The organism is Streptomyces sp. NPDC032721 (assembly GCF_055579625.1).
In genome coordinates this window covers 278359-334392 of record NZ_JBVIMX010000010.1, presented here as the reverse complement: position 1 = coordinate 334392, position 56034 = coordinate 278359, and the positions used below count along the sequence as shown (strand labels likewise).

The 56034-nt window shown below is 71.8% G+C and carries 51 protein-coding genes and 3 pseudogenes (2 of these 54 cut by a window edge); 33 read left to right on the top strand and 21 right to left on the bottom strand.

Translation table 11 applies throughout. From position 1 onward, the window contains the following. Positions 1-15, top strand: partial view of an SHOCT domain-containing protein gene (locus ACZ5PB_RS22895; protein ID WP_468693558.1) — the 3' end only. 201 nt of this gene lie to the left of the window's left edge; only the last 15 of its 216 coding nucleotides appear in the window; the start codon falls outside the window, past its left edge; its stop codon occupies positions 13-15. Between the two features lie 6 nt (positions 16-21). Here the strand turns inward: ACZ5PB_RS22895 and ACZ5PB_RS22890 are convergent, their stop codons facing one another. The 4 genes and pseudogenes from ACZ5PB_RS22890 to ACZ5PB_RS22875 all read right to left on the bottom strand — a co-directional run. Next, positions 22-528 (bottom strand): MarR family winged helix-turn-helix transcriptional regulator, encoded by a 507-nt coding sequence (locus ACZ5PB_RS22890; protein WP_468693557.1) that lies wholly within the window; start codon positions 526-528, stop codon positions 22-24. Between the two features lie 179 nt (positions 529-707). Next, the gene (locus ACZ5PB_RS22885; protein WP_468693556.1) at positions 708-917 is read right to left on the bottom strand and encodes a hypothetical protein; all 210 of its coding nucleotides are present in this window, start codon (positions 915-917) and stop codon (positions 708-710) included. Between the two features lie 113 nt (positions 918-1030). Then, complete coding sequence (locus tag ACZ5PB_RS22880) at positions 1031-1378, bottom strand: VOC family protein (RefSeq protein WP_468693555.1); 348 nt, start codon at positions 1376-1378, stop codon at positions 1031-1033. A 72-nt stretch (positions 1379-1450) separates the two neighbouring features. Continuing rightward, positions 1451-1630 (bottom strand): annotated as a pseudogene (locus tag ACZ5PB_RS22875) (hypothetical protein); the annotation flags it as partial. On the opposite strand from ACZ5PB_RS22875, the pseudogene ACZ5PB_RS22870 reads away from it, so the two are divergent. The 4 genes and pseudogenes from ACZ5PB_RS22870 to ACZ5PB_RS22855 all read left to right on the top strand — a co-directional run. Then, positions 1592-1942, top strand: a pseudogene (locus ACZ5PB_RS22870) (SAM-dependent methyltransferase); the annotation flags it as partial. The pseudogenes ACZ5PB_RS22875 and ACZ5PB_RS22870 sit on opposite strands and share 39 nt — an antisense overlap. A gap of 40 nt (positions 1943-1982) precedes the next feature. Further along, entirely contained in the window at positions 1983-2579 is a 597-nt protein-coding gene (locus ACZ5PB_RS22865; protein WP_468693554.1) for a hypothetical protein, read from the top strand. Between the two features lie 136 nt (positions 2580-2715). Beyond that, positions 2716-3126 (top strand): hypothetical protein, encoded by a 411-nt coding sequence (locus tag ACZ5PB_RS22860; RefSeq protein ID WP_468693553.1) that lies wholly within the window; start codon positions 2716-2718, stop codon positions 3124-3126. A gap of 51 nt (positions 3127-3177) precedes the next feature. Further along, a complete protein-coding gene (locus ACZ5PB_RS22855) occupies positions 3178-4128 on the top strand; it encodes an isopenicillin N synthase family dioxygenase (RefSeq protein WP_468693552.1) in 951 nt (316 codons plus the stop codon). Between the two features lie 69 nt (positions 4129-4197). On the opposite strand, the gene ACZ5PB_RS22850 is transcribed toward ACZ5PB_RS22855, so the two are convergent. The 3 genes from ACZ5PB_RS22850 to ACZ5PB_RS22840 form a co-directional block, all read right to left on the bottom strand. Further along, positions 4198-5232 carry an agmatine deiminase family protein gene (locus tag ACZ5PB_RS22850; protein WP_468693551.1) on the bottom strand — a complete coding sequence of 345 codons (1035 nt, stop codon included), beginning with the start codon at positions 5230-5232 and terminating at the stop codon, positions 4198-4200. A 93-nt stretch (positions 5233-5325) separates the two neighbouring features. After that, positions 5326-6078, bottom strand: a complete 753-nt coding sequence (locus tag ACZ5PB_RS22845) for a YwiC-like family protein (protein WP_468693550.1) — start codon at positions 6076-6078, stop codon at positions 5326-5328. Beyond that, positions 6075-7454 carry a molybdopterin molybdotransferase MoeA gene (locus ACZ5PB_RS22840; RefSeq protein ID WP_468693549.1) on the bottom strand — a complete coding sequence of 460 codons (1380 nt, stop codon included), beginning with the start codon at positions 7452-7454 and terminating at the stop codon, positions 6075-6077. The genes ACZ5PB_RS22845 and ACZ5PB_RS22840 overlap by 4 nt, the downstream gene beginning before the upstream one ends. Positions 7455-7689: 235 nt before the next feature. On the opposite strand from ACZ5PB_RS22840, the gene ACZ5PB_RS22835 reads away from it, so the two are divergent. From ACZ5PB_RS22835 to ACZ5PB_RS22815, 5 genes are all read left to right on the top strand, one after another. Further along, positions 7690-11331 carry a nitrate reductase subunit alpha gene (locus tag ACZ5PB_RS22835; RefSeq protein ID WP_468693548.1) on the top strand — a complete coding sequence of 1214 codons (3642 nt, stop codon included), beginning with the start codon at positions 7690-7692 and terminating at the stop codon, positions 11329-11331. 1 nt (position 11332) lies between these two features. Beyond that, entirely contained in the window at positions 11333-12865 is a 1533-nt protein-coding gene (narH, locus tag ACZ5PB_RS22830) for a nitrate reductase subunit beta (protein WP_468693547.1), read from the top strand. Continuing rightward, positions 12862-13572 (top strand): nitrate reductase molybdenum cofactor assembly chaperone, encoded by a 711-nt coding sequence (gene narJ / locus ACZ5PB_RS22825; RefSeq protein ID WP_468693546.1) that lies wholly within the window; start codon positions 12862-12864, stop codon positions 13570-13572. Before narH ends, narJ begins: the two co-directional genes overlap by 4 nt. After that, positions 13572-14297 (top strand): respiratory nitrate reductase subunit gamma, encoded by a 726-nt coding sequence (narI, locus tag ACZ5PB_RS22820; RefSeq protein WP_468693603.1) that lies wholly within the window; start codon positions 13572-13574, stop codon positions 14295-14297. The genes narJ and narI overlap by 1 nt, the downstream gene beginning before the upstream one ends. A 127-nt stretch (positions 14298-14424) precedes the next feature. After that, positions 14425-15069, top strand: coding sequence for a dihydrofolate reductase family protein (locus ACZ5PB_RS22815; RefSeq protein WP_468693545.1), 645 nt, complete (start codon positions 14425-14427; stop codon positions 15067-15069). 25 nt (positions 15070-15094) lie between these two features. Here ACZ5PB_RS22815 and ACZ5PB_RS22810 read toward each other — a convergent pair whose 3' ends face one another. Further along, positions 15095-15958: a phosphotransferase gene (locus ACZ5PB_RS22810; RefSeq protein WP_468693544.1), complete on the bottom strand. Its 864-nt coding sequence runs from the start codon at positions 15956-15958 to the stop codon at positions 15095-15097. 31 nt (positions 15959-15989) lie between these two features. Next, complete coding sequence (locus tag ACZ5PB_RS22805; protein ID WP_468693543.1) at positions 15990-16757, bottom strand: DUF6585 family protein; 768 nt, start codon at positions 16755-16757, stop codon at positions 15990-15992. A 95-nt stretch (positions 16758-16852) separates the two neighbouring features. On the opposite strand from ACZ5PB_RS22805, the gene ACZ5PB_RS22800 reads away from it, so the two are divergent. Beyond that, positions 16853-17791: a LysR family transcriptional regulator gene (locus tag ACZ5PB_RS22800; protein WP_468693542.1), complete on the top strand. Its 939-nt coding sequence runs from the start codon at positions 16853-16855 to the stop codon at positions 17789-17791. An 80-nt stretch (positions 17792-17871) separates the two neighbouring features. On the opposite strand, the gene ACZ5PB_RS22795 is transcribed toward ACZ5PB_RS22800, so the two are convergent. Beyond that, positions 17872-18153, bottom strand: coding sequence for a peptidylprolyl isomerase (locus ACZ5PB_RS22795; protein ID WP_468693541.1), 282 nt, complete (start codon positions 18151-18153; stop codon positions 17872-17874). A 248-nt stretch (positions 18154-18401) separates the two neighbouring features. Here ACZ5PB_RS22795 and ACZ5PB_RS22790 point away from each other — a divergent pair, with 248 nt between their 5' ends. Next, complete coding sequence (locus tag ACZ5PB_RS22790; protein WP_468693540.1) at positions 18402-19454, top strand: iron-siderophore ABC transporter substrate-binding protein; 1053 nt, start codon at positions 18402-18404, stop codon at positions 19452-19454. A gap of 92 nt (positions 19455-19546) precedes the next feature. Here the strand turns inward: ACZ5PB_RS22790 and ACZ5PB_RS22785 are convergent, their stop codons facing one another. Continuing rightward, positions 19547-21427 (bottom strand): ABC transporter ATP-binding protein, encoded by a 1881-nt coding sequence (locus tag ACZ5PB_RS22785; protein ID WP_468693539.1) that lies wholly within the window; start codon positions 21425-21427, stop codon positions 19547-19549. Continuing rightward, positions 21424-23121: an ABC transporter ATP-binding protein gene (locus tag ACZ5PB_RS22780; protein WP_468693538.1), complete on the bottom strand. Its 1698-nt coding sequence runs from the start codon at positions 23119-23121 to the stop codon at positions 21424-21426. Before ACZ5PB_RS22780 ends, ACZ5PB_RS22785 begins: the two co-directional genes overlap by 4 nt. Before the next feature lie 184 nt (positions 23122-23305). Here ACZ5PB_RS22780 and ACZ5PB_RS22775 point away from each other — a divergent pair, with 184 nt between their 5' ends. The 4 genes from ACZ5PB_RS22775 (at position 23306) to ACZ5PB_RS22760 (ending at position 26700) form a co-directional block, all read left to right on the top strand. After that, positions 23306-24373: a FecCD family ABC transporter permease gene (locus tag ACZ5PB_RS22775; protein ID WP_468693602.1), complete on the top strand. Its 1068-nt coding sequence runs from the start codon at positions 23306-23308 to the stop codon at positions 24371-24373. Beyond that, positions 24370-25485 (top strand): FecCD family ABC transporter permease, encoded by a 1116-nt coding sequence (locus ACZ5PB_RS22770; protein WP_468693537.1) that lies wholly within the window; start codon positions 24370-24372, stop codon positions 25483-25485. The genes ACZ5PB_RS22775 and ACZ5PB_RS22770 overlap by 4 nt, the downstream gene beginning before the upstream one ends. Next, a complete protein-coding gene (locus ACZ5PB_RS22765) occupies positions 25482-26351 on the top strand; it encodes an ABC transporter ATP-binding protein (protein ID WP_468693536.1) in 870 nt (289 codons plus the stop codon). Before ACZ5PB_RS22770 ends, ACZ5PB_RS22765 begins: the two co-directional genes overlap by 4 nt. 67 nt (positions 26352-26418) lie before the next feature. Continuing rightward, the gene (locus ACZ5PB_RS22760) at positions 26419-26700 is read left to right on the top strand and encodes a hypothetical protein (protein WP_468693535.1); all 282 of its coding nucleotides are present in this window, start codon (positions 26419-26421) and stop codon (positions 26698-26700) included. Between the two features lie 41 nt (positions 26701-26741). On the opposite strand, the gene ACZ5PB_RS22755 is transcribed toward ACZ5PB_RS22760, so the two are convergent. Continuing rightward, positions 26742-28358 carry an amidohydrolase gene (locus ACZ5PB_RS22755; protein WP_468693601.1) on the bottom strand — a complete coding sequence of 539 codons (1617 nt, stop codon included), beginning with the start codon at positions 28356-28358 and terminating at the stop codon, positions 26742-26744. A 136-nt stretch (positions 28359-28494) separates the two neighbouring features. Beyond that, positions 28495-30045 (bottom strand): APC family permease, encoded by a 1551-nt coding sequence (locus ACZ5PB_RS22750; RefSeq protein WP_468693534.1) that lies wholly within the window; start codon positions 30043-30045, stop codon positions 28495-28497. A 97-nt stretch (positions 30046-30142) separates the two neighbouring features. On the opposite strand from ACZ5PB_RS22750, the gene ACZ5PB_RS22745 reads away from it, so the two are divergent. Then, positions 30143-30799, top strand: a complete 657-nt coding sequence (locus ACZ5PB_RS22745; RefSeq protein ID WP_468693533.1) for a TetR/AcrR family transcriptional regulator C-terminal domain-containing protein — start codon at positions 30143-30145, stop codon at positions 30797-30799. A gap of 18 nt (positions 30800-30817) precedes the next feature. Here the strand turns inward: ACZ5PB_RS22745 and ACZ5PB_RS22740 are convergent, their stop codons facing one another. Beyond that, positions 30818-31465 (bottom strand): TetR/AcrR family transcriptional regulator, encoded by a 648-nt coding sequence (locus ACZ5PB_RS22740; RefSeq protein WP_468693532.1) that lies wholly within the window; start codon positions 31463-31465, stop codon positions 30818-30820. A gap of 233 nt (positions 31466-31698) precedes the next feature. Here ACZ5PB_RS22740 and ACZ5PB_RS22735 point away from each other — a divergent pair, with 233 nt between their 5' ends. The 9 genes from ACZ5PB_RS22735 to ACZ5PB_RS22695 all read left to right on the top strand — a co-directional run bounded on the left by ACZ5PB_RS22735 (position 31699) and on the right by ACZ5PB_RS22695 (position 42832). Beyond that, positions 31699-33198 (top strand): purine-cytosine permease family protein, encoded by a 1500-nt coding sequence (locus tag ACZ5PB_RS22735; protein ID WP_468693531.1) that lies wholly within the window; start codon positions 31699-31701, stop codon positions 33196-33198. 10 nt (positions 33199-33208) lie between these two features. Then, positions 33209-34873 (top strand): amidohydrolase, encoded by a 1665-nt coding sequence (locus tag ACZ5PB_RS22730; RefSeq protein WP_468693530.1) that lies wholly within the window; start codon positions 33209-33211, stop codon positions 34871-34873. A gap of 19 nt (positions 34874-34892) precedes the next feature. After that, complete coding sequence (locus tag ACZ5PB_RS22725) at positions 34893-36017, top strand: C45 family autoproteolytic acyltransferase/hydolase (RefSeq protein WP_468693529.1); 1125 nt, start codon at positions 34893-34895, stop codon at positions 36015-36017. A 136-nt stretch (positions 36018-36153) separates the two neighbouring features. Next, entirely contained in the window at positions 36154-36939 is a 786-nt protein-coding gene (gene ureA, locus ACZ5PB_RS22720) for an urease subunit gamma (RefSeq protein WP_468693528.1), read from the top strand. Further along, positions 36936-38618, top strand: coding sequence for an urease subunit alpha (locus tag ACZ5PB_RS22715; protein ID WP_468693527.1), 1683 nt, complete (start codon positions 36936-36938; stop codon positions 38616-38618). The genes ureA and ACZ5PB_RS22715 overlap by 4 nt, the downstream gene beginning before the upstream one ends. 70 nt (positions 38619-38688) lie before the next feature. Continuing rightward, positions 38689-39729 (top strand): agmatine deiminase family protein, encoded by a 1041-nt coding sequence (locus ACZ5PB_RS22710; protein WP_468693526.1) that lies wholly within the window; start codon positions 38689-38691, stop codon positions 39727-39729. A 112-nt stretch (positions 39730-39841) separates the two neighbouring features. Then, the gene (locus ACZ5PB_RS22705; protein WP_468693600.1) at positions 39842-40375 is read left to right on the top strand and encodes a TetR/AcrR family transcriptional regulator; all 534 of its coding nucleotides are present in this window, start codon (positions 39842-39844) and stop codon (positions 40373-40375) included. A gap of 134 nt (positions 40376-40509) precedes the next feature. After that, positions 40510-41487 (top strand): urea transporter, encoded by a 978-nt coding sequence (locus ACZ5PB_RS22700; RefSeq protein WP_468693525.1) that lies wholly within the window; start codon positions 40510-40512, stop codon positions 41485-41487. Between the two features lie 64 nt (positions 41488-41551). Further along, positions 41552-42832 (top strand): sensor histidine kinase, encoded by a 1281-nt coding sequence (locus ACZ5PB_RS22695; RefSeq protein WP_468693524.1) that lies wholly within the window; start codon positions 41552-41554, stop codon positions 42830-42832. Here ACZ5PB_RS22695 and ACZ5PB_RS22690 read toward each other — a convergent pair. Next, a complete protein-coding gene (locus ACZ5PB_RS22690; protein ID WP_468693523.1) occupies positions 42777-44093 on the bottom strand; it encodes an MFS transporter in 1317 nt (438 codons plus the stop codon). The two genes, ACZ5PB_RS22695 and ACZ5PB_RS22690, sit on opposite strands and share 56 nt — an antisense overlap. A gap of 99 nt (positions 44094-44192) precedes the next feature. Here ACZ5PB_RS22690 and ACZ5PB_RS22685 point away from each other — a divergent pair, with 99 nt between their 5' ends. Beyond that, complete coding sequence (locus ACZ5PB_RS22685) at positions 44193-45287, top strand: DUF5937 family protein (RefSeq protein ID WP_468693522.1); 1095 nt, start codon at positions 44193-44195, stop codon at positions 45285-45287. A gap of 18 nt (positions 45288-45305) precedes the next feature. On the opposite strand, the gene ACZ5PB_RS22680 is transcribed toward ACZ5PB_RS22685, so the two are convergent. Both ACZ5PB_RS22680 and rho read right to left on the bottom strand, forming a co-directional pair. Then, positions 45306-46145: a TrmH family RNA methyltransferase gene (locus ACZ5PB_RS22680; RefSeq protein WP_468693599.1), complete on the bottom strand. Its 840-nt coding sequence runs from the start codon at positions 46143-46145 to the stop codon at positions 45306-45308. Between the two features lie 34 nt (positions 46146-46179). After that, positions 46180-47322: a transcription termination factor Rho gene (gene rho, locus ACZ5PB_RS22675; RefSeq protein WP_468693521.1), complete on the bottom strand. Its 1143-nt coding sequence runs from the start codon at positions 47320-47322 to the stop codon at positions 46180-46182. Positions 47323-47833: 511 nt separating this feature from the next. Between rho and ACZ5PB_RS22670 the strand changes: the two are divergent. Together ACZ5PB_RS22670 and ACZ5PB_RS22665 are read left to right on the top strand one after the other, a co-directional pair. Then, a pseudogene (locus tag ACZ5PB_RS22670) lies at positions 47834-48551 on the top strand (class I SAM-dependent methyltransferase). Between the two features lie 68 nt (positions 48552-48619). Continuing rightward, the gene (locus ACZ5PB_RS22665; RefSeq protein ID WP_468693520.1) at positions 48620-49243 is read left to right on the top strand and encodes a maleylpyruvate isomerase family mycothiol-dependent enzyme; all 624 of its coding nucleotides are present in this window, start codon (positions 48620-48622) and stop codon (positions 49241-49243) included. A 23-nt stretch (positions 49244-49266) separates the two neighbouring features. Here ACZ5PB_RS22665 and ACZ5PB_RS22660 read toward each other — a convergent pair whose 3' ends face one another. Then, on the bottom strand, positions 49267-49938 hold the full coding sequence (locus ACZ5PB_RS22660) for a lysophospholipid acyltransferase family protein (protein ID WP_468693519.1): 672 nt from the start codon (positions 49936-49938) through the stop codon (positions 49267-49269). 406 nt (positions 49939-50344) lie between these two features. Here ACZ5PB_RS22660 and ACZ5PB_RS22655 point away from each other — a divergent pair, with 406 nt between their 5' ends. Further along, positions 50345-51073 (top strand): hypothetical protein, encoded by a 729-nt coding sequence (locus ACZ5PB_RS22655; RefSeq protein ID WP_468693518.1) that lies wholly within the window; start codon positions 50345-50347, stop codon positions 51071-51073. 43 nt (positions 51074-51116) lie between these two features. Here the strand turns inward: ACZ5PB_RS22655 and ACZ5PB_RS22650 are convergent, their stop codons facing one another. Further along, on the bottom strand, positions 51117-51344 hold the full coding sequence (locus ACZ5PB_RS22650) for a hypothetical protein (protein ID WP_468693517.1): 228 nt from the start codon (positions 51342-51344) through the stop codon (positions 51117-51119). A gap of 158 nt (positions 51345-51502) precedes the next feature. Here ACZ5PB_RS22650 and ACZ5PB_RS22645 point away from each other — a divergent pair, with 158 nt between their 5' ends. Further along, entirely contained in the window at positions 51503-53938 is a 2436-nt protein-coding gene (locus ACZ5PB_RS22645) for a helix-turn-helix transcriptional regulator (protein WP_468693516.1), read from the top strand. Positions 53939-54059: 121 nt separating this feature from the next. Beyond that, positions 54060-55211 (top strand): alpha/beta hydrolase, encoded by a 1152-nt coding sequence (locus ACZ5PB_RS22640; RefSeq protein WP_468693515.1) that lies wholly within the window; start codon positions 54060-54062, stop codon positions 55209-55211. Between the two features lie 76 nt (positions 55212-55287). Here the strand turns inward: ACZ5PB_RS22640 and ACZ5PB_RS22635 are convergent, their stop codons facing one another. Continuing rightward, positions 55288-55683 (bottom strand): cupin domain-containing protein, encoded by a 396-nt coding sequence (locus ACZ5PB_RS22635; protein ID WP_468693514.1) that lies wholly within the window; start codon positions 55681-55683, stop codon positions 55288-55290. 52 nt (positions 55684-55735) lie between these two features. Between ACZ5PB_RS22635 and ACZ5PB_RS22630 the strand changes: the two genes are divergently transcribed. Beyond that, positions 55736-56034: the 5' portion of a GlxA family transcriptional regulator gene (locus tag ACZ5PB_RS22630; protein ID WP_468693513.1), read on the top strand. 685 nt of this gene lie beyond the right edge of the window; the window shows 299 of its 984 coding nt (coding positions 1-299); its start codon is at positions 55736-55738; its stop codon lies off the right edge, out of view.

The window sequence follows — 56034 nt, the reverse complement described above, 5'->3', positions numbered from 1 at the left end:
GTCCTCAAGTCCTGACGAGGACTACTTGATACTGGTGTCGCCCAGCGTCTCCAGCACCTTCCGGAGCTGGTCGGCGGCCTTCTGGACCTGTTCGCGGTCCACGTCGGCGAGCAGGTTCGCGTAGTTCGCCAGATGTCCGGCGAAGGCGGCGCGGGTGACCTCGTGGCCGTGCTCGGTGAGGCGGATCTTGACGGTGCGCCGGTCGGCGCCGTCCCGTACCCGCTCGACCAGGCCCTTGGCCTCCATCTTGTCGATGCGGTTGGTGATCGCGCCGGACGTCACCATGGACGCCTTGATGAAGGCGCCAGCGGTGAGCGCGTAGGGCGGCCCGGAACGCTGGAGAGTGGTGAGTACGTCGAACTCGCCGCGCTCCACGCCGTAGGTGGCGGCAACCGCCTTCGCGGACTTGTCGACCACCTGGCCCAACCGCTGCACCCGGGCGAAGAGCTGCACCGGCCAGAGGTCGCCCTCCAGATCGGGGCGCTCCGCGACCCACTGCCCGATGATCGCGTCCACGGCATCGCTCATCGCGTCACTCCCTCAGTAGCTACCTTCTCAACGTTGAGATTATCAAGGCTGAACAGGTGGGAGCGGTGCCGGTGGACAGCACGCGAAACGGGCCCGCCACCAGAAGGAAATGGTGACGAGCCCGCCGAAGTCATCAACTACCAGTACGCATAAGCACGCACACGTACGCACAGATCGGGTTAGGCAGCCAGTGCCCAAGCCGTCATGTAGCCCGGCGAGCGGTCGGCCTCCTGGACCTCGCACTGCTCGCACGGCACGTGCCGAGCGGCTGCCGCGCACGGCGCGGGCGTCTGTGCGTGCCCCTTCTGGTCCTTGCGTACCGCCCACCAGACCGCGATGTAGGCGGGGCCGGTTGTGATCAGAGCGACGGCTATCTCGGTGAAGTCCACCGGTCTCACCCCCTGTACGACTGTGGTTGCTTGAGTGTGCTCGCTTCACGATAGGGAAGGCGTACACCGAGGGGGAAGCCGCAATCCGGACGATCACGGCCGGATTCGTGCCCCTACCGGTGGCCGAGGACGTTGACCACCCGCCCGCTCGGGTCCCGTACGAAGAACCGGCGCACTCCCCACTCCTCGTCCCGCAACGGATGCACGATCTCCGCACCACTGTCGAGCACCGCCGCATAGGCCGCGTCCACGTCGTCCACCTCGACGCTCATGTCGGGGCTGACCGGCGCGGTCTTGTCGTCCGCCATCACACTGATCTGCGCGGCGGGGGCGGACGGCGAGGCGAGGGTCATGATCCAGCCATGGTTCATGACCTCCTCGAAGCCCAACAGGCCGTAGAAGTCCCGGCTTTCCTCCAGGGCGCCGGAATGGATATTGGGCACCACGCGACGAACGGCCATCAGAGCCTCCATGAGAAACGAGAGTCCACGTGCGTACGTGCGCGCCCCGGATCCTCCCCGAGCACGCACGCCTCACCTGTCACCACACATCATCACGGCGTCGGCGATGGCCGCATTGACGAATCTGGCGACGGCGGCGTTGGCCGGCGGCCCCGGGTCCCGGTCCGCGAACAGGAGGTGTCCGCCCCCGACGAGCGAGAGGGTGAGCGAGTCGATGTCGGCGTCGGCGGCCAGCCGTCCCGACGCCCGCTCTCCCTCTACCAGGAGCAGTACGCGAAGGTCGCCGACGCCATCCGCGCAACGGGACGGTTCGCCGCCCCCGAACAGTGGCGCTTCGACCAGGACCACCACTACACGCGCGACCAGTGGCTCGCCCTGCTCCCCACCACCGGCGGCCTCACCCGGCTCAGCCCCGGCCGACTGGCCGAGATCCTGGGCGAGGTGGGCGCCGCCATCGAGACCCTGGGCGGCCACTTCACGCTGAACCTCACGACCCTGGCGACGACGGCCGTACGCCGAGGGCCCGAATCCGAGGACGGGGGGAGTGTCAGAGGCGCGTCCTAGTCTGGGAGGCGTAGCCGCTGGACAGCGAGAGGAATTACCCGTGTTCGAAGAACGGCTGGCGGAGTTCTCCAGGCAACGGCTGGGCGGACGCCCCGTGCCGGAAGACGTGCGCCTCCTGGCGACCGCGCAGTGGGACGGGCGCGGCCACCCCCTCGAACGCTTCGGCATCACCCTCCTGGAACCCGACGCCCCGCACCCGCTCACGGACACCAGCTATCTCAGCGAGGAGGAGCGCGCCGATCCCGACATCATGGCCAACTGCGCGGCCTCCGCACAGATGGCCCAGCACCTGATGGCCGTGGCGCAGCACGAGGACGGCGACTTCTACGGGTACTGGCAGGACCCGGAGCAGCCCGCGGACCACCGCCCGCCGCCGGTCATCAAGGTCGACACGGAAATGACGTACTCGCAACTGGGCGGGAGCACCTTCTCCGAAGCCTGCCTGTACGACATCGCCTTCGACGACGAGGACCTGTTCGCGGAGGTGGCCGCAGAGCTCGCACGGCTGGACGTGACCATTCCCGTCGCGGCTTGGGAGGACCTCGAAGAAGTGGTCGTCGACCGCGCCCCGGAGGACGTGCACACACGCCTCTACGACGCCGAGCGGGCGAGACTCGGGCTCCCCGCACGGAACTAGGAGGTGTGCGGGGAGTGCCGCACCACGAGAGCAGCGGCTTCGGACGTTCGGCATGCGCCGCCTCAGCGACGGGGTGCAGGGATTCGTACGACACCCCGGGGGCCCTTGTGCACAGGACACGCCCTACCATCCCCACGTGCCCCGCAACGAGAAGAAGGCCCGGCGCCTCGCCGTCGGCGGTACCACCTACCTGTGGTCGGTGAGCCATACCCACCACACGCCGGACGCTGGCCGCTACGAGGACTGCCGCGAGATCCTCACCGTCCGTCAGGAAGGTGGCCGGGGGCGTCTCCGTGTGGTCTTTCGGGACGCGCCCGACCGCCTCGTACCGGACGGGTATCTCATGCCCTCGGGTGCCGTCGGCGTCGGAATCGGGCCGGGTAAAACCATCAACCTCCACGAACCGGGCACCACCCGCGCCCTCCTCGAAGCCGCCCTCGCCCAGGGATGGCACCCCGATGCGCCCACCCCCGCCGAACTCGACGGCTGGACCCTCTTCGACGCGGTCGCCGTACACCGCGGCGGGGGTCAACGGCCGCACGACTGACCTGCCGTGCCGCCACGACTGTCCGGCCGAGCCCACGGGTACGGATGCCCCATGCCCGACCACACCGCCCCCCGCCCTCCCGCCACCCTCCCCGTGGTCGACCTGCGCACCTGGCGCAGCGGCACCTCCCAAGGACGACAGGAGATCGCCGCCGCCGTCGACCACGCCCTGCACACGGCCGGATTCCTCCTCGTCGTGGGACACGGCCTGGAAGCCGCCCTGCGCGCCGAAATCCGGTCCGTCGCCAAGGAGTTCTTCCACCTGCCCCCAGCCGTCAAGCAGGCGTACACCGCCAAGGTCGGCGGGCGCGGCTGGCTGGGCCCGGGGGCCGAGGCCAACGGTTACGCGGAGGGCACCCCGACCCCGCCGGACCTGAAGGAGTCGCTCTCCTTCGCCGCCGACGAACCGACCGGCGACCCGGCGGTGGACGCCGAGTGGTTCCGCCCCAACGTCTGGCCGGCCGAAACCCCCGCCCTGCGCGCCCTCACCGAACGCCATCTGCGCGAAATGCGTGCCCTGGCCGACGAACTCCTCGGACTCCTCGGTGAACTCCTCACCCACGACGAGCACCACTTCACCCGCCACACCACCCACCCCACCTGGGGCTTCAACATCAACTGGTACCCGGGAACACGAACCGTCGGCGAGCCCGCCCCCGGCCAGTTCCGCATCGGCCCGCACACCGACTTCGGCACGGTCACCATCCTGGACCGGCAGGCCGGAAAGGGCGGCCTCCAGGTCTTCACCGACGAACACGGCTGGCAGGACGCCCCGTACGTCCCCGGCGCCTTCACCATCAACATCGGCGACCTGATGTCCCGCTGGACCGACGGCCACTGGCGCTCCGGCCGCCACCGGGTGCTGCCCCCGCCCTCCGACGCCCCGGCCGAGGAACTGGTCTCGCTCGTCTACTTCTACGAGTGCGACCCGGGCACCGACGTACGGGGCACCGACTCGCACACCTATCTGCGCGCCCAGCTGGACGCCATCACGGCGGACTGAGGCGGGGTGCCTCCGCCCTGATGCCGACGACCACCGACGCGATCAGGCCCAGCGCCACGATGCTCCCGGTCACTCGACGGGCTTGCCCGGCTCCTCGTGCGTGGCGCAGTGGATGCCGCCGCCGCCCGACGCGATGGTGTCGATGGACACCATCACCACGTCCCGCTCGGGGAAGTGCTCGCGCAGGATCCCGCGCGCCCTGTCGTCGGACTTGCGGTCGCCGAACTCCGGCACGAAGACCGAGCCGTTGGCGACGTAGAAGTTGGCGTACGTCGACACGAAGTCGTCGCCCTCGCCCCTGATGCGGTCCGGGTCGGGCTGCGGGAGCTCCACCAGCTCGATCCGCTTGCCCTGGGCGTCCGTAGCCCGGGACAGCAGCGAGTGCGCCTGGTCGGAGGAGCGCGACCAGGAGTCCGGCGGGGTCCCGGGGAACGCCCGGTCGAGCAGGACGACACCGGACTCGGTGAAGCGTACGAGGCTGTCGACGTGCGCGTCGGTGATGTCCTCCCCGCGCACCCCCTTCAGCCAGATCACCATTGTGACGCCCAGGTCGTCCTTGAGCTGCGCCTCGATCCGGTCGCGGCTCATCCCGGGGTTGCGGTTGTCGTTGACGAGCGAGCTCTCGGTGACGAGCAGGGTGCCCTTGCCGTCCGTCTCGAAGGAGCCGCCCTCGGCCACCAGCTTCGACTCGACGCGCGGGACCCTGTACTCGGCGAGCAGGGTACGGCCGACCTCGGCGTCGTTCTCGTGCTGCTGCTTGTCGCCCCAGCCGTTGAAGTGGAAGTCGACGCCGATGACCTTGCCGTCCTGCTCGACGAAGACGGGCACGGTGTCCCTGGCCCACAGGTCGTCGACCATCAGCGGAACGACCTCGACCTGCTTGCCGCAGGCCCGCTGGGCGGCGGCCACCTGGTCGGGGCGCGCCAGCATCACCACGTACTCGTACTCGGCGACGGCACGGGCGATGCGCGCGATGTCCTCCCGTACGTACGGAAGGTCCTCCTCCCAGACGCTCTGGAGGGCCGGCCAGGACATGAACGTACGGGCGTGGCTCTCCCATTCGGCACCCATGCGGAGGGCGGGACGGCGGGGGGAGTGGGACATGGGGGACTCCAAGACTGAGCAGGTGGCACAGAATGTACGTGTTCCCCCCGCCCCGTCCCGGCAAGGACAGCGGCAGGGCGGCCACGAAGAAGATCAGCCGTAGCCGGTCCCCAAGGTCAGCAGCGCCAACAGGGCCGCCGAACAGCCGAGTTCGACCAGCCCCACCGTCCGCACCCGCAGCCCCCGCCCCGGCAGCAGCGCCGCCCGCAGCAGACAGCAGGCGAACAGCACCGACGACACCGGGAGCAGCAGCACCGCGCCCACCAGCGCCACCGCGTGGTAGCCGACCGAGCCGTACAGATAGCGGGGGTTGTTCCGCTCCCGGATCATCGACTTCACGTACAGGACAGTGCCTGCGAAGTAGAGGAGGCACAGGGCGAACGGGACCAGCCCCTCCGCCACCGGCCCGCCGCCCAGCCGCAGCGCGACCAGCAGCACGGCGCACGCCGGGACCACCGCCACCAGGCCGTTCACCAGGCTCCGCTCCCGATTGCGCAGCGCGTACAGGGTGTTGACGGCGAAGAACGGCAGCGCGCCCGCCACCGCGACCAGCAGCCACGGCCGCACCACCAGCAGCACAACGCCCAGCACGGCGAGCGCCGCGCCGAAGACCAGCAGCGGTTTCACGTGCCGCCCGGCGGCGCGCGGATTGCGCGACAGCCGGCGCAGCCGGACGTACTGCTGGAGGTGGAAGGCCGTCGTGTACGCCAGCAGCCAGCACACGAACAGCGGCAGGTGCAGCCAGGTCGGCGAGCCGAGGAAGGTGCCCACGGCGTACGGCACGGTGAGCATGGCCCACGCGCCGTGCTGGTCGGGCACCCACTTCGTACGCCTGCTCACGCTCACGCCGCGATCCCGTGCGACGCGGGGACTGCGTTGGCCGCGGTACGGGGCAGGGCCTCGCCCGGTGCCGCCACGTCCCCCGGCCTCGGCAGCAGCCGGACCGGCGCACCCGGCTCCACTCCCTCCGGCGGTACGACCGCCAGCGCGGCACAGGCGGCGAGACCGCGCAGCATGGCGGGCCCGTGGAAGTCCAGCGGGTGCACCTCACGCACCTCCCCGGGCTCCTCCCGTATCCCGACCGGCAGCAGGGACGTGGACGGGGCGCGCCCCGGCAGCCGTACCCCCGCCGGAAGGCCGACCGGGGGAGCGGGCGGCAGCCCGGCGAGGGTGCGCAGCAGCGGGACGGCGAGGGTGGCCGTCGCGGCGACCGCCGCCAGGGGGTTGCCAGGCAGGCCGACCACCGGACGGCCGTCCGGCAGCACCGCCAGGAGCATCGGATGACCGGGGCGTACGGCGACGCTGTCGACCAGCAGCCGCGCACCTAGCGACTCCAGGGCGCGGCGCACGTGGTCGACCGGGCCCCGGGCCGAGCCGCCCGTGGTGAGCACCACGTCCGCCGTCGAGGCGGCCAGCGCGGTGCGCAGCGCGTCGAGGTCGTCCGGCACCCGCCGGGGGGCGGGCACCCGCACGCCGAGCGCGTCCAGCCACGGCACGAGCAGCGGACCCAGCGCGTCGCGGACCCGGCCGCGCCCGGGAAGGCCCCGGTCGAGGAGTTCGTCACCGAGGACCAGCAGGTCGGCGCGGGGGCGGGCGGTCACGGTGAGGGTGTCGTGCCCGCAGGCCGCCGCGAGCCCTACGACGGCGGGCGTGACGGGCGTACCGGCCGGGAACAGGGCGTCACCCGCCCGGCACTCCTGACCACGCCGGCGGATGTCCCGCCCGAGGAAGGAAACGGCGGCACCGGCACCCAGCACCCCGTCGGCGGCACCGGCCTCCAGCACGCCACCGGCAGCACCGGCACTCAGCACGCCACCGGCGGTACCGGCCCCCAGCACGCCACCGGCAGCACCGGCCCCCAGCACGCCACCGTTGCCGACCCGGGCGCTCAGCACACCCCCCACCACCTCCCCCTCCTCGCTCCGCAGCACCAGCCCCGCCCCCTCCGGCACCGGCGCCCCCGTCGCGATGGTCACCGCCTCGCCCCGGTCCAGCGGCCCGCCCGTACCGCCCGCGAGCACCCGGCCCCTTACCCGCCAGGGGCCCGGTCCGCAGACGGCCCAGCCGTCCATCGCCGAGGTGTCGAAAGCGGGCAGGTCGGTGAGGGAGGCGAGCGGCATGGTCAGTGCCCGGCCGGTGGCTTCGGTCAGTGGCAGCCGTTCGGCCATCAGCGGCCTCACGGCGGAGGCGGCGACCGAGTGCGCGTGCGCCCAGGTGTGCATGGGAGAGATCGACCGCCCTTCGGGCCAAAAGGCCTTATTACGCAAGCACTTTGTTTGCGAATTCCACCATGTCACCCCTCGCGGAGCGGAATTGTGGAATTAGGTCACTGTCCGGCGGGACCAAAGTCCCCGGGTGCGGCGCGAAAGCGGTCATAGGGTCGGGATGGGCCCGTAAACGCATCGGCGGACATGTCGGAGCGCCAGGGCCGGAGTTCTCTTTCCCGGAGGGGTCAAGTTGCGGCAGAACCAGGGCGGCGCGGCGGAAGCGCTGCTCAAGGCCGGACGGTATTTCACCAAGGCCGAAGTGTCCGACGACCTGCGGTCCGTGCACCGCACCGGCGGACGGGAGGGCGAGGCGTTCTACCGGGACCGCTGGAGCCACGACAAGGTCGTGAACTCCACGCACGGCGTGAACTGCACCGGCTCGTGCCGCTGGAAGGTCTACGTCAAGGACGGGATCATCACCTGGGAGACCCAGGCCACCGACTACCCCTCCGTCGGACCCGACCGCCCCGAGTACGAACCGCGCGGCTGCCCGCGCGGCGCCTCCTTCTCCTGGTACAGCTACTCGCCCACCCGGGTCCGCCACCCCTATGTGCGCGGCACCCTGCTCTCGATGTACCGCGAGGCCAGGCAGCGGCTGAAGGACCCCGTCCTGGCCTGGGCCGACATCCAGCGCGACCCGGCCCGCAGGCGTACGTACCAGCAGGCCAGGGGCAAGGGCGGACTGGTCAGGGCGAGCTGGGACGAGGCCCTGGAGATCGCCGCCGCCGCACACGTGCACACCATCAAGGAGCACGGTCCCGACCGGGTCGCCGGGTTCTCCCCGATCCCCGCGATGTCGATGGCCTCGCACGCGGCCGGCGCCCGCTTCCACTCGCTCATCGGCGCGCCGATGCTGTCCTTCTACGACTGGTACGCCGACCTTCCGGTGGCCTCCCCGCAGGTCTTCGGCGACCAGACCGACGTCCCCGAGTCGGGCGACTGGTGGGACGCCGCGTACCTGATGATGTGGGGCTCCAACGTCCCCGTCACCCGCACCCCGGACGCGCACTGGATGGCCGAGGCCCGTTATCGGGGCCAGAAGGTCGTCACCGTTTCCCCGGATTTCGCGGACAACACCAAATTCGCCGACGAATGGATGCACCCGCACCCCGGCACGGACGGTGCGCTCGCCCTCGCCATGGGCCACGTCATCCTCAAGGAATTCTTCGTCGACCGCGAAACCCCCTTCTTCCGGGATTACGTACGCCAGTACACCGACCTGCCCTTCCTGGTCACCCTGCGCGAAACCGAAAAGGGCCTCGTGCCGCACAAGTTCCTCAATGCGGCCGACCTCGGGCAGGACACCGAGAACGCCCGGTGGAAGACCGTCCTCGTCGACGACGCGACCGGCGAGCCCGTCGTCCCGCACGGCACCCTCGGCCACCGCTGGGGCAAGAACGAGACCCCCGAGTGGAACCTCGACCTCGGCGACACCGTGCCCCGCCTCACTCTCCACGGCGAGGAGTCGGCGGAGATCGTGCTGCCCCGCTTCGAGGAGGACGAGCCCGGCACCGTACGGCGCGGAGTCCCGGTCCGCCGCGTCGGCGGGCACCTCGTCACCACCGTCTACGACCTGATGCTCGCGCAGTACGGAGTCGGCCGCGACGGACTCCCGGGGGAGTGGCCCACCTCGTACGACGACGCCTCGCAGCCCGGCACCCCGGCCTGGCAGGAGACCCTCACCTCCGTACCGGCGGCCCAAGCGGCGCGCGTGGCAAGGGAGTTCGGGGAGACCGCCGAGAAGTCGCAGGGCCGCTGCATGATCCTGATGGGCGCGGGCACCAACCACTGGTTCCACTCCGAGACCATCTACCGCGCCTTCCTCGCCCTGCTCACCCTCACCGGCTGCCAGGGCCGCAACGGCGGCGGCTGGGGCCACTACGTCGGCCAGGAGAAGTGCCGCCCGGTCACCGGCTGGGCCACCCTCGCCAGTGCCTCCGACTGGGCGCGCCCGCCCCGCCACATGATCGGCGCGGGCTGGTTCTACCTGCACACCGACCAGTGGCGGTACGACACCCTGCCCGCCGAGGCCCTCGCCTCGCCCCTCGCGGAAGGCACCTTCGACGGCATGTCGGGCGCCGACTGCCTGGCCGCGTCCGCCCGGATGGGCTGGATGCCCTCCTACCCCACCTTCGACCGCAACCCCCTCGAACTCGGCGCCGCCGACGACCCCGTCAAGGCGGCCGTCGACGAACTCAAGGCGGGCACCCTCGGCTTCGCGGGCGAGGACCCCGACGCCCCGCAGAACTGGCCGCGCGTCCTCAACGTGTGGCGGGCCAACCTCCTGGGCTCCAGCTCCAAGGGCAACGAGTACTTCCTCAAACACCTCCTGGGCACCCACCACAACCTCCCCGACGACGGCCCGCGCTGCGAGCCGCGCGACGTGACCTGGCACGAGGCGGACGTCGAGGGCAAGCTGGACCTGCTCACGACCATGGACTTCCGGATGACGTCCACGACGCTGCTGTCCGACGTCGTCCTCCCGGCCGCCACCTGGTACGAGAAGCACGACCTGTCCTCCACGGACATGCACCCCTTCCTGCACGCCTTCACCCCGGCCGTCGACCCGCCCTGGCAGACCCGCTCCGACTACGACGCCTTCCACGGCCTCGCCCGCCGCTTCAGCGAACTGGCCGCCGAACACCTGGGCGTACGCAGGGACCTGGTGGCCACCGCCCTCCAGCACGACACCCCCGGCGGCGAGATGGCCCAGCCCGGCGGCGTCGCCCTCGACTGGTCCAAGGGCGAGTGCGAGCCGGTGCCCGGACGCACCATGTACAACCTCGCCGTGGTGGAACGCGACTACGGCGCCATCGGCGCGAAGTTCGCCGCACTGGGCCCGCTGGTCGACAAGCTCGGCGTCACCACCAAGGCCATCACCTTCGACGTCGGCGAGGAGGTCGACTACCTCGGCGCGAAGAACGGCACCGTACGCGGCGGAATCGCCGACGGACGCCCCCGCCTGGACACCGCCGCACGCGCCTGCGAGGCGATCCTCTCCCTCTCCGGCACCTCCAACGGCCGCCTCGCCGTACAGGGCTTCAAGACCCTGGAGAAGAAGGTCGGCACCGAGATGGCCCACCTGGCCGCCGAGGCCGAGGGCAAACGCGTCACCTTCGCCGACACCCAGGCCCGCCCCGTCCCCGTCATCACCTCGCCCGAGTGGTCCGGCAGCGAGTCCGGCGGACGCCGCTACACCGCGTTCACCGTCAACACCGAACACCTCAAGCCCTGGCACACCCTGACGGGCCGTCAGCACTTCTTCATCGACCACGACTGGCTGCACGAGGTCGGCGAGGCACTCCCCGTCTACAAGCCGCCGCTCAACATGCACCGCCTGTACGGGGAACCCGAGCTCGGCCGCGTCGAGGAGAAGACCGTCGCCGTCCGCTACCTCACCCCGCACAACAAGTGGGCCATCCACTCCATGTACCAGGACAACCACTACATGATGGCGCTCGGCCGCGGCGGCCAGACGGTGTGGATGTCCCCGCAGGACGCCGAGTCCATCGGCGTCGCCGACAACGACTGGATCGAGGCGGTCAACCGCAACGGCGTCATCACCGCCCGCGCGATCGTCTCCCACAAGATGCCGCCCGGCACCGTCTACATGAACCACGCCCAGGAGCGCACCGTCGGCGTCCCGCGCACCGAGAAGACCGGCCGGCGCGGCGGCATCCACAACTCGCTCACCCGCGTGATGCTCAAGCCCACCCATCTCGTCGGCGGTTACGCCCAGTTGACCTGGGCCTTCAACTACCTCGGTCCGACCGGCAACCAGCGCGACGAGGTCACCGTGATCCGCCGCCGCAGCCAGAACGTGGAGTACTGACATGCGCGTCATGGCCCAGATCGCGATGGTCATGAACCTCGACAAGTGCATCGGCTGCCACACCTGCTCCGTCACCTGCAAGCAGGCATGGACCAACCGGCAGGGCACCGAGTACGTCTGGTTCAACAACGTCGAGACCCTCCCGGGCCAGGGCTACCCCCGCCGCTGGGAGGACCAGGAGAAGTGGAAGGGCGGCTGGGAACGCACCCGCTCCGGCAAGCTCCGCCTGCGCTCCGGCAGCCGCCTCAGGCGCCTCGGCAACCTCTTCGCCAACCCCGAACTCCCGGAGATGGCGGACTACTACCAGCCCTGGACGTACGAGTACAAGAACCTCACCGAGGCCCCGGCGGGCGACGACCTGCCCACCGCCCGCCCGGTGAACACCGTCACCGGTGCCCCCATCGACAAGATCGAATGGGGCCCCAACTGGGACGACAACCTCGGCGGCGCGGTCGAGCACGGCCCCCGCGACCCGATCGTGGAGAAGATCCGCGACGAGGTCGGCGAGAGGATCAGGTTCGAGTTCGAGCAGTCGTTCATGTTCTACCTGCCGCGCATCTGCGAGCACTGCCTCAACCCGGCCTGCGTCTCGTCCTGCCCATCCGGCGCGATGTACAAGCGCGCCGAGGACGGCATCGTGCTGGTCGACCAGGACCGGTGCCGGGGCTGGCGGATGTGCGTCAGCTCGTGCCCGTACAAGAAGGTCTACTTCAACCACCACACCGGCAAGGCCGAGAAGTGCACCTTCTGCTTCCCGCGCATCGAGGTCGGCATGCCGACCGTCTGCTCCGAGACCTGCGTGGGCCGCATGCGCTACCTGGGCGTCATGCTGTACGACGCCGACAGGGTCGCCGAAGCGGCGGCGGTCGAGGACGAACAGGACCTCTACCCAAGCCAGTTGGAGTGCTTCCTCGACCCGCACGACCCCGCGGTCCGGGCCGCCGCCCGCGCGAGCGGCATCACCGAGGAGTGGCTCGACGCCGCCCGCCGCTCCCCGGTGTACGACCTCATCGCCACGTACCAGGTCGCCCTGCCCCTCCACCCGGAGTACCGCACCATGCCGATGGTCTGGTACGTGCCGCCGCTGTCCCCGGTCGTCGAGGCGGTCGCCGCCACCGGCAGCGACGGCGAGGACGCGGGCAACCTGTTCGGCGCGATCGACGCGATGCGCATCCCCGTCGAGTACCTCGCCGAGGTCCTCGCCGCGGGTGACACGGGGGTCGTGGACGCGGTCCTGCACAGGATGGCGGCGATGCGCGCCTACATGCGGCGCGTCAACCTCGGCGAGGAGCGCGACGAGTCCATAGCCCGCGCGGTCGGCCTGACCGGCGAGGAGATGGAGGACATGTTCCGCCTGCTGGCCATCGCCAAGCTGGAGGACCGCTTCGTGGTGCCGAGCGCCGCCCGCGCGGACGCCGACGCACTCGCCGACGCGCACCCCCTGGAGGAAGAGGGCTGCCCGGTCGCCGACCTGGGCGCGGCAGCCCCCGCCCGCGTGATGCTCAACCTCGGACCCACCCGGAGGAGCGCATGACCGCCGTCACCACCGCCACCGCCACCGTCGACTTCGACCCCGACTCCGTGACCCGGCTGATCGCCGGACGCTGCCTGGAGTACCCCGACTCCCGGCTGTACGGCGACCTGCCGCAGCTGCGCGAGGCCCTCGCCGACGCAGGACCGGAGGCCGCCGCCCTCCTCGGCGGCTTCCTCGACCACGTCGCCGCCACCGAACCCCTGGACCTGGGCGCGCACTACACCTCCACCTTCGACACCCGCAACCGGCGCTGCCTGTACCTCACTTGGTGGGCCGACGGCGACACCAGGCGGCGCGGCCTCTCCCTCGTACGCGTCAAACAGCTCTACCGGGAACACGGCCTGGAGTACGCCGACGAGGAACTCCCCGACTTCCTCCCCGTCGCCCTCGACTTCGCCGCCCGCCACCCCGAAGCGGGTACCGCCCTTCTGGAGGAGCACCGGGTCGGCCTGGAGTTGCTGCGGCTCGCCGTCACGGCGGCCGACACCCCGTACAGCGCCGTACTCGAAGCCCTCTGCACCACGCTCCCCGGCCCCTCCCCGCAGACCAGGGAGGAGGCCAAGGCGATGGCCCGCAAGGGCCCGCCACAGGAACTCGTCGGCATCGGCTCCCCACTGGAGCCCCTGCTGGAGCCCTTCGGGCCCGGCATCGACCCGCCCTGGCCGACCGTCGGCACCCGCACCCCGTCCGAAAGGCCGTCGGCATGATGGACCTCCTCCTGTGGGGCGTCCTGCCCTACGTCTCGATCGCCCTGCTCATCGCGGGCACCATCTGGCGCGGCCGCTACGACCAGTTCGGCTGGACCTCGCACTCCTCCCAGCTCCACGAGTCCAAGCTGCTGCGCATCGGATCCCCGCTCTTCCACTTCGGCATGCTCTTCGTGGTCCTCGGCCACGTCGTCGGCCTCCTCATCCCGCAGAGCTGGACCGACGCGGTCGGCATCAGCGACCACACGTACCACCTGATGGCGGTCGGTACGGGCGCGATAGCGGGCGCGGCGGCGGCGGTCGGCATCGGCCTCCTGGTCCACCGCCGCCTCAAGGTCCCGGCAGTGCGCCGCGCGACCCTGCGCAGCGACCACCTGATGTACACCTTCCTGCTCGGCGCGATCGTCCTCGGCCTGCTCGCCACAGCCCTCAACTCGACCGGCGCGACGGACGGTTACAACTACCGCGAGGGCATCTCCCCGTGGTTCCGCTCCCTGTTCACCTTCTCGCCCGACTACACCCTCATGTCGAGCGCGCCCCTCGCCTTCAAGCTGCACATCCTCTTCGGCTTCACGCTCTTCGCGCTGATCCCGTACTCGCGGCTGGTGCACATGTTCAGCGCCCCGGTGAAGTACGTCTTCAGGCCGTACGTGGTCTACCGCAGCCGGGACCCGAAGGTGCCCGCGCAGCGCCCGGAGCGCAGGGGGTGGGAGCGTACGCGCTGAGGACGGCGTGCGGGGCGGGGACGGCGTACGAGAGACGCCGCCCCCGCAGCGATGAGTAAGACGGCTCCGCCAGGTCTACCCATGGACGGACCGAACGCACTCATCACCCACTCACCGGGAGCACGGCATGGGCCTCATCCACATCGAACAGTTCACCACCCTCGACCTGGTCGGGCAGGCGCCCGGCGGCCCCGAGGAGGACCCGGCGGGGTTCCCGTTCGGCGGCTGGCAGGCGCCCCTGATGGACGAGGTCGCCGGCGCGCAGATCAGCGCCGCGTACGAGGGCACCGACGCCCTCCTCCTCGGCCGGCGTACGTACGACATCTTCGCCGCCCACTGGCCGCACCAGAAGGGCGGCCCGGACAACGAGATCGCCACCCTCTTCAACAGCATCCCGAAGTACGTGGCCTCCCGGGGCAAGCCCGACCTCGCCTGGGCGGGATCCACCCTGCTCGGCCCCGACCTGGTCGAATCGGTGCGGGAGATCCGGGAACGGCACGAGAACATCAAGGTCGTCGGAAGCCTGAACCTGGTCCAGACCCTGTTGCGCGAGAGGCTCTTCGACCGCCTCGACCTCTGGGTGCACCCGATCGTGCTCGGCGTCGGCAAGAAGCTCTTCGACGGCGGCGCCGTCCCCGCGAACATCACCCTCCTCGCACCGCCGGAGGCCAGCCCCAAGGGCACCGTGCACCTGCGCTACGGCCTGGCCAAGGGCACGCCGGGAACGGGCGACATGAGCGCACCCGACCGGGGAGTGGGCAACGACCGCTGAGGGGAGTGGGGCGGCTGCCGGTGCCTCAGCCGTCGAGTGCGGCACGCACCAGGCGGAGCCCCTCCGCCCGCAAGCGGTCCCGGTCGGGCATCCCGTCGTCCCGACGCCAGCGCCAGGCCGAGAACAGCGCCCAGTTCAGGGCGCGGCACCGGCGGATCAGGTCGTGGTCGGCCCCCGGGTAGTGCTTGCCCACTTCCTCGGGTGCGTGGGCGAGGTCGAACTCGACCGGACCCCGGCAGCAGGTGGCGAGGTCCACGAAGAGCGGGCCTCGCCGGGTGCCGAGGAGGTTTCCCGGATGCGGTTCGCCGTGGAGCAACTGCTGACGGCCCGCGCTGGCCCGGTCGATCGCGGTGCCCAGTTCGCGGAGGGTGCCGCCGAGGAACTCCCGTTCCACAGTGGGCAGTTCGGGGGACTGCTCCCGGTCGGTCACCACGTCGAGTGCCCGGTCGACGCGATCGGTGAAGTGCGGTGCGACCAGGTCGGTCAGGCCGGGCAGGTCGGTCCGGCGCAGGGCGGCGTGGTGGCGCAGGAACACCTCGGCGTAGTCGGCCGGGGCGATCTCCGGGACCACGGGTGCGTAGTAGGTCCAGAGCGAGACGGCGAAGCCCCCGCGCGAGAAGACCCGGGCTCTGGCCCGAGGGTCGAGCTCGCCCACCGGGGCACCGGCGTCGGTGAGCCGCCGGGCGACCTCCACCTCGAACTCGGAACCGGCCAGGTCCCCCAGCGGTGCGACGCGGGCCAGTACGTCACAGGGGAGCAGGCGCAGCGCGACGCGGTCCGAGTCATGGATGACGATCACGTCGTCGACCCGGTGGCCGAGCTCCGAGGCGACCTCCCGGCCCGCGTCGATCGCCCGGCGAAGTTCCGGCTGCCGCACTGTGCCCTCCATCGTTCTGCGTTCTTCGTTCTTCGATCTGCGTTCAGCGGGTGGTGAGGTTCCCGGCGAGGGTCAGGAAGAGCTGGAGGTTCGCGACCTCCACGGCCGCCACGTTCGCCCAGGGCCGGGGCTCGCCGCGCTTGTTCACGTACATCCTGCCTCCCCTGACGGCGATCTCCTCCACGTCGGCCCAGCCGAGGGAACCCTGTGCCGTGCCGGTCAGCCCGCTCGCGGACACCGTCAGCGCGCTGAAGTCCACGCTCCGGCCGCCCCTGACCGATTCCAGCAGCGGTACGCACTGGGCGCGGGCGATCGCTTCCTGCAACTGCGGGCCCCAGGTCCCGGGCGCCTCGTAGAACTCGGTGATCCGCGTGCTGACCCCGCCCGAGGGGACGAGGGTGAAGACGTACTTGGTGGGCGCCGGGATCCCGTTGATGATCACCTGGGTGATCTCCTGGTAGAGCCGCACCGAGTCCCAGCGGGCGACGACCGGGTCGGCGCGGCCGGACTGGGTGTGCACGATCATCCCGTGCTCGAACAGGTGGAGCCGCTTGGCGGCCTGCTTCCGGTTGAAGTTCGGGTACCTGCGCAGCCACCAGTAGTAGGCCAGGCCGGGCACCACGAGGAGTCCCAACAGGGTGACGAGGGTGAAGACATAGAGGGCGACGAGCCCGCCGCCCAGCCGTTGGGGTGCGTACGAGGCCTGGAGCGCGCCGAGTTGATGGCGGGCGGCGAGGTCGGCGGCCTCGGTGGGTAAGGGTCCCGGCGGTACGGGCCTGCCGGGAACGGCGGACTTGGTGTGCGCGCTCATGAGGCCCGCCCCTTCTCAACTCGCGTCTGCGGAAGCATGGTTCGACGCTAGGGCGGGGCAAGGCATTCGACCAGCGAGTAGATTGCATCGCAGCCATGCACGGGGGGAATGTGTACGAGATCGACGCACTGCGGCTGCTGGTGACGGTGGCGGACACCGGTTCGTTCACCAGGGCGGCCGACCGGCTCAACTACACGCAGTCCGCGGTGTCCCGGCGGATGGCCTCCCTGGAACAGCGCGCGGGCGGCCCGCTGTTCGAGCGGCTGCCCCGGGGCGTACGGCTCAGCCCGGCGGGCCACGCGCTGTACCGTCACGCGGTGGACGTGCTCGACCGGCTGGCGCGGGCCGACCAGGAGCTCGCGACGATCCACGCGGGCCTCGGCGGAACGCTCCGCGTCGGCGCCTTCGCCACCGCCAACATCTCCCTGGTGCCCACGGCGTTACGGGAGTTGCTGCGGACCGTGCCCAGTGGCGAGAGCAGCACCGCCGCAGCGGACATCGAGATCATCACCGTCGAGGGCCGCACCGGCGCCCTGATGCGGCGCCTCGGGGACGGTGCGCTCGACCTCGCGGTGGTCAGTGACTATCCGTCGGGCCTGCCGTCCGTCGACGGAGTGACGACGCACGTGCTGCTGGAGGACGAGATCCTGGTGGCGCTGCCCCGTGACCATCCGCTGGCCGGATCCGGAACCGTCGACCTGTACGCATTGCGCGACGAGGCCTGGCTCCAGGACGCGCCGCTGGACCGCCCGATGATGCTCACCGAGGTCTGTGCACGGGCGGGCTTCCGGCCCAGGAAGATCGTCAGGATCGCCGAGTGGGCGGGGAAGTTCGGCTACGTGGCCGCCGGCCTGGGCGTCGCCCTGGTGCCCTCGCTGGCCGCCTGGGCGGTCCCCGCCGACCTGGTCTGCTGCCGCATCGGGGACCTCGCCCCGCGCCGCACCGTCCACATCGCGCTGCCCGCCACCCCGCTGCCCGCAGCCCTCCGCCTCGCCGAGCACCTCCACGGGGCCGCCGGGGGAGCGGGCCGCTGAGGCACGGGCGTCGAGGTGCCCGTACGTGGAACGGGGGCCGTGCCTGCGCGGCGCGACCCCCGATCCAGCGGACGTCAGTGTCAGTCCTGGCGGCTGGTGACTTCCACGAGGTGCGCGCCGAACTGGGTCTTGACCGGGCCCTGCACCACGCCGACGGGCGCGGAGAAGACGACCTGGTCGAACTCGGGGACCATCTGGCCCGGGCCGAACTCGCCCAGGGCGCCGCCGTTGGCCGCCGACGGGCACGAGGAGTACTGCTTGGCGAGGTCGGCGAAGTCCGCGCCGTTCTCGATCTGCTGCTTCAGGTCGGCAGCCTTTGCTTCGCTGTCTACCAGGATGTGGCGCGCGGTGGCCCTAGCCATGATCGTCATGTCCTTTCGAGTGCTTTTCGGTTTGCCGCCCCAGAATCTCACGGGCGATCAACGGGGCACGGCCGACCGGCCAAGGTGGCTCGTTCTCGGCCCCGTTCGCCCCAGTAGGACACGGTCCGCTCGTTCTGTCCCGTCGACAGTGATTGCAAGTCAGGTTAGCCTTGCCTAAATTTTGGCCGGAATGGGGCTTCCGGGGAGCCGTCCTCGTACGCGACCCCGGCCCTGTGAAAGGAACGGCCGTGTCCCCTGGTACTCGCCCCGCGCTGACGAGGACCCGTAGAAATGTCCCCCGGGTGGCGGTCGCCGCCCTCGCCGCACTCGTGCTGTCCGCCTGCGGCGGCGGTACCGACCGGGCGGCGAAGCCGGAGTCCGGGCCGTCCGCAGGGACGGGTGCGAACGCGGCGGCGTTCCCGGTGACCGTCACGCACAAGTACGGCACCACGACGATCGACGCCGAGCCGAAGAGGATCGTCACTCTCGGCCTGTCCGACCAGGACGCGGTGCTGGCGCTCGGCATCAAGCCGGTGGGCGCGGTGGACTGGTTCAAGGAGAAGCCGTACGGCAAGTGGCCGTGGGCGAAGGACAAGTGGGGCTCGGCAAAGCCCGAGATCGTCGGCGAGCGCGACGAGTACAACATGGAGAAGATCGCGGCCCTCCAGCCGGACCTGGTCATCGCCCAGTACTCGGGGATGAAGAAGGAGCAGTACGACACGCTCTCGAAGTTCACCAAGGTCGTCGCGCAGCCCAAGGAGCATGCCGACTACGCGGCGCCGTGGCAGGTGATGACCCGGCAGATCGGCAAGTCGCTCGGCAAGAACGCCGAGACCGAGAAGCTGATCACCGGCATCGACACCGCGTTCAAGGACGCCCGCGCCAAACACCCCGAGTTCGCCACGAAGACCCTGGCCGTCGCCGACAGCTTCGAGGCGGGCAAGTACTCGGCGTTCACGAAGACCGACCCCAAGTCGATCTTCTTCAGCCAGCTCGGATTCAAACTGAAGCCCGAGGTCGACAAACTGGCCAAGCCGGGCTGGAACGTCGCCGAACTCAGCGCCGAGAAGCTCGATGTGCTCGACACCGACCGGCTCGTCTGGGTCACCTCAAGCACCGAGGCCAACGACCGGATCAAGGCCGAGCCGCTCTACAAGAAGCTGAAGGTCCAGCAGGAGAAGCGCGACCTGTTCGTGCCGTACCAGGACCCGGACGTCGGGGCGGCGTTCTCCTTCAACACGGTCCTCTCGATCCCGTACGCCATCGAGCAGATCGGCCCGCTGCTGAAAGCGGTCAAGTAGCAAGTGCGGCAAGTGAGTCATTGAGCGGTGGTCGACGGCGTGCCGGGTCTTCCGGCACGCCGTCGATGCGTGCGTGCGTGCGGGGGCGTCTCTCAGCCTTCCGCCGACGCCCGCTCCACCGTCGCCGGCTGTTCCCGGCTGTCGGACCACGCCGCCCAGAGGTCCGCGTAGCGGCCTCCCGCGGCGATCAGTTCCTCGTGCGTACCCGTCTCGACGACCCGGCCGCCGTCGAGGACGACGACCCGGTCGGCGGCTGCGGCCTGCGGCAGGCGGTGCGCCACCATCAGGCCCGTACGGCCCTCCAGCGCGCGCATCGCGGCCGTCTCCAGCACCCGGGCACCGGCACTTCCCGCGTCGGCGGTCGCCTCGTCGAGGATCGCGATCCTCGGGTCCGTCAGTACGAGACGGGCCAGGGCCAGCTGCTGGGCCTGGGTCACCGTGAGCCGGTGCCCGCCCTCGCCGACCACCGTGGCCAGGCCGTCGGGCAGCGCCTCCACCCACTCCAGGGCGCCGACCTTCCCGAGCGCCGTACGCAGTTCCGCGTCGGCCGCACCGGGCCTGGCCAGCCGCAGGTCCTCGGCCAGCGGTCCCGCGAAGACGTGGACCTCCTGGCTGATGAGCGTCACCGCCCGCCGGACACCGGCCGGGCCCAGCTCCCGTACGTCGATCCCGCCGAGCGCGATCGTGCCGCCGGACGGCTCGTGCACGCCCGCGATCAGCTTGGCCAGGGTGGTCTTCCCGGCGCCGCTCGCACCGACCAGGGCCACCCGCTCGCCGTCCCGCACCACCAGGTCCACCTCGTGCAGGACCGGGTGCCCGGGGACGTAGGAATGACCGAGCGCCGAGACCTCGACCGAGCCGTCCGCCACCGGCACCGCCTCCCCGTCGCCCGTGTCGCCCGTGTCGTCCGTGTCGCCCCCGTCCTGCTCCGCGGGCTCCCGCTCGGCCGGCAGGTCCGACACGCCGACCAGGCGGGCCAGGCTCGCCCCGGCGGACTGCGCGTCGTCGATGAGGAAGAGCGCGGCGTTGATCGGGTTGAACAGGCCGTGGAAGTAGAGCGCCGCGGCCGTCGCCGTACCGATGCTCACCGAACCGCTGTCGACGAGGAAGAACCCGGTGAGCAGGACGCAGGTCAGACCGATGAACTCGGCGATGTTCAGCCGCGAGAAGAAGCCGGAGACCAGCCGGGTCCCGCGCGCGTCCAGGTCGACGGCCGCCTGCGAGCGCCGCTTGAGCAGCTCCTCGTGCCGGTCCTTGAGCCGGAACGCACGTACCGTGCGCACCCCGCCGATGCTGTCGAGCAACTGGTGCTGCAACGCACCCGTCGCCACCCGGTGCTCCGCGTACACGGTCGCCGCACGCGGCATGTACCACCGCACCGTCAGGATGTGCACCGGCACCGCCACCAGCACGGCGAGCAGGAACCGCCAGTCCAGCACGGCGAACCCGGCCAGCGTCAGCATGATGGTCAGCGCGGCCACGGTGAACTGCGGCAGGGCCTGCCGCACCGCCTTCGCGATCAGCGTGACGTCGCCGGTCACCCGCGAGGTCAGGTCACCCGAACCCGCCTGCTCCACCCGCTCCAGCGGCAGCCGCAGCGCCCGCGCGATGAACCGCTCGCGCAGCGAGGCGAGCACGGTCTCGCCGAGCCTGGCGGTCAGGGACGTGCCGATCGCGGTCGCGACCCCCCGGGCCACCGCCACGACCAGCAGCAGCACCATCGGCACCGTCAGCGCCCCGGCACCGGCCCCGTCGACGACCAGGTCGACGATCCGGCCGAGCAGCGGCGCGGTCAGCAGCCCGATGGCCGTACCGAGCACCAGCACGCTCATCGCGCCGACGGCCAGCGGACGGTGGTCGCGCAGCAGCGCGCGCACGGCGGCGAGGGTCTCGGCGGGGGTGGCGGTGGGCAGCAGCTCCCGCCCGGGGGCGAGTTCCCGCTCCGGGGCGAGCTTCCGCTCGGGCGCGCTCATGCCAGCACCGCCGACCGGTAGGCCGCGTGGTCGGCGACCAGTTCCGTATGGCCGCCCTCCGCCGAGACGGTGCCGCCGTCGAGCAGCACCACCCGGTCGGTACCGGCGAGCAGGGCGGGGCTGGTGGTGACCAGGAGGGTGGTGCGCCCTTGGCGCAGCTCCCGCAGCCGGTCCGCGATCCGCGACTCGGTGACCGTGTCGACTGCGGTGGTCGGGTCGTGCACCACGAGCACCGCCGGGTCGGCGGCCAGTGCACGGGCCAGCGCCACCCGCTGGCGCTGCCCGCCGGACAGCGACCGCCCGCGCTCGGTGAGTACGGTGTCCACCCCGTCGGGCAGCGCCTCGGCCACCTCGTCCGCCGTCGCGGCGGCCAGCGCGGGACCGATGTCCGACGCGCTCCGGTCCGTCGACGCCCGTACGTTGTCCAGCAGGCTCGCCTCGAACAGGTCGGCATCGTGATGCGCGACCAGGACCGCCCGGCGCGAACCCTCCGGATCGAGCTCGCTCAGCGGTACGCCGTCCAGCTCGACGGACCCCTCGGCGGGGTCGAGCTCACGGCCCAGGCACAGCAGCAGATCGCGTGCGGCGGCCGGGTCCCGGGCGACCACGCCCACCAGGCTGCCGGGCGCGATGTCGAGATCGACACCGCGCAGCGCCCCGTGCGTGACCGCGCGCAGGCGCAGCCGTCCGGCGATCCGGCGGGGGAGCGGCACCGTTCCCGCGCCGACGGCGTACGGCGAGCCGAGCACCTCGGCGACCCGGGCTGCCGAGGCGCGGCCCTGGGCGAGTTCGCCATTGACGTACGTGAGCATCTGGAACGGGCCGAGGAGGTACTGCGCGAGGCCGACGGCCGCCACCAGTTCACCCACGCTGATCGTGCCCCGTATCGCCAGATGGGCGCCGACCAGGGCGATCACCACGATGAAGACACCCGTGAGGGAGAGGATCGCGCCGTCGTGCCAGGCCCGGCTGCGGGCGGCGCGCAGGGCGGCCGCCAGGGAATCCCGGCTGGTCACCCGGTAGCGGGACACCGCCGCCTGCTCGGCGCCGATCCCCTTCAGGACGCGCAGCCCGGAGACGAGGTCGGCGGCGACACCGGACGCGTGCGCGGCGTGCTCCTGCTCCGCCTCGCTGCGCCGCTCCAGCGGACGGCTGATCAGATGCCCGATCCACAACAGCGGTGGTACGCCCAGGAGTACGAGCAGCCCCAGCGGCACCGACACCCGCAGCAGCGCCACCGCGCTGATGACCAGTCCGGCGAGCGCCGACATCGCGTACGGCAGCGCCGAGGCGACCTTGCCCACCCGCTGCGCGTCACCGGTCGCGACGGCGGTCAGCACACCGGGCAGCCTTCCCGCGTCCACCCCGCCGCGCGGGTCGAGTATTCGGGCGCCGAGGTCGAGCCGGACGCGGTGCGCGGCGTGCTCGGACGCCGCCTCGGTGATCCGGGCGGACGTGCGGTAGCACGTGGACAGGACGAAGAAGAGCGCGGCGAGCACCAGCAGCCAGCGCAGCAGGGCGCCGGACGAACCGGTCGCCACGGCCTCGTCGATCACCAGCCCGATCACGACGGGCACCATCGCCTCGCAGCCCTGGTGCGTCATGGCCAGGGCCGATGCGCCGACGATGCGGCGACGTTGGTCGCGGAGCACGTCGCGCAGGACGCGTCTCCCCGATGGTTCTCCGGCGGGCATGCGAGGCCTCCACGGCAAGGGGCGGGGTGAGTACGGGGTAAGTGAGGCAAGGCTAACCTGGCGGAACTTCGCGCGTTGACCAGTCAGGAAGGCTCGGTTAGCCTCACCTAAGTTGGAGGCCGGTCCGGCGCGGCCGGCCATGCCGTACCGACCCTGCCGTACCCATGAACCGCCGCCCGGGGAGCTGTCGTTGTCGGTCACCGCCCGGACGGCACCCCTGGACAGCGCCGAAGGCACACCCCCGGCCCGCCGGGGTGCCACCGCGCTGCGCTGCCTCGGCCTCCTGGTGGTGCTCGGCGCACTGGTCCTGGTCTCGCTCGTCAGCGTCTGGGTGGGCACGCGGGGCATCCCGTTCGGCTCGACCTGGTCCCTGCTCTGGCAGAGCGACGGCTCCCAGGCGTCGGTCATCGTCCACGACTACCGCATCCCCCGCACCCTCCTCGGACTGATCGTCGGCACGGCCCTCGGTCTGTCCGGCGCGCTGATGCAGGCCCTGACCCGCAACCCGCTCGCCGACCCCGGGCTGCTCGGGGTGAGCCTGGGCGCGGCGACGGGAGTGGTGGTCGCGATCGCGTTCCTCGGGGTGGCGGCGCCGCTGGGCTACGTGTGGTTCGCGCTCGGGGGAGCGGCGCTCACCTCGGTGGTGGTCTACCTGCTGGGTTCCTCGGGGCGGTCGCTGGCCACCCCGGACCGCCTGGTCGTCGCAGGCGCCGCGACCACGGCGGTGCTGTACGCGTTCAACTCGGCCGTGCTGCTGCTCAACCCGAAGGCGTTCGACCAGTTCCGCTTCTGGAACGTGGGCTCGCTCGCCGGCCGCTACTACGAGATCGTCCGCCTCGTCCTCCCGTTCGTCGCGGTGGGCCTGCTGATCGCGCTCGCCCTCGCCCCCGCGCTCAACGCCCTCGCCCTGGGCGACCAGATGGGCCGTGCCCTCGGCGTCAACGTCGGCCGGGTACGAGTGTCCGGCGCGGTCGCGGTCATGCTGCTGTGCGGCGCGGCCACCGCGGCGGCGGGCCCCATCGCCTTCGTGGGCCTCGCCGTGCCGCACGTGGCCCGCTTCCTCGTCGGCGCCGACCAGCGGTGGGTACTGGCGTACTCGATGCTGCTGGCACCCGTCCTGCTGGTCGGGGCCGACGTACTGGGTCGGGTACTGGGCGCCCCGGGCGAAGTGCAGGTGGGCATCGTCACCGCGTTCATCGGCGCACCGCTGTTCATCGCGCTGTGCCGCCGCCGAAAGCTGGTCATGCTGTGAGTTCCGGTACGAGACCCGTCGAGAGTTCCGTCGCGAGTTCCGTACGGGAGGGCACGGAGGCCCCACCCCGCCTCGTCAGCGGCCTGGTCCTGCGCATCGGCAAGGACGGGCACTCGCTGCGCGTGCCGGGGCGCGCCCTGGTGATGACGGCGGTGCTGACCGCCGTCCTCGCCGTCGTCATGGCCTTCACCCTCACCACCGGGGACTTCGAGCTGTCCCTGGGCGAGGTGCTCCGCGCCGTCACCGGCAACGGATCGGGCGCCGCCGACTTCATCGTCAACACCCTGCGCATGCCCCGGCTGCTGACCGCCCTGTGCGTCGGCGCGGCGCTCGCGGTCAGCGGGGCGATCCTGCAGAGCCTGACCGGCAACCCGCTCGGCAGCCCCGACATCATCGGCTTCACCAACGGATCGGCCGTCGGCGCGCTGGTCGTCATCATCGTGCTGCACGGCAGCATGACCCAGATCGCGGTCGGCGCCCTGATCGGCGGACTCGGCACCGCCGCCGCCATGTACCTCCTGATGCTGGGCCGGGGGCTCCAGGGCTTCCGGCTCGTCGTCGTCGGCATCGGCGTCAGCGCCCTGCTGCTGTCCGTCAACTCGTACCTGATCACCCGGGCGACCTGGCAGGAGGCCCTGGAGGCGCAGGCCTGGCTGATCGGCGGCCTTGGCAACCGGGGCTGGCCGCACGCGCACACCATCGCGCTCGCGGTCGTCGTCCTGCTCCCGCTCGCGTTCGCCCTGGCCCGCCGGCTGGCCATGGTGGAGATGGGCGACACGACCGCGACGGCCCTGGGAGTGGACGTCGCCCGCACGCGTACGGCACTGCTCGTGATCAGCGTCGCGCTGGCCGCCGTCGCCACCGCGGTCACGGGGCCGATCTGGTTCATCGCGCTGGCCGCCCCCCAACTCGCCCGCAGACTGAGCGGATCGTCAGGACCCTCACTGATGTCGGCGGCCCTGATGGGCGCGGTCCTGCTCGCCGCGAGCGACCTGGCCGTACAGCGGATCTTCGCCCCCACGCTCCTCCCGGTGGGCACCGCGACCGGCACCATCGGCGGGCTCTACCTCATCTGGCTGCTGATCACCGAGTCGCGAAAGAGCCGCGCATGAAGGCAACAACGAAGTCCCCGACCCCGCAGAACCCCCCGAGCCCCCGGGTCTCGCGCTTGCGCGCCGAGGACCTCACCCTGTCCTACGACCAGCGGACAGTGGCCACTTCGCTCGGCGTCGACATACCCGACGACTCGTTCACGGTGATCGTCGGACCGAACGCCTGCGGCAAGTCCACCCTGCTCAAGGCCCTCGCCCGGATGCTCAAACCCCGTTCGGGGCAGGTCTATCTGGACGGCGCGGCCATCGCCTCGTACCGCTCCCGCGAAGTCGCCCGCAGACTCGGCCTGCTCCCGCAGACCTCCACCGCGCCGGGCGGGATCACGGCGGGCGACCTGGTGGCCCGTGGCCGCTACCCGCACCAGCGGATGCTCAAGCAGTGGTCGGCGGAGGACGAGGCGGCCGTGGCCGAGGCCATGACCCTCACCGGCGTACGGGAACTCGCCGACCGGCCGGTCGACGACCTCTCCGGCGGACAGCGCCAGCGCGTCTGGCTCTCGATGGTGCTCGCCCAGCAGACCCCCATCCTGCTGCTCGACGAACCGACCACCTTCCTCGACATCGCGCACCAGGTCGAAGTGCTCGACCTGTGCGCGGGCCTGCACGCACACCGGGGCCACACCGTCGTCGCCGTACTGCACGACCTCAACCAGGCCTGCCGCTACGCCAGTCACCTCATCGTGATGCGCCCCGGCGGCACGATCGCGGCCGAGGGACCGCCCGCCGACGTCATGACCGCCGAGCTGGTCGAGGACGTGTTCGGCCTGCCGTGCCGCATCATCGACGACCCGGAGACCGGCACCCCGCTGATGATCCCGGCCGCGCCCAGGCACCACGTGCCGGAGACCGCGTCCGCCCGCCCCTGACGTCGCTGATGTCCCTGTCCGCCTGCGGGCGGCCTGCACTGTCAGTGGCGGGTGCCACGCTGGGGGGATGAAGGACGACGATGCGGAGCGGCTGCTGCGGGGTCGGGTCTACGGCCATGACCACGGCGATCCCCACCAGGGGTGGCGGCCCGGCAGGAGGTACGCCGAACTGGTCGGCGGCCCCCTCGACGGGCTGCTGCTCGACACCACCGGCTGGACACCGGACGAACTGCGCACGGGTACGGCCCTGGAGACCGGGCTCGGCCGATTCGGCCCCGGCGGGCGGGCGTTGTACGACCCGCGCCCCGGGGATCCGGACCGCTTCGACTGGGCGGGGGACGCGCCGTGACGGCCCGCCCGCCGCCCGGCCGGACCGGCTCGGTGCAGGTGTCAGCCCCGGTGCACGACGCTCCCGCCGGTCATCGTGAGGACGACGGGCGCCTCCGCCAGTTCGTCGGCGGGCGCGGACACCGGGTCGACGCCGAGCGCGGTCAGGTCGGCCCGGAAGCCCGGCGCGATCCGCCCGGCGATGTCCTCCTCGCCCACCGCGCGAGCGGCGTGCGACGTGCAGCCCTCCAGCGCCATCAGACCGGTCAGCGCCTGGCCGGCCAGGACCGGCGCGGTCCCCGGCCGGCCGGGCAGCCTGCGCAGCCGGGCGGTGGCCAGCACCTCGCGCGGGTCGTAGTGCGCGATCGGCCAGTCCGAACCGAGCACCAGGGTCGCCCCCGCGTCCCGCAGGTCACGGCACCGCCAGGCCCGCCCGGCCCGCTCCTCACCGACCCGCTTCGACCACTCGTCGGTGTGGTCGGCGCGGGTGTACGCGGTGTGCGCGGGCTGCATCGACGCGGCCACGCCGAGCTCGGCGAACCGCGCCAGCTGACCGGTGGGCACGGTCTCGATGTGCTCGATCCGGTGCAGCGCGCGCTGCTGAGGGTCCGTCAACTGCTCGACGGTGTCCAGGACATGGCGTACGGCCGCGTCCCCGATGGCATGCGTCGCCGTACGCACCCCGGCGCGCGCGAGCCGGTGCACGGCGGCGGTGTACGCGGCGGGGTCGGGCCAGAACGCCTCGGTGCCCTCGCCGTGGCAGTCGGCGTGCTCCAGCCAGGCGGTACCGCCCTCGACGGTGCCGTCCATGAAGAACTTCACCCCGCCCACCCGCCAGTGCCTGCCGTGCGCACGCTGGAGCCCGACGAGGTCGTCGAGGCCCGCCGCGTCGGTGCCCGGCATGCACCAGGGGTGGATGCGCAGCCGCACCGGCAGCGGCCCCGCCTCCTCCTCGCAGCCGGCCAGCAGTTCCAGTACGCCGACGCCCTGGAGGTCCATCACATGGGCGCCGGTGAGTCCGGTCGCGGCCATGTCGTGCAGCAGCTCCAGCAGCCGGGCGCGCCGTGCGGCGGCGTCCGCGCGCGGCAGCACCGGCTCCATCAGGTCCATCGCCGCGGGCTCCACGAGGTGCCCGGTGGGCCGCCGGTCCGCGTCGCAGACGACCCTCGCCCGCTGCGTGAACTCGCGCGGCCCCTCGATCCCCGCGGCGGCCAGGGCGGGGCCGCTGGCCAGCGCCGAGTGACCGTCGTACAGCCGCAGGAACGCCGGTACGCCGCCGAGCGCGGGGTCGATCAGCTCGTGGTGGACGGGGCGCCCGCCGAAGGTGTTGTGGTCCAGGCCGTACCCCAGGACCCAGTTGCCGGGGGCGGCCGTACGGGCGGCTTCGGCGAGCGCGGACCGCAGGGCTTCCAGGTCGGTACAGCCGGAGAGGTCGATGCCGGTGGCCATTTCGAGGCCGTGCACCGGGTGGCTGTGCCCGTCGACCAGGCCGGGCGTGAGCGAGGCACCGCCGAGGTCGATCACCTCGGTTCCCGCGCCGCGCCAGTCCCGTACGTCCGACGCGTCACCGACCGCGACGATCGTGCCGTCCTTGACGGCGACGGCACCGGCCGATGGCCGCGCCGGATCGAGGGTGCGGACCCGGGCGTGGGTGAGGACGGTGTCGGCGGTGGCGGACAGCGGACGGTCGTTCGTCTGGGGCACGGCAGGCATTCCTTGGGCTGGGGTACGGGTGGTTCACCGCGCGGCCGGGTGCACCGGGGTGCCGGAGCGGCCGGGCGGGGGATGCGGGGGGGGGGATGAGGGGTATGCGGCCTCAGCCGGTGGTCGGGGCGGAAGCGGGCGCGGGCCCTGGCACGGACTCGGCAGCGGGATCCTGCGGTTCGGCGGCGAAGCCCTCGTACACCTTCGGCCGGGAACGGCGGATCCGCAGCGCGAGTACGACTCCCAGGACGAAGGCGGCGGGGACGGCCAGGACCAGCAGGGCATTGGTGGTGAAGGGGGCCGAGGTGGTCAGGCCGATGTTACTGATCACCAGCCACAGCGCACCGGCCATCAGTACGGCGGTGGCCAGGGGCATGACCACGGTGCGCAGCACGCCCTCCTCGTGCGGGGTCCGGCGGAAGAAGCGGAACACGGCCACCGCCGTGATCGCCTGGAGCGCCAACAGGCCGATCATTCCCGGGGTGTTCATCCACAGCAGCAGCTGCTGGTACGGGTCGGCGCCTGCCAGTACGAAAGCCGCGACGACCAGCAGCGCGAGCACGCTCTGCACGGTTCCCGCGACGTACGGCGAGTCGTGCCGGGGGTGGACCCTGCCGAGGACCGCGGGCAGCACGCCCTCCCTGGCGAGGGAGAGGCCGTAGCGGTTGATCGCGTTGTGGAAGGCCAGTTGCGAGGCGATGATGCTGGTCACGATGAGGACGTGCATGAGGGTGGCCGCCCAGTCGCCGACGTACTGCGAAGTGGCGGTGAAGAACAGGCCCAGCGGATCGTCGGTGACCGCCTTCATGACGTCGGCGCTGCCGAACGCCTGGATGACGATCCACACGCTGAACGCGTAGAAGAGGCCGAGGAATCCGACCGCGATGAAGGTGGCGCGCGGAACGGTCCGTACGGGGTCGCGCGCCTCGTTGCGGTAGATCGCGGTGGACTCGAACCCGGTGAACGCGGCGAAGGCGAACGCGAGCACCGCGCCGGTGCCGGGCACCAGGACGTTGGACGGCGTGAAGGAGTCCAGGGCGAGCCCGTGAGCTCCGCCCTCCAGGAGCACGCCGCCCGCGAGGAGCGCGAGGATGCCGGTCTCGGCGACCAGCAGCACGCCGAGGACCTTCGCGCCGAACTCGATGCTGCGATAGCCCAGGTACCAGATCACGAACACGCCCGCGAACGCGATCACCGGCCACGGCACGTCCACGCCCCACAGCACCCGCAGCGCGTCCCGGGTGCCCGTCGCGAGCAGTCCGTACACGCCGATCTGCATGCCGTTGTACGCGAGGAGGGCGAGCGTGGCCGCGCCGAAACCGGCCGGTCGGCCGAGGCCGCGGGTGATGAACGCGTAGAAGCCGCCGCCGTGGCGGACGTGCCGGGACATCGTCGTGAAGCCGACGGCGAAGAGGGCGAGCGTGGCACCGGCGAGGAGATAGCCGACCGGGGCACCGACCCCGCCGACGCCGATCGCCAGCGGGGCCACCCCGGCCATCACGGTCAGCGGGGCTGCGGCCGAGACGACGAAGAAGACGATGTCGGCGACGCCCAGACCGGGCCGTCCGGGCCGTCCGGGCCGCGCGGACCGTCCGGGAGGGCCCTCGCGTTCCGGTGGGCCCTCGTCGTGCTGTGGAGTGCGGGATGCGGACTCGACGTCCATGGCGCTCGGCCCTTCGCAGAAACCTAAACCGTTTCGGTTTAGGCAATGTAGAGGGCGGCCGTACGATCGGGGAAGACCTCTCGACGGGAGAACGAACATGGGGCGGCCCCGCAAGGCTCTGCTGGACCGGGCGCGCATCGGGGCCACGGCACTCGAACTCGTCGACGAGCAGGGCGACTTCACCGTCCCCGAGGTCGCGCGCAGGCTCGGTGTGCAGACTGCCTCGGTGTACCACCATGTGGACGGCCGGGCCGGAGTTGTCGAGCTGGTGCGTGAACGCGTCGTCGAGATGCTCGACATGGACACCCTCGACCGGGGCACCTGGGACGCCTCGCTGGAGGCCTGGGCGCGCTCCTACCGTGCGGCCTTCGCCGCCCACCCGCGCGCCATCTCCATCCTGATGACCTCTCCGGTGCGCGCACCGCGCGCGATCGGACACTACGAGAGGGTCGCGGGGCTGCTCCTGGACGCCGGGTTCGCCCTGGACGACGTCCTGCCGATCATCACCGGCCTGGACAACATCGTGCTGGGCTCGGCCCTGGACATGTCGGGGCCCGAAGTGATGTGGGTGGTCGAGGAGGAGTCCGAGGCGCCTCGGCTCGCCGCGGCCCAGGAAGCGGTCGGCGCGGCCCGCGCCGACCGCGCCTTCGACCTGACGCTGGCGGGGTTCCTGGCGCACTGCCGGGGGATCCGACGGCCGGGGGTCGGGGAGTCCGGGCAGTCCGGGGCGCCCAGGGAGTCCGGGGAGGGGTAGCCCGGGCTTGCCCCCGGCTCAGCAGCTTTCGGTGCTCCTCAACGCGCCCGCAGGCAGGCCGAGTTCGCGTTCCGCCGTGCTGAACAGGAGGGCGTCCAGCGCGGGGTGGCCGAACGGCGCCGCCTCGTTCGCGTACGCGCCGAGCCCGTCGATCGTGACCAGGATGACCAGGCACGCCCCCAGCGGATCGGCCGCCGCGAACTCCCCCGTGCGTACGCCGTCCTCGATGACCGACGTCAACTGCTCGCGCATGGCGGCCTCCTGCTCGCCGACCACGCGCTGGAGGTTCGGGCGGTAGCGCGAGAGGTGCCGCGCGTTCAGCCAGAGCCTGCCGAGGTCGATGAACTCCGCGCCGTCGAGGCGGTGCAGGAGGCGGCTCAGCCGCTGCGTCGGGGGCAGCCCGGCGTCGGCCTCCGGCTGGAGCGCGTCGCGCTCCCGGGCGACCGCGCACGCGAACGCCTCGCACAGCAGGTCGTCGATCGCGGGGAAGTAGTGGCTGATCAGGCCCGGACGTACCCCCAGCTCGGCGGCGACGAGCTGCATCGTCACACGTTCGAGCCCCCGCTCCAGGGCGAGTCGGGCGGCGGTCTCCAGGATCTCGCTCCTGCGCTCCTGTGCGGTCTTGCGCGTCCGGGGGGCCCTGGGCGGCCGGGGGGTTGACGTCATGCGGGACAGCCTATTGGATAGCGCACCAACAGCTTATTGGTGCCGATACCAATTGAGCTGGACCACCGCTGACCGCACCTTCCGGACTCCTGCCTTCCGGATGACTGCCGCCCGGACACCTGCCCTCCGGGCTCACGCCTCCGCCCTCCGCTCCACGGTGCCCACCTGCCGCACACCTCTGCGGTCAGCGGGCCGGGACAGTGCCGCCCCCTCCTCCTCGAAGGAACCCGCCCATGCAGAGTTCTCCCGACGGCCCCCGCCCGGCCGTGACCGCTTCCGGACAGGATCAGGCCGGCTCGGTCGAGAGCCGGGGCATCGACGTCGTGCCCGACGTGGAGCGGCACGGAAGGGCCCGCGAGCTGTTCGCGCTCTGGGCCGCGCCGAACGTCAGCTACCTCAGCTTCGTGGTCGGCGGCACCCTCGTCCTGATGGGCCTGTCGCTGGCCGAAGCGGTGGCCGTCATCGTCGCCGGGAACCTGTTGTGGCTGCTCACCGGCTTCATCGCGATCAGCGGCCCCGCCGCAGGCACCTCGGGCTCCGTCATCTCCCGCGCCATCTACGGAGTGGTCGGCAACAAGTTCGTCGTCGCGCTCACCGGCTGGCTGATCGCCTCGCTCTACCTCGCGCTCAACTGGTCCGCGGCCTCCACGGCCGGCCTCGGCATGGCGGCCCAGCTCGGACTGCCGGGCTCCACCGCCCTGACGGCCACGGTGGTGTGCCTGATCACCGGCATCACCGTCCTCGTCGCCGTCTTCGGACACGCCACGATCGTCCGCCTGTACGGCGCGCTGACCGTCTTCCTCACCCTGGTCTTCCTCGCCCTGAGCGTGATGGTGCTCCAGCACACCGACTGGTCGTACGAACCGGCCGAGCCGCTCACCGGTGCGGCCCACCTCGTCGTCCTGGCCTCCGGGTTCACGCTCGTCGCGTCGGCGCCCCTGTCGTACGCCAACAGCCCCGACCTCGCCCGCTACCTGCCTCGGAGCACGCGCGGCCGTGCCATCACCCTGGCGACCGCGATCGGCGGCTTCCTGCCGAGCGTCGCCTTCACCACGATCGGGGCGCTCGCCGCCACCACCCTCGACATGAACGATCCGCAGGCCGCGCTGGAGAGCATCATGCCGCCCTGGTTCGTGCCCACCTTCGTCACGGCGGTGATCGTCAACACCGTGGCGAACAACGGCATCACTGCCTACAGCGCGGGACTCTCCATGCAGTCCATCGGCGTACGGCTGTCCCGGACGGTCGCCGTACTGGTCATCGGGGTCATCGGCACCGCCATGACGCTGTTCGCACTGCTGGTCTTCGACTTCCTCACCGCCGTCAACACCATGATGGAACTGGTCGTGGTGATCACAGGCCCGTGCATGGCCGTGTACGCCACGGACATCGTCCTGCGGCGCAACCGCTACGACGGCGAGCAGCTCCACGAAGGGAGCCGCACCGGCCCCTTCTGGTACGTCGGGGGTGTCAACTGGGCCGGTGTGCTTGCCACTTCGGCCGGTGTCACGGCCGCCGCCCTGTGCGCGAATTCGACCTCCTGGGCCGGTCCTGTGTCGTCGGCGGCGGGCGGGCTCAATCTCGCCGTACCCGTGGGAATCCTCGGCTCGGCGGCCCTGTACTGGCTGCTCGCGCGCGCCTTCCGCACCCTCCCGCGCACCTCGCCGAGCGCGCCCACGCCCCCGCCCCCGCACCCGCACACCAGCCACCCGTCCCCGACTGTTCAGCGCTGAAGGACCGACCATGAACGCCGACCTCATCGTGCGCGCCGCACGGATCGAGAACTTCGACCCCGACCCCGGCCCCGCCCCCCTGTCCCTGCCCGTACCCGCCACCGTGCTCGCCGTCCGCGACGGCAGGATCGTCGCCGTCGGGGGAGACGACGTCCTCCACCGCTGGTCAGGGCCCGACACCGACGTACGGGACTTCCCCGGGGCGACCGTCGTCCCGGGCCTGACCGACGCCCACGCCCACCCGGTGTGGGGCGCGATCGAGGTGGGCACCGGCCTCGACCTCGGCGGCGCGACCACACTCGAAGCGGTGTGCGCACGCATCGCGGACCGCCTCGCCGACCGTACGACGGACCGCCTCGCCGACCGCCCGTCGGGCCGGGAGACGGACTGGGTGACCGGATACGACCTCGACATCAACGTCTTCGACGCGGCACCCACCGGACACTTCCTCGAACGGCGCTTCCCCGGCGTACCCATCTCCCTCATGACCTGCGACGCCCACTCCCTCGTGGTCAGCCCCGCCGTGGTCGACGCCCTCGGCCTGACCGGAGCGGAGACCTTCGACGACGCCTCCGAGATCGTCGTCGGCCCCGACGGCAGACCCTCCGGCTTCATCCTCGAACTCCAGGCCATGGACCTCGTCTTCGCCCACTACCCCGAGGTGCCCCTCCCGGTCGCGGCGGCCCATGTCGCCGACCAGCTGCGGGAGTTCGCGGCCACCGGCCTCACCGGACTGCACGCCCTGGACTTCACCGCACCCTCCGAGGACGTCTACCGCCTTTTGGAGCGGACCGGGGAGCTGCCGCTGCGGATCCGCTGCTCCCCGCTCGTGCCCGCCGACTCCGGGCGCGACGTGTGGGAGGAGGTCGCCGCCCAGCAACGCGTCGCCGGCCGCTGCTGGCACGTCGCGGGCGCCAAGTTCATGCTGGACGGCACCGCCGACAACGGGTCCGCCTGGTTCGAGCACCCCGACGTCCACGGCCAGAACCGCAAGCCCCTCTGGAAGGACGTGGACCGCTACCGCGAGGCCGTCCGCTTCTTCACCGAACGCGACATCCCCACCGCCACCCACGCCATCGGCGACCGGGCCGTACGCACCGCACTCGACGTCATCGAGGAGACCGGCCACGCACCGTCCGCCCCGCACCGGATCGAGCACATCGAGTCGATCCCCGACGACCAGCTCCCCCGGTTCGCCGCACTCGGCGTCACCGCCGGGCTCCAGCCCGTCCACGCCACCCGTCTGACCAGGGCCGACATGACCGACAACTGGTCCCGGCGGATCGGCCCGCAGCGCGCCGCTCACGGCTGGCGCACCCGTGACCTGCTGGACCACGGCGCCGTCGTGGCCCTCGGCTCGGACTGGCCCATCGGGATCGCCGACCCCCGGATCGCCCTGGCCGACGCCCAGTTGCGCCGCCCCGTCGGACAGCCCGAACTCTCGCCCGTACAGCCTGCCCAGCGCATCTCCGCGACGGAGGCCTACGCGGGGATGACCCGCGCCCCGGCCGTCGCGGCGGGCGCCGCGGACCGGCTCGGCCGGATCGCCCCCGGCTACCTGGCCGACCTCACGGTGTTCGCCCGCAGCCCGCTCGACCTGGCCCCCGAGGAACAGGCCGTCAACCCGGTCCTCGCCACGGTCGTCGGCGGCACCGTCCTCACCCACCACTCGTAACCCCGCAGGAGACCGCCCCGTGAACCCCGTACCGAACCCCGCACCGAACCCCGCACCGTACGCACGCCCCGACCACCGCCCGCACTTGAGCGTCGACGCCACCGACCCCCGCACGCGCGGCCGTTCCCGCGGCGAGCAGCTCGCCGGCACGCTCCCCACCACGCTCGACGCCTACGACCGGCTCTTCGCGCTCGCCGAGATCCGGCCGGAGACGGTACGCGACGACGCCGAGCGCGCACTCGACGCCGTCGGCACCTTCCGCCCGGGCCTGCGCGCCCAGATCGAGGGCATCGCCGAAGGCGCCGGGGTCGAACCCTGGCGGATCGCCGCGCTCAACGCCCGTACCGAGATCCTCGCGCGCAGCCGCACCGTGCCTCCGGGGGAGTGCTCCACGCTCGTACGCCGACTGGGCACGCCCGACGGCGGCAGCACCCGGGTGGGCGTGCAGACCTGGGACTGGCACGTCGAGCTCAGCTCCTCCTGGCACACCCTCGACAGCGCCGGGGGCACGCACCGCTACGTCGGCATCACCGAGAACGGCATCCTCGCCAAGATCGGCGTCAACAGCGCCGGACTCGCCCTGCACTTCAACATCCTCGGCCACCGCGACGACCGCGTCGGCGGCATACCGGTGCACGTCCTGGCCGCCCTCGTCCTCGAAGAGGCCGAAAGCCCCGCCCACGCGCGGGAGCTCCTGCGCGAGGCCCCGCTCACCTCGTCGGGCTCCTTCATGCTCTTCGACGCGCGCAGCGCCCTGCTGCTCGACCTCAGTCCGGTGGGGGTCTTCGAGGCGCCGGAGGTCGCGGAGGGCACCCATCTGCGCACCAACCACTTCCTCACCCCCACCCCCGCCGCCCACGAGAAGTCCTGGCTGTACCAGCCCGACTCCGGCGAACGCCACGCCTTCCTCCGCGACCGGCTCGCGCACAGGCCCGTCGAACGCGCCGAGGACCTGGTGGAACGGCTGGTCACGGGACCGGGGGAGCCGCCGGTCACCTGCGTACCCGACATGGCGGCACCGACCGGCAGCAGGTGGGCGAGCCTGGCCACCGTCGTGCTCGACCCCGCCGCACGCGTCGCGCGCGTACTGGACGGGACACCCGCCGAGCACGCGACCCGGCCGTGGCGCACCTTGCACGCGTGACGGTGCCACTCCCTTTGATTTGAGTATTGCTCAAAGCTGTCAGCAGCCGGTCGTAGGTCATTCTCAGGCCAGCGCTTCCGGATCTCCCGTCACAGGTTTAGAGTGCTGTTCTAACAAATGTGGAGGAGTGACGGGCGTGCGACTGACCCCGACCGAACGTGACCGGCTGCTGCTCTTCGGGGCCGCCGAACTGGCGCGGGCCCGCCGAGCGCGCGGGCTGCGGCTCAACGTCCCCGAGGCGACCGCGCTGATCGCCGACACCGTCTGCGAGGCGGCCAGGGACGGGCTGCGGCTCGCGGCGGCGATCGAGGCGGCGCGCACGGTGCTCGGCCCCGACGACGTACTGCCCGGCGTCGCCGACGTGGTCACCGAGGTCCATGTCGAGGCCGTCTTCGACGACGGGTCGCGGCTCGCCGTGGTGAGCGACCCCATCGGCGGCGGCTCGCTCGGCGCCGACGCTCCCGGAGCGCTGCTGCCGGGGCCCGGGTACGAGGAGCCGGAGGCGGCCGTACGGATCACCGTGCGCAACACGGCCGAGGTGCCGGTGTCCGTCACCTCGCACTTCCACTTCTTCGAGGCCAACCCCCGGCTGGAGTTCTCCAGGGCGGTGGCGTACGGGATGCGGCTCGCCGTGCCCGCCGGATCCTCGTTCCGCTTCGGGCCCGGCGAGAGCGCCGAAGTGGGGCTGGTGCCGATCGGCGGGGACCGCGTCGCGATCGGCTTCGCGGGGCTGGTGGACGGCGCGCTCGACGCCCCGGGCGCGAAGAAGGAGGCGCTGCGCAGGGCGTCGGCGTGCGGCTACTTGGACAGCGACAGCGACAGCGACAGCGACAGCGACCGCGACAGCGACCGCGACAGCGACCGCGACAGCGACAGCGACCGACCCCACCCCACCCCGCACCCGACGGAGGCGACCCGATGAGCTCTGGCATCACCCCTTTCGAGTACGCCTCCGTGCACGGCCCCAGGGCAGGCGACCGGGTGCGGCTCGGGGACTCCGGGCTCGTCGTGCGCGTGGAGTCCGACTCCCAGCGGCCGGGGGACGAGTTCCTCGCCGGGTTCGGCAAGACCGCCCGTGACGGACTGCACCTCAAGGCCGCCGCCGTACGCGACACCTGTGACGTGGTGATCAGCAACGTGCTGCTCATCGACGCCGTGCAGGGCATCCGCAAGGTGTCCATCGGCATCCGCGAGGGCCGCATCTCCGGCGTCGGCCGGGCGGGCAACCCCGACACCCTCGACGGCGTGGACGTCGTCGTCGGCACCGGGACCACCATCGTCTCCGGCGAGGGGCTCATCGCCACCGCCGGAGCCGTCGACACCCACGTACACCTCCTGTCGCCCCGCATCATGGAGGCCTCCCTCGCCTCCGGGGTGACCACGGTCATCGGCCAGGAGTTCGGCCCGGTGTGGGGCGTGGGGGTCAACTCGCCCTGGGCGCTGCGGCACGCCTTCAGCGCCTTCGACGCCTGGCCCGTCAACATCGGCTTCCTCGCCCGGGGTTCCTCCTCGGACGGGGCACCCCTGGTCGAGGCGCTCGCCGAGGGCGGCGCCTCCGGGTTCAAGGTCCACGAGGACATGGGCGCCCACACCCGCGCCCTGGACACCGCACTGCGCGTCGCCGAGGAGCACGACGTCCAAGTCGCCCTGCACAGCGACGGGTTGAACGAGTGCCTGACCGTCGAGGACACCCTCAAGGTGCTGGAGGGCCGTACCATCCACGCCTTCCACATCGAGGGCTGCGGCGGCGGGCACGTACCCAATGTGCTGAAGATGGCGGGCGTGCCGAACGTCATCGGCTCCTCCACCAACCCCACCCTGCCCTTCGGCCGCGACGCCGTCGCCGAGCACTACGGGATGATCGTCTCCGTCCACGACCTGAAGACCGATCTCCCCGGCGACGCCGCCATGGCCCGCGACCGCATCCGGGCCGGCACGATGGGCGCGGAGGACGTCCTGCACGACCTCGGCGCGATCGGCATCACCTCCTCCGACGCCCAGGGCATGGGCCGGGCGGGGGAGACCGTGCGCCGCACCTTCCAGCTCGCCGGGAAGATGAAGGCCGAGCGCGGCGCCGAGGGCGACGACGACAACGCCCGCGTCCTGCGCTACCTGGCCAAGCTCACCATCAACCCGGCCATCGCCCACGGCCTCGCCCACGAGATCGGCTCGGTCGAGGTCGGCAAGATGGCCGACATCGTGCTCTGGCGGCCGGACTCCTTCGGCGCGAAGCCGCAGATGGTGCTGAAGTCGGGCTTCCCGGCGTACGGAGTCACCGGCGACCCCAACGCCGCCACCGACACCTGTGAACCCCTGGTGCTGGGACCGCTGTTCGGGGCCTACGGTGCCGCTCCCGCGGACCTCTCGGTGGCCTTCGTCGCCCAGGCGGCCCTGGACCAGGGCAACGACACCATGCCCACCAGGCGGCGCCGGGTCGCGGTCCGCGACACCCGGGGCATCGGCCCCGCCGACCTGCTCCTCAACTCCCGTACCGGAGCGGTCGATGTCGACGGCCGCACGGGCCTGGTCACCCTGGACGGCGACCCGCTGAGGTCACAGCCCTCGGACTCCGTCTCCCTCAACCGCCTGTACTTCCTCTGACCCTGACTCTGACCCTGACCCTGCCTTCCTGTCTCTTCCCCTGACCCTTTCTCCTCCCTGAAGGACCGTCATGTTCCGCATGCCCGCCGAGTGGGACCCTCACGAGCGCACCTGGATGGCCTGGCCCGGCCCCAACACGACCTTCGACGACCCCGCCGAACTGGCCGCGTCCCGCGAGGCCTGGGCCGCCGTCGCCCGCGCGGTACGCCGTTTCGAACCCGTCACCATGGTCGTGGGCCCCGGCCAGTCCGACACCGCCGCCGCCCTCCTCGGCCCCGGCATCGACCTTGTCGAGCACGCCCTCGACGACGCCTGGATGCGGGACATCGGCCCCACCTTCGTCACCGACGAGAACGGTCAACTCGCCGCAGTGGACTGGGTGTTCAACGGCTGGGGAGCCCAGGAGTGGGCCTCCTGGGAGCACGACGCGAAGATCGCCGCGCACATCGCGGACCTCGCCTCCGTCCCCGTACACCCCTCGCGTCTGGTGAACGAGGGCGGCGGCCTCCACGTCGACGGCGAAGGCACCGTACTCCTCACCGAAACCGTCCAGCTCGGCCCCGAACGCAACCCCGGCTGGACCAGGGAACAGGTCGAGGCCGAGGTCCACGCACGGCTCGGCACCACCAAGGCGATCTGGCTGCCGCGCGGACTCACCGGCGACTACCCTCCGCACGGCTACGGCACCCTCGGCCACGTCGACATCGTCGCCGCCTTCGCCGCACCCGGAGTGGTCCTCGTCCACTCCCAGCCCGACCCCGCCCACCCCGACCACGCACTCTGCGAGGGAATCGCGGACCTGCTGCGCGCCGAGACCGACGCCAAGGGCCGCCCGCTGGAAGTGATCGAGGTCCGCGCACCCGAGGGCCTCAAGGACGACGAGGGCCACTGGGTCGACCACTCCTACATCAACCACTACCTCTGCAACGGCGGCGTCGTCCTGTGCGCCTTCGACGACCCCCGCGACGAGGAGGCCGCCGCCCTGTTCCGCCGCCTCTTCCCCGACCGCGAGGTCACCCTCGTGGACGCGCGCACGATCTTCGCGGGCGGCGGCGGAATCCACTGCATCACCCAGCAGCAGCCGGCCGGCCGTACGAAGCCGATCAGGTAGGAGAGCCGATCAGGCAGGAGAGCCGATCAGGTAAAACATACGAGTGAAGAACGACCCCCCGCCCCGCCGCCGCAAGACCGCCCCTCCCCGCGAGACCGTGTTCGCCGCCGCCATGACCGCCATCGCCGATGACGGCCTGGAGAAGCTGACCATGGCCGGGCTCGGGCGGGAGGTCGGCATGAGCAGTGGCCACCTCCTCTACTACTTCCACTCCAAGGACGAGCTGCTGCTGCGGACATTGGAGTGGAGCGAGGAGCTGCTCGGGGTGGAGCGCCGCTCCGCCCTGGCCCGGCAGGTCCCGGTGCGCGAACGGCTCGACGCCTATGTGCGTTTGTACGTGCCCCAGGCGCCGCGCGACCCGCACTGGACCCTCTGGCTGGAGCTCTGGAACCGGGTGCGGGCCCTCGACGACGCGGCCCGCGCCCGGCTCCTGGACATCGAACTGTCCTGGCACCGCGACCTGGTGGCCCTGCTCGTCGAGGGCGCCTCGCGCGGCGACCTGCGCGCGGTCGACGCCGAGCGCATCGCCACCCGCATCCGGGCACTGCTCGACGGATTCAGCACCCATGTGGCGATGGGGCTGCCCGGCTCGGACCGGGACGAAGTCCTGGCACACATCGGCAACTTCCTCGACGAAACGCTCTGAAACACCCCGGACCGAACAACCGGACCGCGCAACCGGACCGCACAACCCCCACAACCCGAACACGCCGACGCGCAGTAGATGTAAAGTGCATCTGTCCTGGGTGGGAAACATGCTCGTAACGCCGGGAGTAATGCGTGTTCCGCTCAACTGATGTACGGGGGCTGTCCTTCGCCGCCCGGGTCCTGCGCGGCCAGGCGCAGGTGACCTTCCTGCCGAGCGCCGCGGCCGGCGCCGTCTTCTGCGTCGCACTGTTCGTGGCGGGCTGGCAGTACGGCCTCTACGGACTCGGCGGCGCGGTGGTCGGCACCGCCACCGCCCAACTGCTCGGCACGGCCCGCGAGCGCGTCGTCACGGGGCTCGAAGGCTTCAACTCCTGTCTGACCGCACTCTGCTTCGCCGTCTTCCTCGGGGCGAACCACCTCTCCACCGTGCTGCTCGCGGCCGCGGGCTGTGTGGTCGTCACCGTGGTGACCGCGTCCGTGGTGAACATGCTCGGGGTGTGGAAGCTGCCGTCGCTGACACTCCCGTACTGCCTGCTGGCCAGCGCGATGACCATCGCCGCCCCCGGCTTCCAGCGCGTCTGGCACCACGGCGACTCCCTCGCCGCGCTGCCGCTCGCCGCGACCGGCCCCACCACGCTCGGATTCCCCGACCTGTGGCGGGCGTTCTTCTCGGCCTTCGCCGAGATCTTTTTCATGCAGCAGTGGTACGTCGGTGCCCTGCTGCTCATCGGGATCTTCGTGGCCAGCCGTCGCGCGGGCCTCGTGGCGAGCCTGGCCGGCCTGGTCGGCATCGCCGCCTCGCTCGCCCTGGGGGCACCCGCCGAGCAGATAGCCGACGGCCGGACCGTATACAACTCGGTCCTGGTCGGACTCGCCCTGTGCGGAGTCTTCCTGGAGGCCGGCCGGGCCACGTTCCTGTACGCGATGGCGGGCGCGGCCACGGCCACGGCGATGACCACCGCGATGGCCGCACTGTTCGCCCCGTCCGGCGGCCACACCTTCACCTGGCCCTTCGTACTGACCACCTTCGTCTTCCTGGCCGCAGCCCCTTCCTTCCCGCGACTGCGCGGCGTCGCACCCAACCTCGACCCGCGCGGGGCGACGCCGTAGCCGGTCGTAGCCAGCCATAGGGTGAAACCCGGTGTTCGCGGCATTCGCGGCATTCTGGCGGGACATGCAGGTACGTGCGGGTACGTGCAGGTACGGAAAGCGGGAAACGGTGCGCAGCAGTGGCAGCTACGGCGGGAACAGCACGGACCAGCCGCAGGGACAGGTCGACGGCTGGCTCAAGACCTTGCTGTACGTGGCGTTCCTGCTGCTCCTGGGTGCCGCACTCGCCCGCTTCCTGATCCGCCACACCGGCGAGGTCCTCGTTCCCTGGGTCGTCTCGCTCGCCGCCGCCCTGGCCGTCCTCTACCTGCTCGAACCACTCCTCGGTACCCGGCCGGGGCCCCGCCGCTACGTCTGGCTCGGGTCGGTCGTCGCCGTCTGGCTCGCACTCGTCGTACTGGCCCCCAGCTTCGGCTGGTGCGCGGTCCCGCTCTTCTTCATCGGTCTGCGCCACCTGCGTTCACCGGCCTCCTTCGTCCTGATCGCCCTGGTCACCGCCGCCACGGTGGTCGCCCATCTGCGGCTCGCCGGGCGTCTGGACGTCGACGTGCTCCTCGCCCCGCCGGCCGTCGCGGCGATCGCCGTCGCCGTCTTCGTCCAGATGGACCGCCAGGCCCGGCGCCAGCGCGAACTGATCGACGACCTGATCCGCACCCGCCGCGAACTCGCCGCCACCGAACGCCGCGAGGGCACCCTCGTCGAACGCCAGCGGCTCTCCATGGAGATCCACGACACCCTCGCCCAGGGCCTCTCCAGCCAGCAGATGCTGCTCCAGGCCGCCGACCGCACCTGGGACACCGACCCGGCGACCGCCCGCACCCATGTACGCACCGCCACCGCCATCGCCGAGCGCAACCTCACCGAGGCCCGCCGGTTCGTCCACGACCTCGCCCCCGCCGACCTCGCCGAGGGCGACGGCCTCGAACAGGCCCTGCACGCCCTCGCCGAACGCGAGACCACCCCGCACACCACCGTCCGCTGCCACATCGACGGCACCCCCGCCGCCCCGCTGCCCGACCGGGTCCAGTCGGCCCTGCTCCGGATCGCCCAAGGCGCCCTGGCCAACGTCCGCGAACACTCCGGGGCCACCACCGCGGTCCTCACCCTGACCCATCTCGACGACCAAGTGGTCCTGGACATCTCCGACAACGGCCACGGCTTCGACCCCGCCACCACGCCCCGCGACAGAGCCACCACCACCCGGGGCCACGGGCTCCCCGCCATCCGCACCCGCACCGAACAGCTCGGCGGCACCCTGAGCATCGAGTCCCGCCCGGGCGACGGCACGGTCATCTCCGCCGCGATCCCACTCCTTGCGCCGACGGTGTCCCCGCCGACGCCCTGACCCCGTCCTGCTCGGCGGCGACAGCGGCAGCCGACAGGAGCGTCCCGGCGGCGAGACTGCCCCACAGGGCGGCCGGGCCGTGGGCCGCGAGGGACGTGATGGCCAGCGGGGAGACCGCGAGGCCGAAGCCCGAGGACAGCTCGAAGCGGGCGAGGGTACGTCCCAGGGCGTGCGCGGGAGCGAGGACGGTGACGAGCGCGGTGGCGCTGCCCGCGTAGACGATCTCGCCGAGCGTGCACAGCACGGACACCGTCGCCACCGCCGGGGCGCCCCAGCCGTGACCGAGCGAAGCGGCCACGAGGAAGCCCAGGTACGACACCGCGAGGACCACACCGGCGAACGCCAGCACCGCCCGCCGGGAGAAGCGGGACAGCAGGACGGTGACCGGCACCTGCAAGGTGACCACCAGGACCGTGTTGGCCACGAAGATGACCGCCGCCCACACCGGGGACGCGTGCAACTGGGTCACCAGGATCAGCGGGAGCGCGATCTCGGGAACGTTGAGACAGAAGACGTAGACCACGTTGGCGGCCAGCAGTGCGCGCATACGGGGCGGGGGCCCGCCCGTACCGCCCGCTCCATCTGCCCCGACCGCACCATCTGCCCCGCCCCCACCGTCCGCCGATCCGTCCCCGGCGTCCACCACCGCCCCGGCGGCCTGACGCGCGTCCAGCCGGACCGACCACGCCAGGGCGGCGGCGACCAGACAGGCCAGCCCCGTGGCCAGTGCCAGCAACCGCAGCGCGGGGGCGCCGCCCGCCAGGCACACGGTCGCGAGCAGCGCGCCCACCCCCATGCCCGCGTTCCGCAGCGCGCGGCCCGCTGCGAGCGCGGCATCTCGCTCCCGCCCGTGGGCGACCGTCGACACGAGCGCCGCATGGGCGGCCGGGAACGCCTGGTTGCCGATGCCCAGCAACAGCGCCGCCCCCGCGAACATCCCCACGTGCCCGTCCGGCGCGGCGAGCAGCACCACCACGCCCACCACCCGTACCAGCATCGAAGCCGCCACGACCGTGCTGCGCGCACCCCGGTCCAGCCACCGCCCCACCCAGGGCATGCACACCAGACCCGCGACGATCCCGACCGTCATGGCGACACCGGTGGCCGGGGCGGAAAGACCCAGCACGGTCATCCCGTACAGCAGCAGGAACGGCCGCAGCAGGCCGGTGCCGAGGGCGTCCACGGCCAGCGCGACGGCATAGCGGGGGCCTCCCGAGGCACGGACGAGGGAGCGTGTACGGATCTTGAGGGGAGTTGCCATGGGGCCACACACTGAGGTCGGACGCCCGCCCCGCCACGTCGGTTGACGGACACCGCCAACCGACGTCGGCACCGCAAGAGCGGTCGGCGATGATGAGGGGTGACCTTGAGGATCGACATCAGCGGCCTGCCCGCCGGGCGACTGCGGTTCGCCGCCTCCCCCCTGGCCGAACTGACCGCGATGCTGCACGTACTGGCCGAACCCGGGCACCATCCGCGGTCCGCCCACTGGGCCGCACAGGTCCGGGCCGACCTGCCGCCCGAACTGGCCGGGCGGCTGCGGGAGGCGGAGTTCCTCTGGCGGTCCTCACAGGCCGACTTCCTGCTCCCGGCCGGGCCCCGGCCGACACTCGCCGAGGAACTCGACGACGTGGACCGCATCGACGACGCCACCTATGTGACCGCCGCGCTCGTCACCACCTGCGGCGGCGACCGCGCCCCCTTCGCCGCACCGTCCTCACCGCTCACCGACGCGCTCGCCCGCGACCGGGCCCTCGGCCTGGCCCAGGCCCTCGGCCCACGCCAAGAAGCCTTCGCCGTACGGCTGTTGGAGGACACGGCGGCGGTAAGGGCCCGGATCCGCGAGACCCTCGAACAGTGCGCCGACGCCTTCTTCGACGCCGCCTGGACGGACGCCGCCGTACCCCTGGCCACCGACCTGCGCCTGAAGAACGACCTGCTCGCCCGCCGGGGCACCGCTGCGGCACTCGCCTCCGTCTCCGGCGCGGTCACCCTGTCACCGGACGGCGGGCACATCGTCGTCGACAAACTCCAGGACAAGACGACCACTGCCCACCCCACCGGGGTCACCTTCATCCCCAGCGTCTTCAGCCGCCCGCACCTGGTGGCGGTCCATTCACCGGGCTGGCACCCGGTGGTGCAGTACCCGGTGCCCGAGCCCGATCCCGGCCCGGCAGCACCCGTACCGCTGGAAACCGTCGCCCTGCGCCTGGAAGCCCTTGCCCACCCGGTACGGCTGCGGCTGCTGCGCACCCTGGCCCGGGGCCCGCACACCACCGGCGAACTGGCCCACACCTGGCAGCTCTCGCCCCCGGAGGTCTCCCGCCACCTGGCAGTGCTGCGCCGCGCGGGCCTGCTCACACCCCGGCAGCAGGGCCGCTACGCACGCCACACCCTCGACCAGCGCGCCCTGACGGACCTCGGCACCGACCTGCTGGCAGCCGTACTGCGCTGAGGGCCCGGCCCCGGCTGCTCAGCCGCCGGCCTGCGCCCCTCCACGGATCCGCTGGCGGGCGGCCTCGTACAGGACGGCGGTCGTGGCATTGGCCGCGTTCAGCGAGCTCGCGGAGCCGGTCATCGGGATGCTGACCGTGTGGTCGCACAGCTCGCGCCAGGCGTTGCTGAGCCCGTTCGTCTCGTTCCCGACGAGCAGCAGCGTCGGCTGGGTGAAGTCGAAGTCGAAGACGTCGCAGTCACCGTGCTCGTCCGTACCGACCAGGACGATCGGGGTGCCGCCCGCCCTGCGGGCGTCCACCCACTCCATCACCTCGGCCGGTGACGGCACCCGGACGGCGGGCAGCGAGAACAGCGAACCGGTGCTGGAGCGGACCGACTTCGGGTCGTACACGTCGGCGGCGTGCCCCGCCACGATCAGCCCGTGGGCGCCCAGCGCGTCCGCCGAGCGGATGATGCTGCCGATGTTGCCCGGACTGGTCGGCCGGTCGAAGAGCACGCCGAGGAAGTCCTCGCGGTCCGGGATCCGGCCCAGGTCGTCGGCGGGCATCTCCACCACGGCGACCACCTCGGGCGGGGTGTCGCTCTTCTCGCCCAGCTCCATCAGCAGTTCCGGGGCCATCGCGACGTGCTCGGTGGGCGCCGTACGCAGGAGCTCCCGCGCCCACTTCGACAGCTCCCGCTGCCCGTCGTACAGGAGCGCGCGCACGGGCCAGCCGTACTCCACCGCGAGCGAGATCGGGCGGACGCCCAGGACCAGGAACTCGCCGGCCCGGGTGCGCTTGTTGCGGTTGCCGAGCAGGGCCTGCCACTGCTGGAAGCGGGCGTTGCGCGAGGTGATGCGCTGCGTCGACGGCATCCGGGCGCCACGTGTTCTTGCCATTCGACGGACCTTATCCTCCTGGAACGGTGGAGTGCACCTGGCGCAGGAAGGCCGCGTTGTCGGGTGAGTGCCGCAGCTTGGCCAGTACGGCTTCCAGGGTGGACTGCCCCTCCCGCGACTGGAGGGCCCGGCGCAGACCGCGTACGACGGCCAACTCGGCCGCGGGCACGAGGAGTTCCTCGCGGCGGGTGCCGGAGGGGGTGATGTCGACGGCGGGGTAGACGCGCCGGTCCGAGAGCGCCCGGTCGAGGCGCAGTTCCATGTTGCCGGTGCTCTTCAGCTCCTCGAAGTAGTAGTCGTCGGCGCGTGAGCCGGTGTCGACCAGGGCGGTGGCCAGGATCGTCAGGGATCCGGCCTCCTCGGTGAGCCGGGCGGCGCCGAACAGCCGCTTCGGCTCCTGCAGCGCGGCCGCGTCGACGCCGCCGCTGAGGGTACGGCCGCCGGAGGAGGCGGCGTTGTTGTGCGCCCGGCACAGCCGGGTCAGCGAGTCGAGCAGGATGACGACGTCGACGCCCCGCTCGACCAGGCGCTTGGCGCGCTCCACGGCCAGCTCGGCGAGAGCGATGTGCGCCTTGGCGGGCTGGTCGAAGGTCGACGCGTACACCTCGCCGCGCACGCTGCGGCGCATGTCGGTGACTTCTTCGGGCCGTTCGTCCAGGAGCACCACCATGAGGTGGACCTCGGGGTGGTTGGCCGCGACGGACGCGGCGAGCTGCTGGAGCAGTACGGTCTTGCCGGTCTTCGGCGGCGCGACGATCAGGCCGCGCTGCCCCTTGCCGACGGGGGCGACCAGATCGACGACGCGTCCGCCGAGGCCGCCCGCCGTACTCTCCAGCCGCAGCCGCTCCCGCGGGTGCAGCGGGGTGAGGTCACGGAAGTGGGGGCGGCGCGAAGTGGCGTCCGCCGGGGCGCCGTTGATCAGCTCGACCTGTACGAGGGCGCGCGGCTTGCCGCACACGCCCTCCACCAAGTCGCCCTTGCGGAGGCCGTGTCGGCGGATGAGCGAGGCGGGCACCTGCACGTCGTGCGGTGCGGGGACGAGGGACGGGCCGCGGAGGAATCCGTTGCCTCCCCCGACGAGATCGAGGACACCCAGGGCCCGTACCGCCGGGGCGGACGAGGAGCTGGAAGGGGTTTCGAGTGTGGTGGTCATGAGGAATCGGTCCTTTCGAGGACGCGCTGGGAAAAGCGAGGGGAAAGCAAGGGAGGGGGGATCCGCGGCGGGGGAGGGCGGGGCGCGACGGCCCCGCAGGGCGGACGGAATCGTCCGCGGCCGGCGGGAAGGAGCCCGGGAGGGTGCGGACGGCCCGTGGTCGGGACGTACCGCAGAGAGTCCGGGCGGGGAACTTCCGCGAGGGAAGAGAACCCGTGCAAGGAGCGAAGAAACGAAGAAACAGGCTGACGGAGAACGTCAGGATGAGACCGCGATCGTCAGAACGAACGCATTCCCGGAAGAGATCCGGGGAGGGAACGAGCACCGGCGCCACAGAAGGGGCGTACACAGGAGCTGTCGGCAATGTAGCACGGATGGCGGATTCCCGGTACCACCGATTTCCGGTACCGCCGATTCCAGGTACCACCGAATCCCGGGCTTCCGGCGGGGAAGCCAGGGACCGCCCCTCTGTGCCGCCCCTCTGTACTGGGCGCGATCTATGCTGGGCGCGATGTCTGACTCCCCGGGGCCCACCTTCCGAGAGCTCGCCGTTCAGGCGCTGTCCTCCGTCGAGCACGGCTACGACCTGCTCGCGCCGAAGTTCGACCACACTCCCTTCCGGACCCCCGACTCGGTCCTCGCGCCCGTGGCGGGCCTCCTGCGCCGGCTCGGGCCCTTCGGGACCGGGCTCGACCTGTGCTGCGGCACCGGGGCGGGGGCGGAGGTGCTTCGGGCGGTGTGCCGGGAGCGGGTGGTCGGGGTGGACATCAGCGCCGGGATGCTCGACGTGGCACGCCAGTGCCCGCCCGGCTCCGTACCCGCGCACTGGGTGCGCGGTGACGCGCTCGCGCTGCCGTTCGGGCCGGTCTTCGACCTGGTGGTGAGCTTCGGCGCCTTCGGACATTTCCTGCCCGCCCAGCGGCCCGCGCTCTTCGCCCAGGTCCGTGGCGCACTGCGCCCCGGCGGCCGGTTCGCCTTCCCCGTACCGGCGCCGCCACGGCCGGGCTCGCGCGCACCTCGCGATGCTCGGCTTCGACGGTGCGATGCGGGTGCGGAACGCGCTCTGGCGGCCGAGCTTCGTCATGTACTACCGGGGCTTCCGGCTCGGCGACGTCACCGCCGAACTGTCCGCCGAGGGCTTCGGCGTCGAGTCGTACGCGCTGGAAGAACTCGGCCGCAGGCCGGACGGCTCCCCGCGCTGCCGGATGCTGGTCGCGACCCGCCGATGAGTTCCCGCCCCCGGGCGAGTCCTCCCTCGAAACACCATGACCGTACGGTCGGGCCGAAGGGAACGGACATGATGGACGACGTCTGGGCGAACGTGCACGCGGAACGTGCGGCGCTGATCGAGGACCTCACGCACCTCAAGGACGCGCAGTGGGACGAGCCCTCCCTGTGCGACGGGTGGACCGTCCACGACGTCGTCGCCCACCTGGTCGACAGCGCACGTGCGACGCGTACCGGATTCGTCGTCGGCATGGTCCGGGCCCGGTTCGACTTCGACCGGCAGAACGCGCAGGGGGTACGCCGCGAACGGGGCGCCACCCCCGGCCTGACACTGGCGCGGCTCCGGCAGGTGGCGCCGCGCCGGACGGCGCCCCCCGCACCCCTGGACACCCGGCTCGTCGAGGAGATCGTGCACGGCGAGGACATCCGCAGGCCGCTGGGTCTCACCCGTGCCTATCCGCAGGAGGCCGTACTCAGGGCGCTGCGGCTGCAGACCCGTACCCCGGCGTCCTTCGGCGGTGCCAAGGAACTGGTCTCGGGCATCCGGCTGGCGCCGACGGACGCGGACCTGTCGCTGGGGTCCGGGCCGGAGGTGACCGGCCCGGCGCTGTCGCTGCTGCTGGCCGTCTCGGGCCGACGGGCCGCGCTGGACGACCTGGCGGGGCCGGGAGTGGCCGCCCTCCGCGAGGGCTGAACCCTCCCGACGGGACCCGGCGGCTACGCGACGGCCGTGGCGAACGCGGCGGGCTCGCCCAGCTGCGCGGCAGCCGTACGCCAGGCCTCCGTCACCGCCGTCCGGGCCTGCTCCGTCCGGGCGGGGTCCCCGCCGGTCAACTCGACGGCTGTGCCCACGTGTACGTGCAGGCGCGGGCGGCGCAGCGGTGCCGTGAGGAGCCCCGCGAGCTGCTTGGCCGTACTCCCCGAAGTGATCCGGCGGGCACCGGCCTGTCCGACGGGCACCACGGGAGCGCCGGTCCGCTCGACGAGGCGGGACAGACCGCTGCGGAAGGCCCCGGGAGCGGCCTCACCGGCATCCGCACGGAGTGGAATCCCGCCCTCCGCGTAGATCAGGACCAGTCGGCCCCGCTCCAGCGCCTCGACGGCCCCGTCCAGCGAGTCCGCCGCACGCCGGTCACCCCGGTGCACGGGAATGTGCCCGCCACGGACGAGCGCCCGCCCGAGCAGCGGTACGCGCCACAGCCCGGCGGTCGCCATGACGACCGGCCGGACCCCGAGCCGGTGCAACGCCGCGATCACCACGGCGGGGTCCGCCAGGGAGGTGTGGTTCGCGGTGATGATGCTGCCGGGGGCGAGGGCGGCGCCCGCGTCGGCGGTGACGGTGAGGCGGCCGACGGCGGGCACCAGGACGTCGGCGAGGCGGCTGAGCATGTTCGGTCTCCAGGTCTTACGGTCTCGGGGCCCGTCGGTCGCTCCGGGACGGTCCGGACGAGGGCGACCTTCATCGTCGGCCGTGGACCGCTCCCGCACATGAGTAGCCGCACTCAGCTTCCCCGGGCGTTGTGACAGGGCGTTCCGATGACCGGGAACCACGACTACTCAGCCGCTGCGTCCGATCTCCCGGCGGCGCAGGAACTCGTTCGAGGCGTCGTATCGGTGGACGGCCCCGGTACGCGACCGGTCCGATGCGGAACAAGTTCATCAACTTCTCGCGCCGCAGGGAAAGTTGACGCAAGATACACAAGATGCAACTGCGCCGTGCGAGTGCCGGTGCGAGGTCGTGGTGCCGTGTTCCGCGTGCACCGTGTGACGGGGGAAGAGCGGTGACTGGAGAGTCATGAAGTTCCGAACGGGCGCCTTGGCCGTTGTGGTGAGTACGGCAGCACTGCTGACGGGGTGTGCGAAAGAGCCGGTGACGCCCGTCGAGTACGGGTCGGCCCGGCCCGCCGGGGACAAGCTGGGGCTGGCGACGCCCAAGGGGACGGCGATCGTCCTCTCGAAGTGGCCCGACGCGTGCAAGCTGGTGACCGAAGCGGAGCTCCGGGCCGTACTGCCCCAGGCGAAGAAGGTCGAGCACGATCCGGTCAAGCTCACGATCCTCAACTTCAACCCGCTGACCGAGAGCGCGCCCGGCACCACCGGCGACGTGCCCCGGGGTGGCTGCAAGTACGAGTTCCACCTCCCCGACCGAGGTGAGGAGGAGTTCACCAACAGCCACTTCACCGTCGTCGTGACCAAGATCGCGGACCCCGATCTGGTGGGGAAGGAGTACCGCGAGGACAAGGCCAAGGACGGCAAGAAGAAGGGCTTCGCGGATCTGGCCGGGGGCTGGGGCGCTCAGGACTGCTACAACCTCAACTCGGGGATCCGCGACAAGGTGACGTGCCTTCAGGGCTCGTACGTGTTCGAGGTGGACGGTGACACCACCGCTGCGGGCGTGGTCGAGATGCCGGAGTCCGGGGCGAAGCCGGGCGAGAACCTGGCCGTCGTGGAGAAGCGCCGGAAGATCTGGACGGACAAGGTCCTCTCCGAGATCACCAAGACCCTCGCGGCCCGCCTGTCCTGACACTACGGGGGGCGGCGCGGTGTGGCGCAGGCCGTGGAGCCGGTCAGCGTGGCCAGACGGCCAGAACGCCGACGAGTACGAGGGCCACGGCCGCCAGCAGCAGGCAGCCGTGGCTCAGGGTCCGGCCGCCGCGTCGGGACTCGATCTGGCCGCCCGGGGGAGTGCCGGGGTGCTTCGCCGCGTAGTGCTCGATCTGGCGGCGAAGGGCCACCGGCCGTTCGAGCCAGGGCGTCTTGAAGCCGCACTCCCCGCACCAGTAGCGGTTGGCCACGTCGGTTCCCTGCCTCCTGTCGGTGGGCCCGGCAGCACCCGGACTCGACGGTCGCCCCGGCCGTGCCGTACGTACAGGCCAGACGACCGGCCATTCGTGACCGGTGGCCGCGCGGGTAGGCTCACCGCCGTTCGAACCGGTCGGTAGGGAGAGGCTCGATGACAGTGGACCTCGGCACGTTGCTGCGCGAGCTGCGCGACGGGGCGAACCTGACGCAGGAGCAGGTCGCCGAACGGTCCGGGGTCAGCGTGCGCACCATCCGCCGCTTGGAGAGCGGCAGCTCGACCAACCACCGGACCGGCACGATCCACCTCCTAGCGGACGCGCTCGACCTCGGACCGGAGGACCGAATACGCCTGGCAACCACCATGACCGGCCAGCCCGGAACCGCCGGCGCCACTACCCACCGCGCCACTCGAACCCCGCCCGCGCCACCTGCACCCGCCGCGCCACCTGCACCCGCCGGGCCGCCTGCACCCGCCGGGCCCCCCGTGCCCGAAGCGCTTGGGGAGGTTGTGCGGGAGTTGGCGGGTGAGGTGCGGCGGCGGTGGCGGGGGGAGGAGGTGCAGCGGGGGGTTCACGATCCGTTTCCGTTGCCCGTGCGGTGGCGGCCGGTGCCCGGTGGGCTGACCGATCGGGCCGAGAACATTCAGCGACTCGGGCCCGGTGAGGCGCCGCGCGAGGTCGATCTGGAGGGGGACCTGCGCAACCTGGCCGAGGTCTACCTCAGGATCCCTTCCGGACGCCTGGTGGTCCTCGGCCGCGCGGGCTCGGGCAAGTCCATCCTCACCATCAGGCTCACCCTCGACCTCCTGGAAGCGTCGGTTGCGTACGGCCGCGTGCCGGTCATCTTCAGCGTCGGATCCTGGGATCCGACGACCACCGCCCTGCGCGACTGGCTGATCGGACGGCTCCTGCGTGACCACCCCCACCTGGCCCGGCGCAGCTCGCGCGGGGCGACCCTGGCCGCCGCGCTGGTCGACGCGGACCTCGTCCTGCCGGTCCTGGACGGGTTCGACGAGATGGCCGAGGGGCTGCGGCGCGAGGCCCTGGACGCGCTCAACTCCACGTCCACCCCCGTGGTCCTCACCAGCCGCCGCGACGAGTACGCCGAAGCCGTCGCGGCGGCCCACGCACCGCTCGTCTGGGCGGGCGGCATCGAGCTCACCGACCTCACCCCGGACGACCTCGCCGACTACCTGCCCCGTACCTCCCGCATCGCCACACCCGGCTCGACGTGGGACGCGGTCCTCGCACGGCTGCGTTTACGGGAGGACCCCGCCGCCGAGCACCTCGCCACGGTGCTGACCACCCCGCTCATGGTCATCCTCGCCCGCACCCTGTACAGCGAGACCCCCGGCAAGGACCCCGCCGAACTCCTGGACACCGTCAGGTTCCCCACGGTGAAGAGTCTGGAGGAACACCTCCTGGCGGGATTCGTGCCCGCCGTCTACCGCCGCCGCGCCCCGGAACTGGACGCGGCCGGCCGTCGGCCGAAGGCGCCGCACGCCGACCCCGAACGGGCCGAACGCTGGCTCGGACACCTCGCCCACCACCTGGTCCGGCTCGACCGGGACCGCCAGGACCTCGCCTGGTGGCAGGTCGGCGACACCCTGCCGCGCTCGACGCGGACGCTGGCCGTCGTACTCGCCACCGCCCTGAGCATCGCCCTCGCCGACCTGCTGGTCGGCCTGTCTCTCAGGGTGCTCACCTTCGGTGAACTCCTGCTCCAGGGCGCCTTCATGGGCCCGGCGGCGGGCCTCGCCTTCGGCGCCGTCTACGCCATGGCGGACAGGACCAGGGGTGGCGCGGCCTACGAACCGGCCCGGGTCCGGCTGACGTTGCGCCGCGCGCACGACAGCCTCGGGCGGCGGCCGCTGCGCACCTTCGCCGTCCGCTTCGGACAAGGGCTGACCGGCGGCACCCTCATGGGCATCGGCTGCGCCGCCGCCCTCACCCTCGGCCGCAACCTGTACGCGGGCACGTCCGTCATCGATACGTACGTCCTCCAGGGCACCCTGATCAACATGGTGGTCCTCGGGCTGGTCTTCGGCTCGGCCGCAGGTCTCGTCTTCGGGCTGATGGCCGCACTCGAAGCGCCCATGGACGTCACCGCGGCGGCCACCCCGATCAGCCTGCTGGCCTCGAACCGTACGACGGCCGCCCGCCAGTTCCTCATCCTGGCACCGGCGTTCGCCCTGGCCATCGCCTTCGGCGGGCACCTGGTCGTGCGGCTGCTCCGAGGGACGATGGGACCGCTCAACTGGGGAGTCCAGGACGGCCTGTTCATCGGTACGGTCGGCGGCCTGGGCGGCGCGGCCGGCTATGTGCTCACCTTCACCGCCTGGGGGCAGTGGATCCTGCTCGTACGGATCTGGCTGCCGCTGGCGGGGCGCCTCCCGTGGGACCCCGCCGCGTTCCTGGACGACGCGTATCAGCGAGGGGTGCTCCGGCAGACCGGTGCCGTCTACCAGTTCCGGCACGTAAGGCTGCAGCACCACCTCGGACGCACGTACCGCGGCAGCCAACGGAACTTCGCACCGGCCGTCTTCCCGCCGTCGCGGACCGAGGCACGCGGCCACCAGGAAATCTGACGGCCGGTCACCAATGGCCGGTGGCTTGGCCTGTCGTCAGGGCGGTACGGGAGTGAGGATCGGGACGTCCGGCTCGCGGCGGCCCACCGTACCGCGAGCCTCCCCCGACGAAGGGCTCGTGATGACACCCCTGCGCCAGACCTCCCCGCGACTGACGCCCCTGCGGCTCTCCTCGCTCGGCGCGGCACTCGCGCTCACCGCACTGACCGGCCTCGGCGCCGCGCACGCCGCCACACCCGCCCCTGCTCCTGGTTCCGCACCGGCCACCGCAGCCGCCTCTCCGGCTGCCGCGGCCCTCCCCGTATTCACCGACGGCTACGGACTGACCCTGGTCCCCGGTGAGACGGAAGTGCACAGTCCCACCGACTTCACCCTCACGGTCACCACGCCCCAGCTGTCCGGGAAGCACAAGATCCGCATCCTCCTCCCCGCCGGGTACGACGCCGATCCCGGCCGCCGCTGGCCGGTCACGTACTTCCTGCACGGCGGCGCGGGCAACGTCAACGACGTCGCCGCGGCCCCCGCACTGCACTCGAACGCGATGATCACCGTGGTGCCGGACGGCGGGCTCAAGGGCTGGTACGCGGACTGGCTGATGCAGAACACCGCCGAGGGGAAGGCCAATTGGCAGACCTTCCACCTCACCCAGGTCGTCCCGTTCATCGACGCCAACCTCCGCACCCGCACCGACCGGGCCCACCGGGCCGTCGTCGGACTGTCCATGGGCGGCTACGGCTCCCTGCACTACGCCCAGGTGCGGCCCGACCTGTTCGGCCAGGTGGCCGCCCTGTCGGGAGGCATCGACTTCGGCATGTGGGAGGTCCGTGCGGCCGTCCTGGCCACCGAGCTCAACCTGGCGGGGGCGTGGTGCGCGGCGAGCAGCTCGTCCGGTTCCGGTTCCGGGAACTGCGCCGGCCACGGCCCCTACGTGGACAGCGACGCGATCTTCGGCTCCCCGTACCCGGTCTTCGACGCCGACCGCGTGTGGAAGGCGGTCGACCCGGCCGCACCGGTCAACCTCGCCAAGCTCTCCCACACCGGCATCACCCTCTACACCGGCAACAACGACGTCATCGACGCCAACACCGCGAAGGCCTCCCAGAACGTCAAGAACCGCCTGGACCAACTCGGCATCCCCAGCCGCCTCGTCAACTACGGCAACGGTGCCTCGCTCTCCCCGACCTGCGACGGCGGCCACAACTACGGGTGCTGGGCCCCGGCCTTCGCCGACTACGTCCCCCGCCTCGAAGCCGCCTTCGCCGCAGCGGGCTGACCCCGCCCCAGCTCCCCCGAGCCGTGCCGCGAAGGCGCTCGACGGCTACCTCGTCACCGTCGACCCCGGTGGTGGCTCAGAGGCTGAGCTCGTGCCCGGTGGTCGCGTCCACGTGGTCCGGGATCTCGTCGTGACGATCGCCCACGGTCGGCGTCCCGGCAGGCTCGAACAGGAGGATCGAGGCGCCGGACGGAGCGTACGGCTTGTGCTCCGTACCCCGGGGGACGGTGAAGACCGCCCCCTGGGGGAGCAGGACCGTGCGCTCCCCTCCGGGCTCGCGCAGCGAGATGTGCAGCTCGCCGTCGAGCACCAGGAAGAACTCGTCGGTGTCGTCGTGGACGTGCCAGAGGTGTTCGCCCCGGACCTTGGCGATACGGACGTCGTAGTCGTTGACGCGGGTGACGATGCGGGGGCTCCACAGGGCGTCGAAGGAGGCCAGGGCCTTGCTGAGGGGGATGGGTTCGTTGCTCATGGACCCATCGTGCGGCGTTTCGCACGGCCGCCGTGAGTGCTAGGAATAGCACATGTCGAAAGAATCCTCGCAGGCGGCGAACGTACACAAGGTCGTCGTGATCGTGGACGAGAACTCGAACCCCTTCGAGCTCGGCTGCGCCACCGAGGTCTTCGGGCTGCGCAGGCCGGAGATCGGCCGCGACCTCTACGACTTCCGGCTCTGCTCCCCCGAGCCGCGCACCCTCATGCGGGACGGATTCTTCACGCTCACCGGAGTCGCCGACCTGGCGGCGGCCGACGCGGCGGACACCCTGATCGTGCCCAACCGCCCGGACACCGACGTGCCCCGCCGCCCCGCCGTGCTCGACGC

What these genes read in the sequence shown, in the direction of transcription:
- ACZ5PB_RS22730 (WP_468693530.1), top strand. Translation starts at nt 33,209, where the DNA reads ATGAACGCCGACCTCATCGTGCGCGCCGCACGGATCGAGAACTTCGAC.
- ACZ5PB_RS22660 (WP_468693519.1), bottom strand. Translation starts at nt 49,938, where the DNA reads ATGCTCAGCCGCCTCGCCGACGTCCTGGTGCCCGCCGTCGGCCGCCTC.
- ACZ5PB_RS22810 (WP_468693544.1), bottom strand. Translation starts at nt 15,958, where the DNA reads ATGGAGGGCACAGTGCGGCAGCCGGAACTTCGCCGGGCGATCGACGCG.
- ACZ5PB_RS22815 (WP_468693545.1), top strand. Translation starts at nt 14,425, where the DNA reads ATGGGCCTCATCCACATCGAACAGTTCACCACCCTCGACCTGGTCGGG.
- ACZ5PB_RS22740 (WP_468693532.1), bottom strand. Translation starts at nt 31,465, where the DNA reads ATGACGTCAACCCCCCGGCCGCCCAGGGCCCCCCGGACGCGCAAGACC.
- ACZ5PB_RS22635 (WP_468693514.1), bottom strand. Translation starts at nt 55,683, where the DNA reads ATGAGCAACGAACCCATCCCCCTCAGCAAGGCCCTGGCCTCCTTCGAC.
- ACZ5PB_RS22735 (WP_468693531.1), top strand. Translation starts at nt 31,699, where the DNA reads ATGCAGAGTTCTCCCGACGGCCCCCGCCCGGCCGTGACCGCTTCCGGA.
- ACZ5PB_RS22800 (WP_468693542.1), top strand. Translation starts at nt 16,853, where the DNA reads ATGCACGGGGGGAATGTGTACGAGATCGACGCACTGCGGCTGCTGGTG.
- ACZ5PB_RS22880 (WP_468693555.1), bottom strand. Translation starts at nt 1,378, where the DNA reads ATGGCCGTTCGTCGCGTGGTGCCCAATATCCATTCCGGCGCCCTGGAG.
- ACZ5PB_RS22780 (WP_468693538.1), bottom strand. Translation starts at nt 23,121, where the DNA reads ATGCCCGCCGGAGAACCATCGGGGAGACGCGTCCTGCGCGACGTGCTC.
- rho (WP_468693521.1), bottom strand. Translation starts at nt 47,322, where the DNA reads ATGACCACCACACTCGAAACCCCTTCCAGCTCCTCGTCCGCCCCGGCG.
- ACZ5PB_RS22640 (WP_468693515.1), top strand. Translation starts at nt 54,060, where the DNA reads ATGACACCCCTGCGCCAGACCTCCCCGCGACTGACGCCCCTGCGGCTC.
- ACZ5PB_RS22645 (WP_468693516.1), top strand. Translation starts at nt 51,503, where the DNA reads ATGACAGTGGACCTCGGCACGTTGCTGCGCGAGCTGCGCGACGGGGCG.
- ACZ5PB_RS22715 (WP_468693527.1), top strand. Translation starts at nt 36,936, where the DNA reads ATGAGCTCTGGCATCACCCCTTTCGAGTACGCCTCCGTGCACGGCCCC.
- ACZ5PB_RS22695 (WP_468693524.1), top strand. Translation starts at nt 41,552, where the DNA reads ATGCAGGTACGTGCGGGTACGTGCAGGTACGGAAAGCGGGAAACGGTG.
- ACZ5PB_RS22705 (WP_468693600.1), top strand. Translation starts at nt 39,842, where the DNA reads ATGACCGCCATCGCCGATGACGGCCTGGAGAAGCTGACCATGGCCGGG.
- ACZ5PB_RS22840 (WP_468693549.1), bottom strand. Translation starts at nt 7,454, where the DNA reads ATGCACACCTGGGCGCACGCGCACTCGGTCGCCGCCTCCGCCGTGAGG.
- ACZ5PB_RS22805 (WP_468693543.1), bottom strand. Translation starts at nt 16,757, where the DNA reads ATGAGCGCGCACACCAAGTCCGCCGTTCCCGGCAGGCCCGTACCGCCG.
- ACZ5PB_RS22785 (WP_468693539.1), bottom strand. Translation starts at nt 21,427, where the DNA reads ATGAGCGCGCCCGAGCGGAAGCTCGCCCCGGAGCGGGAACTCGCCCCC.
- narH (WP_468693547.1), top strand. Translation starts at nt 11,333, where the DNA reads ATGCGCGTCATGGCCCAGATCGCGATGGTCATGAACCTCGACAAGTGC.
- ACZ5PB_RS22750 (WP_468693534.1), bottom strand. Translation starts at nt 30,045, where the DNA reads ATGGACGTCGAGTCCGCATCCCGCACTCCACAGCACGACGAGGGCCCA.
- ACZ5PB_RS22760 (WP_468693535.1), top strand. Translation starts at nt 26,419, where the DNA reads ATGAAGGACGACGATGCGGAGCGGCTGCTGCGGGGTCGGGTCTACGGC.
- ACZ5PB_RS22855 (WP_468693552.1), top strand. Translation starts at nt 3,178, where the DNA reads ATGCCCGACCACACCGCCCCCCGCCCTCCCGCCACCCTCCCCGTGGTC.
- ACZ5PB_RS22665 (WP_468693520.1), top strand. Translation starts at nt 48,620, where the DNA reads ATGATGGACGACGTCTGGGCGAACGTGCACGCGGAACGTGCGGCGCTG.
- ACZ5PB_RS22745 (WP_468693533.1), top strand. Translation starts at nt 30,143, where the DNA reads ATGGGGCGGCCCCGCAAGGCTCTGCTGGACCGGGCGCGCATCGGGGCC.
- ACZ5PB_RS22690 (WP_468693523.1), bottom strand. Translation starts at nt 44,093, where the DNA reads ATGGCAACTCCCCTCAAGATCCGTACACGCTCCCTCGTCCGTGCCTCG.
- ACZ5PB_RS22680 (WP_468693599.1), bottom strand. Translation starts at nt 46,145, where the DNA reads ATGCCGTCGACGCAGCGCATCACCTCGCGCAACGCCCGCTTCCAGCAG.
- ACZ5PB_RS22765 (WP_468693536.1), top strand. Translation starts at nt 25,482, where the DNA reads ATGAAGGCAACAACGAAGTCCCCGACCCCGCAGAACCCCCCGAGCCCC.
- ACZ5PB_RS22655 (WP_468693518.1), top strand. Translation starts at nt 50,345, where the DNA reads ATGAAGTTCCGAACGGGCGCCTTGGCCGTTGTGGTGAGTACGGCAGCA.
- narJ (WP_468693546.1), top strand. Translation starts at nt 12,862, where the DNA reads ATGACCGCCGTCACCACCGCCACCGCCACCGTCGACTTCGACCCCGAC.
- ACZ5PB_RS22710 (WP_468693526.1), top strand. Translation starts at nt 38,689, where the DNA reads ATGTTCCGCATGCCCGCCGAGTGGGACCCTCACGAGCGCACCTGGATG.
- ACZ5PB_RS22890 (WP_468693557.1), bottom strand. Translation starts at nt 528, where the DNA reads ATGAGCGATGCCGTGGACGCGATCATCGGGCAGTGGGTCGCGGAGCGC.
- ACZ5PB_RS22795 (WP_468693541.1), bottom strand. Translation starts at nt 18,153, where the DNA reads ATGGCTAGGGCCACCGCGCGCCACATCCTGGTAGACAGCGAAGCAAAG.
- ACZ5PB_RS22850 (WP_468693551.1), bottom strand. Translation starts at nt 5,232, where the DNA reads ATGTCCCACTCCCCCCGCCGTCCCGCCCTCCGCATGGGTGCCGAATGG.
- narI (WP_468693603.1), top strand. Translation starts at nt 13,572, where the DNA reads ATGGACCTCCTCCTGTGGGGCGTCCTGCCCTACGTCTCGATCGCCCTG.